The 52947-nt window shown below is 42.4% G+C and carries 43 protein-coding genes (1 of these 43 cut by a window edge); 25 read left to right on the top strand and 18 right to left on the bottom strand.

Annotation, left to right across the window (positions count from 1 at the left end):
- The 6 genes from FAZ19_RS24115 to FAZ19_RS15490 form a co-directional block, all read left to right on the top strand.
- Nucleotides 1-2781: hypothetical protein (locus FAZ19_RS24115; protein ID WP_211245514.1), on the top strand; the 2781-nt coding region annotated here is incomplete at its 5' end.
- Between the two features lie 120 nt (nt 2782-2901).
- On the top strand, nt 2902-11244 hold the full coding sequence (locus FAZ19_RS15510; protein WP_136821654.1) for a thrombospondin type 3 repeat-containing protein: 8343 nt from the start codon (nt 2902-2904) through the stop codon (nt 11242-11244).
- 58 nt (nt 11245-11302) lie between these two features.
- Entirely contained in the window at nt 11303-11803 is a 501-nt protein-coding gene (locus tag FAZ19_RS15505) for a hypothetical protein (protein WP_202912368.1), read from the top strand.
- Nucleotides 11804-11914: 111 nt separating this feature from the next.
- A complete protein-coding gene (locus tag FAZ19_RS15500) occupies nt 11915-13501 on the top strand; it encodes a T9SS type B sorting domain-containing protein (RefSeq protein WP_136821652.1) in 1587 nt (528 codons plus the stop codon).
- Between the two features lie 100 nt (nt 13502-13601).
- Nucleotides 13602-14612: a PorP/SprF family type IX secretion system membrane protein gene (locus FAZ19_RS15495; RefSeq protein WP_136821651.1), complete on the top strand. Its 1011-nt coding sequence runs from the start codon at nt 13602-13604 to the stop codon at nt 14610-14612.
- A gap of 28 nt (nt 14613-14640) precedes the next feature.
- On the top strand, nt 14641-16596 hold the full coding sequence (locus FAZ19_RS15490; protein ID WP_136821650.1) for an OmpA family protein: 1956 nt from the start codon (nt 14641-14643) through the stop codon (nt 16594-16596).
- Nucleotides 16597-16706: 110 nt separating this feature from the next.
- On the opposite strand, the gene FAZ19_RS15485 is transcribed toward FAZ19_RS15490, so the two are convergent.
- From FAZ19_RS15485 to nirB, 8 genes are all read right to left on the bottom strand, one after another.
- The gene (locus FAZ19_RS15485; RefSeq protein WP_211245513.1) at nt 16707-18041 is read right to left on the bottom strand and encodes a sensor histidine kinase; all 1335 of its coding nucleotides are present in this window, start codon (nt 18039-18041) and stop codon (nt 16707-16709) included.
- 2 nt (nt 18042-18043) lie between these two features.
- Nucleotides 18044-18718 carry a response regulator transcription factor gene (locus tag FAZ19_RS15480; protein WP_136821649.1) on the bottom strand — a complete coding sequence of 225 codons (675 nt, stop codon included), beginning with the start codon at nt 18716-18718 and terminating at the stop codon, nt 18044-18046.
- Between the two features lie 108 nt (nt 18719-18826).
- Complete coding sequence (locus tag FAZ19_RS15475; RefSeq protein ID WP_136821648.1) at nt 18827-21937, bottom strand: efflux RND transporter permease subunit; 3111 nt, start codon at nt 21935-21937, stop codon at nt 18827-18829.
- Nucleotides 21938-21942: 5 nt separating this feature from the next.
- On the bottom strand, nt 21943-23049 hold the full coding sequence (locus tag FAZ19_RS15470; protein ID WP_136821647.1) for an efflux RND transporter periplasmic adaptor subunit: 1107 nt from the start codon (nt 23047-23049) through the stop codon (nt 21943-21945).
- A gap of 3 nt (nt 23050-23052) precedes the next feature.
- A complete protein-coding gene (locus FAZ19_RS15465; protein ID WP_136821646.1) occupies nt 23053-24330 on the bottom strand; it encodes a TolC family protein in 1278 nt (425 codons plus the stop codon).
- Between the two features lie 660 nt (nt 24331-24990).
- Nucleotides 24991-25386, bottom strand: a complete 396-nt coding sequence (locus FAZ19_RS15460) for a hypothetical protein (RefSeq protein ID WP_169305668.1) — start codon at nt 25384-25386, stop codon at nt 24991-24993.
- A gap of 38 nt (nt 25387-25424) precedes the next feature.
- Nucleotides 25425-25772 (bottom strand): nitrite reductase small subunit NirD, encoded by a 348-nt coding sequence (gene nirD / locus FAZ19_RS15455; RefSeq protein ID WP_136821645.1) that lies wholly within the window; start codon nt 25770-25772, stop codon nt 25425-25427.
- A 21-nt stretch (nt 25773-25793) separates the two neighbouring features.
- Nucleotides 25794-28319, bottom strand: a complete 2526-nt coding sequence (nirB, locus tag FAZ19_RS15450) for a nitrite reductase large subunit NirB (protein WP_136821644.1) — start codon at nt 28317-28319, stop codon at nt 25794-25796.
- 251 nt (nt 28320-28570) lie between these two features.
- On the opposite strand from nirB, the gene cobA reads away from it, so the two are divergent.
- The 5 genes from cobA to FAZ19_RS15425 are packed head-to-tail and all read left to right on the top strand — an operon-like array spanning nt 28571 to nt 33015.
- A complete protein-coding gene (cobA, locus tag FAZ19_RS15445; RefSeq protein WP_229707560.1) occupies nt 28571-29338 on the top strand; it encodes a uroporphyrinogen-III C-methyltransferase in 768 nt (255 codons plus the stop codon).
- A gap of 41 nt (nt 29339-29379) precedes the next feature.
- Nucleotides 29380-29571 (top strand): PLDc N-terminal domain-containing protein, encoded by a 192-nt coding sequence (locus tag FAZ19_RS24515; RefSeq protein WP_136821642.1) that lies wholly within the window; start codon nt 29380-29382, stop codon nt 29569-29571.
- A 25-nt stretch (nt 29572-29596) separates the two neighbouring features.
- On the top strand, nt 29597-31585 hold the full coding sequence (gene dnaG / locus FAZ19_RS15435) for a DNA primase (RefSeq protein ID WP_136821641.1): 1989 nt from the start codon (nt 29597-29599) through the stop codon (nt 31583-31585).
- A gap of 14 nt (nt 31586-31599) precedes the next feature.
- Entirely contained in the window at nt 31600-31953 is a 354-nt protein-coding gene (locus tag FAZ19_RS15430) for a YraN family protein (protein ID WP_136821640.1), read from the top strand.
- A 24-nt stretch (nt 31954-31977) separates the two neighbouring features.
- Nucleotides 31978-33015 (top strand): glutaminyl-peptide cyclotransferase, encoded by a 1038-nt coding sequence (locus FAZ19_RS15425; protein ID WP_136821639.1) that lies wholly within the window; start codon nt 31978-31980, stop codon nt 33013-33015.
- On the opposite strand, the gene def is transcribed toward FAZ19_RS15425, so the two are convergent.
- Nucleotides 32996-33616: a peptide deformylase gene (def, locus tag FAZ19_RS15420; RefSeq protein ID WP_169305667.1), complete on the bottom strand. Its 621-nt coding sequence runs from the start codon at nt 33614-33616 to the stop codon at nt 32996-32998. The genes FAZ19_RS15425 and def overlap by 20 nt on opposite strands.
- A 176-nt stretch (nt 33617-33792) precedes the next feature.
- On the opposite strand from def, the gene ruvX reads away from it, so the two are divergent.
- The 3 genes from ruvX (at nt 33793) to FAZ19_RS15405 (ending at nt 35411) form a co-directional block, all read left to right on the top strand.
- On the top strand, nt 33793-34206 hold the full coding sequence (ruvX, locus tag FAZ19_RS15415) for a Holliday junction resolvase RuvX (protein WP_136821638.1): 414 nt from the start codon (nt 33793-33795) through the stop codon (nt 34204-34206).
- Between the two features lie 2 nt (nt 34207-34208).
- The gene (gene ybeY, locus FAZ19_RS15410; protein WP_136821637.1) at nt 34209-34643 is read left to right on the top strand and encodes an rRNA maturation RNase YbeY; all 435 of its coding nucleotides are present in this window, start codon (nt 34209-34211) and stop codon (nt 34641-34643) included.
- A 96-nt stretch (nt 34644-34739) separates the two neighbouring features.
- Nucleotides 34740-35411: a DUF2490 domain-containing protein gene (locus FAZ19_RS15405; protein WP_136821636.1), complete on the top strand. Its 672-nt coding sequence runs from the start codon at nt 34740-34742 to the stop codon at nt 35409-35411.
- Nucleotides 35412-35463: 52 nt separating this feature from the next.
- Here the strand turns inward: FAZ19_RS15405 and FAZ19_RS15400 are convergent, their stop codons facing one another.
- A complete protein-coding gene (locus tag FAZ19_RS15400) occupies nt 35464-35883 on the bottom strand; it encodes a nucleoside-diphosphate kinase (protein ID WP_136821635.1) in 420 nt (139 codons plus the stop codon).
- A 208-nt stretch (nt 35884-36091) separates the two neighbouring features.
- On the opposite strand from FAZ19_RS15400, the gene FAZ19_RS15395 reads away from it, so the two are divergent.
- The 10 genes from FAZ19_RS15395 (at nt 36092) to groL (ending at nt 46416) form a co-directional block, all read left to right on the top strand.
- Entirely contained in the window at nt 36092-36940 is an 849-nt protein-coding gene (locus FAZ19_RS15395) for a 4-hydroxy-3-methylbut-2-enyl diphosphate reductase (RefSeq protein ID WP_136821634.1), read from the top strand.
- Nucleotides 36941-37010: 70 nt separating this feature from the next.
- On the top strand, nt 37011-38039 hold the full coding sequence (gene hemH, locus FAZ19_RS15390; RefSeq protein WP_136821633.1) for a ferrochelatase: 1029 nt from the start codon (nt 37011-37013) through the stop codon (nt 38037-38039).
- Nucleotides 38040-38052: 13 nt separating this feature from the next.
- Nucleotides 38053-39309: a metallophosphoesterase gene (locus FAZ19_RS15385; protein ID WP_136821632.1), complete on the top strand. Its 1257-nt coding sequence runs from the start codon at nt 38053-38055 to the stop codon at nt 39307-39309.
- Nucleotides 39310-39410: 101 nt separating this feature from the next.
- Nucleotides 39411-40847, top strand: coding sequence for a tRNA (N6-isopentenyl adenosine(37)-C2)-methylthiotransferase MiaB (miaB, locus tag FAZ19_RS15380; RefSeq protein ID WP_136821631.1), 1437 nt, complete (start codon nt 39411-39413; stop codon nt 40845-40847).
- Nucleotides 40848-40869: 22 nt separating this feature from the next.
- A complete protein-coding gene (locus tag FAZ19_RS15375; RefSeq protein ID WP_136821681.1) occupies nt 40870-42135 on the top strand; it encodes a sigma 54-interacting transcriptional regulator in 1266 nt (421 codons plus the stop codon).
- Between the two features lie 12 nt (nt 42136-42147).
- Nucleotides 42148-42681, top strand: a complete 534-nt coding sequence (locus FAZ19_RS15370) for an LptE family protein (protein WP_136821630.1) — start codon at nt 42148-42150, stop codon at nt 42679-42681.
- 19 nt (nt 42682-42700) lie between these two features.
- Nucleotides 42701-43750 carry a hypothetical protein gene (locus FAZ19_RS15365; RefSeq protein ID WP_136821629.1) on the top strand — a complete coding sequence of 350 codons (1050 nt, stop codon included), beginning with the start codon at nt 42701-42703 and terminating at the stop codon, nt 43748-43750.
- A 17-nt stretch (nt 43751-43767) separates the two neighbouring features.
- Nucleotides 43768-44121, top strand: coding sequence for a preprotein translocase subunit SecG (gene secG / locus FAZ19_RS15360; RefSeq protein WP_136821628.1), 354 nt, complete (start codon nt 43768-43770; stop codon nt 44119-44121).
- Between the two features lie 297 nt (nt 44122-44418).
- A complete protein-coding gene (locus FAZ19_RS15355; protein WP_136821627.1) occupies nt 44419-44694 on the top strand; it encodes a co-chaperone GroES in 276 nt (91 codons plus the stop codon).
- A gap of 87 nt (nt 44695-44781) precedes the next feature.
- Nucleotides 44782-46416: a chaperonin GroEL gene (gene groL / locus FAZ19_RS15350; protein WP_136821626.1), complete on the top strand. Its 1635-nt coding sequence runs from the start codon at nt 44782-44784 to the stop codon at nt 46414-46416.
- 59 nt (nt 46417-46475) lie between these two features.
- On the opposite strand, the gene FAZ19_RS15345 is transcribed toward groL, so the two are convergent.
- A complete protein-coding gene (locus FAZ19_RS15345; protein ID WP_136821625.1) occupies nt 46476-46859 on the bottom strand; it encodes a DUF2752 domain-containing protein in 384 nt (127 codons plus the stop codon).
- Nucleotides 46849-47367, bottom strand: a complete 519-nt coding sequence (locus FAZ19_RS15340; protein WP_136821624.1) for a CD225/dispanin family protein — start codon at nt 47365-47367, stop codon at nt 46849-46851. Before FAZ19_RS15340 ends, FAZ19_RS15345 begins: the two co-directional genes overlap by 11 nt.
- Before the next feature lie 54 nt (nt 47368-47421).
- On the opposite strand from FAZ19_RS15340, the gene FAZ19_RS15335 reads away from it, so the two are divergent.
- Nucleotides 47422-48210 carry a M90 family metallopeptidase gene (locus FAZ19_RS15335; protein ID WP_136821623.1) on the top strand — a complete coding sequence of 263 codons (789 nt, stop codon included), beginning with the start codon at nt 47422-47424 and terminating at the stop codon, nt 48208-48210.
- Nucleotides 48211-48309: 99 nt separating this feature from the next.
- Here the strand turns inward: FAZ19_RS15335 and FAZ19_RS15330 are convergent, their stop codons facing one another.
- From FAZ19_RS15330 to FAZ19_RS15305, 6 genes are all read right to left on the bottom strand, one after another.
- Nucleotides 48310-49578 (bottom strand): collagen-like domain-containing protein, encoded by a 1269-nt coding sequence (locus FAZ19_RS15330; RefSeq protein WP_136821622.1) that lies wholly within the window; start codon nt 49576-49578, stop codon nt 48310-48312.
- Between the two features lie 36 nt (nt 49579-49614).
- Nucleotides 49615-50385 carry a hypothetical protein gene (locus tag FAZ19_RS15325; RefSeq protein ID WP_136821621.1) on the bottom strand — a complete coding sequence of 257 codons (771 nt, stop codon included), beginning with the start codon at nt 50383-50385 and terminating at the stop codon, nt 49615-49617.
- Between the two features lie 331 nt (nt 50386-50716).
- A complete protein-coding gene (locus FAZ19_RS15320) occupies nt 50717-51277 on the bottom strand; it encodes a hypothetical protein (protein ID WP_136821620.1) in 561 nt (186 codons plus the stop codon).
- A 28-nt stretch (nt 51278-51305) separates the two neighbouring features.
- On the bottom strand, nt 51306-51812 hold the full coding sequence (locus FAZ19_RS15315; protein ID WP_136821619.1) for an outer membrane beta-barrel protein: 507 nt from the start codon (nt 51810-51812) through the stop codon (nt 51306-51308).
- 133 nt (nt 51813-51945) lie between these two features.
- Nucleotides 51946-52719: a hypothetical protein gene (locus FAZ19_RS15310; protein ID WP_136821618.1), complete on the bottom strand. Its 774-nt coding sequence runs from the start codon at nt 52717-52719 to the stop codon at nt 51946-51948.
- 56 nt (nt 52720-52775) lie between these two features.
- Nucleotides 52776-52947: the 3' end of a hypothetical protein gene (locus tag FAZ19_RS15305; RefSeq protein ID WP_136821617.1), read on the bottom strand. It continues 722 nt past the right edge of the window; only the last 172 of its 894 coding nucleotides appear in the window; its start codon lies off the right edge, out of view; its stop codon occupies nt 52776-52778.

Raw genomic sequence — 52947 nt, 5'->3', positions numbered from 1 at the left:
GAATACATCGAGAACATCGTAGCGGCGAACGAGACCAATACGACGTTGATCGACAATAACGACGGTACGTACACCTACACAAGTGAGGACGGCACGGTAACAACCGTTGATGTACCTGCTTCTGTTATCAACCAGTTTGAGGAAGTGGTTAACGGCGGTCCTGTTACGGTTAACGGTAGTACCTATAATACGATAGAAGAATACATCGAGAACATCGTAGCGGCGAACGAGACCAATACGACGTTGATCGACAACAACGACGGAACGTACACCTATACTTCAGAAGACGGCACGGTAACGGTAGTTGATGTACCAGCTTCTGTTATCAACCAGTTTGAGGAAGTGGTTAACGGCGGTCCTGTTACGGTTAACGGCAACACGTACACCAGCATTGAAGAATACATCGAGAACATCGTAGCGGCGAACGAGACCAATACAACGTTGATCGACAACAACGACGGAACGTACACCTACACGAGTGAAGACGGCACGGTAACGGTAGTGGACGTACCTGCTTCTGTTATCAACCAGTTTGAGGAAGTGGTTAACGGCGGTCCTGTTACGGTTAACGGCAACACATACACCAGCATCGAAGAATACATCGAGAACATCGTAGCGGCAAACGAGACCAACACGACGTTGATCGACAACAACGACGGAACGTACACCTACACGAGTGAAGACGGTACGGTAACGGTGGTCGATGTACCTGCTTCTGTTATCAACCAGTTTGAGGAAGTGGTTAACGGTGGTCCTGTTACGGTTAACGGTAACACGTACAGTACGATAGAGGAATACATCGAGAACATCGTAGCTGTAACAGCTGCAAACGGTTTGCATATTGACGGAACTAACGGAGATGTAGTATTAGGTGGCACTTTAACAGAACCTACTACAATCATAACCGATGCCACCAATACATTGGCTATTGAGGGGTTGGTTGAAGAAACCGATACAGACCTTGTGGATATTGCAGTAGTTGATAAAACTACCGGAGTGCTAAGAACACTGTCAGTAGACGAATTAGCTACTGAACCCTGGAATATTCAAGGAACTACTGGAAAAGCTTTTGATAACGCTCAGAATATATACCAAATGGGAAGCGTAGCCATTAAGAAAGACGAAGCACATGCAGGTGTTAGTCTGGATGTGGAAGGTGCGGTACGTGGAGGTTCTGGAAATGTAGGAACTGTAGGTGTTAATTCAGGAGCATTTGGGACAAACAATGTCGTAAGTGGTGATAATGGTTTTGCGATAGGTGCGAACAATATAGTCGCGGGAAATCATGGATTTGCCGCTGGGTTAAACAATGAAATAATTCCACCCTCTAATCAAACCATCTATGGTAATATTGCGATGGGTAATTCAAACAAATCAAATGGGGAAGATTATTCAATAGCCTTGGGTCAGGGAAACGAAGTACTGGGAAATGCAGCCGCAATTGGTAGTTCCAATTCTATCACTCGGGATGGATATTTTAGTACAGCGCTAGGGGAATTCAATACAATTGATGCAACGTGGGGATTCGCTGTTGGATATCTTAATACTGTAGAACAAGATTATGGTGTTGCAATTGGAGGAGAAAATTTAGCTAATGCTGAAAATTCATTTGCTTTAGGAAAAGGTATTATTACTGGTTCTTCGCATGATTTTGTACTTGGTAGATATAATGCGATTACCACAGGTAATCCATCGTCTTTAAATTGGGTAACGACTGAACCACTATTTCAAGTCGGTTCGGGAACTGATGATGCAAACAGGGCTAATTCACTTACACTGTTGAAAAACGGGAATTTAGGCCTGGCCAATGAAGCAATCGCCCCTACTGAAAGATTGGATGTAGGTTCCGGCAATGTCCGTGTACGTGATATCAATACCAATATAGGAGATACTGGTACAGACAAAGTAGTCGTGGCCGATGCCGATGGGGTACTGAAAACGGTTGACGTAGCTGATTTGGCTTCGGATCCGCTCAACATTTACAATTCCGATGGCCTTTTGACAGGAACAGAAACAATCAGGAACCTAGGCTTAAACGGAAAGACTCTGAGATTTAATGGAACCGACCGGAGAACTCATTGGGATGCGGCTGGAAGAATACATCAGACAGCTACCAATACTGCCGTTGATGCAGCTATGGGATTTCATAACGGAGGTTCTAGTTTATGGGTACAGCAATGGAATGCTAGCACTTCTTCAATAACTGCTACCGGTAGTTCTACAGAGTTATTGTTGTCAACACACGCCACCGCTGATGCTGCCCCAATCCGTTTCAGCACCAACCCTGGGGGCAACGACGCAGCACTTACCCAAACAAGAATGACCATTTCGGGAGAGGGAGAGATTCAACTTCACGAATACCCCAATACGCGCGACGATAGTGGCACCACAGCGGTAGAAAACATCCTCTACACCGATGAAGATGGTAATATGCTTTCAGCTGATATTTCAGCCCTTGCGCTCCAATCAGCCCATTATCGGGCTACCAGTCAAAACACTGGTAAAGAATGGATCGGAGGAGAACCTGTTTTTGAAGTGGTAGGTGATATTACATTGGCAACCAATTCCAATGTAGTGGATCTTTCAGGAAGTGATATTCCTACTGGAGCTACTGTGATAGGTGTCAGATTTATAAGCAAGACCACAGGATCTATCAGTACCAACATCATAGAATATGATCAGGTCAATAGAACCTTGATACTTGGAACCGCCGGCTCTATGACCACCTTACATCCGGCAGGAGATTATTATATCATTGTTGAATATACGGTAGTACCATAATTCGGCGAAAGGTAAGGTAGTGGTAAAGCTGATATGTCGGCTGCCTGTCTCAACGCAGGTGGCCGGGATAATCTTTCATAAGTTGATCAATGGAGTGGATTGTAATTTATTAAACTAAACATGAGAAAAACATACAATTTGAAAATTGGATGGGTTACAGCGCTATTTTTTGCCGTACTAACATCGGCTTTCGGGCAATCCCCCGGGGGCGTGTCCACCGGTTTGGCTGCTTGGTACAAGGGGGATGTAGGATTAGCGGAAACTTTCTGGACAGACCAATCGGGGAATGCTTACAATCTGGAAAGAACCTCGGCACCCGCTGGCGAGTCTTTGATCAACTTCAACCCAGTCGCTTCTTTTGAAGGGGTTACTGCTCACCAGTTCAACAATCTCACGCCTAAGCTCCTTTGGCCGGTAGGCAATGCCACGCCTACGACATACTACTACGTAGCAAAAAACAATGCTGCTACCGCCAACAGAGCCGTATTTGGTATTGGCGCATCCGGTGATGCTACGGGCTTTCACAGCGGTCAACAAGCTACTACCGGAGCCATAGCAACTAGGGGTACCGCGAGTTTTGCAAACAATACAGGCTCTGCTATGGTTACTGCTCCACCCAATTGGGATATCACACAGCCCAACCGAGGGTTGAATTTGGTAAGGACTGGATATGATGGCGGTGGTGCTACCGGTAGAAACTATATTGCAGCCCAAAGCTGGGCGGAAGCCATCAATGCAACCAATGTAAACCCTACGTATGCGAATACCGCAGCCTTTAGGATCGGGGCATCAGGAGCAAGTAATGTTTTCTGGAGCGGGGATGTGGCAGAAGTGGTGGTTTTCTCCGGTAAGCACGATCCTGCCGAGTACAACAAGATAGAAAGCTATCTAGCCTTAAAATACGGGATTACCAAGCAAGGCGACTATGTCGATGCAAATAACAATATTATATATAATGATGCAACCTATATCAACAATATCGGCGGTATAGGCAGGGATGATGCTTCGGGGCTTCACCAAAAACAATCCATGTCCCAAAACGCAGGCAATCAATTGCTGATAGGTAATGGTAGCAGCTTGTTTGCTACCAATGCAGACAATACAAATAATCTTACCGATGGACAATTTTTGGTATGGGGGGATAATGGATTGCGAAGGCAATTAATAGAATCACTAACACATAATGCTCCTGGTGGTGAAATCAACAGTAGATTTGAAACTATTTGGCATGTGCAAAATACGAACACCGTAGGTTCCGTAACCGTTGCTTGGCCTGTGGGGATTACTAATTTACATCTGGTACGATCTGCGGATGCAACAATAGACGCAACTGACGAGTTTATTCCTATGACTGCCGTCGTTACGGTAAATGGCGTTGATTATAACACAGCAACAATTACATTCAATGATGGAGACTATTTTACCTTTTCTGGGTTTCAAACGGGACCGGGAGGGGTCGGTTTGAATCTGGCTTTGTGGTATAAAGCGGACTTCGGAGTATCTACCGATTCGGAAAAATTAGTAACGGCTTGGGAAAATTATGCTTCGACAGAAGTAACAGTTACCCCTAATGGAGCAGCGACTATTCCCTACAACGACCAAACAACCTTTGACAATACTTGGAATTTCAACCCTACACTTTCTTTCAATGGGTCAAATAACTATTTAAGAAATACCAATACTGCTTTTCTCGATACGGATGGTTCAGTGCATTATATTGCTGTGGCAAGATTGACTAATCCAACTACAGCTGCAAGAGGTATTTTTGCACTGGCAGGTAACAACGATGGGTTTTTCTTACAAAGAACAGGTGGGTTGATGTACCCATTTCCTACCATCAATAATGGTTTTGGCGCTACTGCTGCAGGACCTCCGGCAGAAGACTTGTTTGGAATTTATTCATCCATACTTCCTCGTTTTGGTTCACCGGCCAATCAAAGGGGATTTAACAATGGGTTTGAGAAAGTGTACACTACCCCTTACCCGAGAACCGGGGGAAATTACACCTTGGTCAACGACCCCGCTCAAACAGCTAATGGTGCTTTCATAGGAGCTGATGGAACCACCGGAGATAATTTTTTGGGAGATATAGCAGAAGTTATTCTATACAACAGTCCGGATGGTGGTGATATGGACAATGCAGATTTGCAGAAAATCCATAGCTATTTAGCCGTGAAATATGGAATTACACTAAATCAAAACAATCCTCAGAATTATGTTAATAGTGCAGGTAATATTGTATGGAATGCAACTGTCAATGCTGATTTTAATAAAAATATTGCAGGATTAGGTAAGGATCTAGGCGCAAGTTTAGACCAAAGACAATCCAGAAGCTCTAATAATAACCAAAAATTAATCATTGGTAACGGTACTACCTTGTTTGATACCAATACAGACAACACCAATTCTCTTACGGAAGGTCAGTTTTTATTGGTGGGCGATAACGGTTTAAAACAAACCCTTAGCGAACCGCTGGTCTATACGGCAGGGGCAAACGGAGAAACCAATTTCCGTTTCGAATCTGTATGGAAAGTACAAAATACAAACAGTGTAGGACAAGTAACCGTGGCTTGGCCGGCAGGTATCAACAATCTATATTTGGTACAGTCGACAAACGCGGTTTTTGACAACACAGATACTTTCACGCCAATGACAGGTACCGTTACTGTAAATGGTGTTGATTATAACACAGCAACAGTTACTTTCAATGATGGGGATTACTTTACGTTTGCTGGATATCAGTTTGCTCCTGGAGGAGTGGTTGATCCTGACTTCTGGGTAAAATCGGATGATGCGGGAGCCATAGAAACTGCTTGGAAAGATCATTCTACATATGCCAATGATATCCCTGTCGTGGGTACATGGACGCTTACTCCGGCAGATAGGGCACACAACTTTCATCCGTATACCACAGGTTATACGGGTAGTAAATATTTTAGTAATCTTACTTCGGTATTGAACCCTACCAATGGGCAACTAGATAATGTATCTCATTCTATCTTTTCGGCAGTAAGACCAACTTCTGCCGGAACAGGACGCATTATCGGTATTGATGATGACGGAAACGGAGCCGAGCCGGGGTTTTCTATTGAAGGAGGAAGACTGAGGTTATATAAATTTAGCGGTGGAGCTAATGCAGATCAATTTGATGAAGAACCGTTCAAGATTGGTGCTGCGAATATAGTTTCAGGAATAGGGAATAACCCTATCGTTGCTGGAGGAACGTCAACTTCTGCCGGAGGGGAAAGAGTGCTGGGAGTGAATGGTGTATATAAGATATACCCAAATACTTCAAGTTCTAACAGGTTTCATATTCAAGGTCAACGCCTAAGAGTAGGTGATGGGGCATGGACTGCTCCTGGTCCTTTCCCTGGTGATATTATGGAGGTTGTTTGGTACAAACGTCCGCTAACAGCTAATGAGCAATCGAGAGTTAACTCTTATCTCGCCTTGAAAAACGGTGCCACTTTAGCAGAAAATTACCTTACAGCCAATAGTAGTACGGTATGGGACATAACCACCAACGCAGGTTACAACAACAATATCTTTGGTGTTGTCAGAGATAATACATCTGGATTGCACCAAAAACAGGCTGCAAGTACAGGTGTAAATCAGAAATTAGTTATTGGTCACGGCAGCTCCTTATTCGAAAGTAATGCCGATAATACCAATGACTTAATCGAAGGTCAATTTTTATTAACAGGCGACAACGGTTTAAAACAAAGCCTAAGTATTCCATTTGAATATACATCAGGTTCCAACGGTGAAACCAATTTCCGTTTTGAATCCATTTGGAAGGTGCAAAACACAGCCAATGTGGGTACAGTAACTGTTGCTTGGCCGGTGGGTATTGGCAATATGTACTTGGTGAGATCTACAGACGAAACATTTGATGATACCGACAATTTTGTCCCAATGGACGATGTAGTAAGCATCAATGGACAGGATTACAATACCGCAACCATTACTTTCGATGATGGAGATTTCTTCACCTTTGCCGGATTTGGCTATGCGCCGGGTGGTGTGGCTGCTGATTTGGCTATTTGGCACCGGGCTGATATTGGAATAGCTTTGTCTGGCACCGAGGTAAGTACGTGGGATGATATGTCGCCCAATGGTTATCAGGTTTCCCAGATGGGAACAGCTGCTTTGCCTTCATTTGGCGCTGCTAGTCAGGAATTCAATTTCAACCCTTCGGTGAATTTCACAGCGACCAACCAGGTAATCGGTCAACGGTCTGAATCTATCCTCACAACCAATACTTTTGATATATTCTCTGTGTTGGGCAATGTTTCCGCTGGTACTACATTCTTTGGTATTGGTCGAGATAATGTAACCAATAGTGGAACCAACTGGGACTCTCCACATTTTAGACGAAATGGAGATATTATACATCGAGATAATACAGGAGGCGGTTTAGCATTCAGAGACCCTGTGCCCACTTATGAAACTGTTGGAGCGGTTACCCGAATAGCTTATTCCAGATTTAATGTAGATGAATTAAACAGAAGTATAAACGGCTCTAACTTTGGTGCGACAATGAATCTCGCAGGTGGAAATAATACCGCTTGGGTGAGAGGAGGACAGTATTTTGGTACAAACTCTGGTGCTGCAACAGGAATGGGAGGTGATGATGGCGGATTTACAGGAAGTATTACTGAAAAAGTGGTGTATGATCGAAACCTAACCCCAGAAGAAAGAGACAGGGTAAATTCATATCTAGCAATTAAATATGGTGTGACACTAAGAAATGATATTCCGGCAGGAGGTAATCACACCGGAACTTTCGATTACTTGGATGCAGCAGGCAATATAGTTTGGTCTGGCAATACGAATCCGGATTATCACAACGATGTTATTGGATTGGCCAGAGAAGATATAGGTCTCTTTAATCAACGTGTGTCAACAACACGGAATGTAGTAAGTTCGGGACGTTTAATTGTTACTACAACCAATGATTTTGTTTCGGCAAACGATGATGCAGGAAGAACTAATTTTACTGGAAATTCTCAGTATATTATGTTTGGCGACAATGCCGCTACCGGTGAGACCGAGGCGACTACGGATCCTTGTACAGGACTTCCACTGGACCCTGCCATTACGAGAGCCAATAAAGTGTGGCGTGTAGAGACTACAAGCAACCCTGAGCCAATTTGGTTGCAGGCTGATCTTAATGATTATACATTCAATTCTAGTATAGAAATATGGGTAGCTGATGATGAAAATTTCAGCACTAACCTGGTCAGATTGCCTGCGGCTTCTTATGCAGGTGGATTGGCTTCTTTCAACTTCTTGTTTACCGAAGGGGTTAAGTATATGACTTTCGCGGGGATAGTTTCTCCTAGCGACTGCGATGTCTGTACAGGCGGTACCTTTGTATTCAAAACAGGTAGAAGTTGGAATACTACTTTAGAGCGCCAGAACAATGTGATGGATCCGGAAACCATCGGATCTACCGACCAAGGCGATCTGATTGTGAATATGTCGGCGGATTACCCTGTCGGTGTTGAATATGGCGCAAATGCTTACCCGCGTCCTTACGGCAGATGGTTCTTGTCCAGAAGACGGGACAACCAAAACGTAGAGGTAACCCATAGCATCAATCTAAATCAAACAGTGGCTGGGGCAAGTTTCCAGATTTCGAATATCAATACCTATCTCAGCAATGCCAATAAGTTTACCGTCATAGGCTATGACTGTGATGACAATGTGGTTATGCCAAAAATTACCCACGCTGCCAATCCTACAACAGCGACTACCTATGAAATCGTAGGTAATCAAGTGGTCGGTACTAAAGCATATAGAGGGCTTACATTCCTTCATTCTACAGCAAATGTTAGGTTCAATAGACCAATTGAGCGAATAGAAATTGTTTTTGATGTGGAAAGAACGAATGCCCGCCAGACGCTCAGGTCACTGGATATAGGGGATATTTCATTCGAATGTGCGACTCCGTTGCCGCCGACTGTGGATAATGTGACGATGATACAAGACTTCACGCAAAGCGAAGAAGTGCCCAGCTGTATAGAAACCACGATGCGATTACGTTTCATCAACAGCAATTGTGACACCAGGACAGTTAATGTTTCCCAAACACTGCCTGCTGGGTTGGAGTTTGTGGAAGACACGTACAACGATTCGGAATTTGGTTCTCCGACACCGTATACGTATAACGCCAATACCTTTACACTCAATGGACTCGAACTTCCATCAGGTACTACCTTCTTGTACATCAACGTAAGGAGCACGGATGGTACGACCACCGTGTATAATACATCCAGTGATTATACAGTAACAGAAACGAGTAATTCCTACAACAGTATCAATCCGGCAGCAGGCGAGTTTAGTCCGGTAGGTTTTGTTGCCAGTAGCTTCACGGCGCCGGATTTAAATTTCCTTTATGAAGTAGATGCTACCTGTCTGGGCGAGGGAGATCAGGTAACCTATACCTTGAATTTTGACAACCAAGACCCAGAAATCACCGGAGCAACATTGAAAGTGTATTATGAGCTGGGTCAGGATATCACTTCAGTTACCTTCAACAATGGAACCTCGGGTGTACTCGGATTTGATCCTACAGGTGAATCCTATATTGAGATCGATGATTTGGTAATTCCGAACGGCGAAAGTTCCATTACCGTGACATTGGATGTTACCAGTGAAATATTCACGGATGAAGATGCTGCTTCAAGCTTCTTTGAACTGGTCATAGATCCGGATAATCCTTGCTCGGTAGAAAACCCATCGATGCTGTCCAATGTGATCACATTAGAAGCCTGTCCTGGTGTTGATCCTGAGGTCTGTACGGAAGAAGTTGAAGGAAGTGCGTTTTCTTCCAATGGGGGAGTTCCGATTACATTCAACCAGCCGGCTACCAATTATGGATTCCAGTTTGATATTCATTCCTTAGATAATTCTTTCAATATGGAAATCAATGGGGTACAGCTGGCTACGCAGGAAATTGAGTTTCAGTCTGCCGGAACAAGCGGTATCAATGTACGGTTCGCTGACGGTGACGAATATGAAACCAATACTGCTCCGATATGGCAGATGACGGGTAACGCTTCAGCACCTCTTATCCGTGTTGTTATTGCCCCTAATGGAAATGTTACTATGTATGGAAGCAAGACTTCCGGTGGAGAGTTGCATCTGTTGGAATTGAGTAACGGTAATAGTTTTAATGCTATTACATGGAATGATGGAGCACCCAACACGATCGTGGCAACACAATCGGTAGTTGGCTCTACCTATATCTATGGACGTGGAAGTGGGTTGAACAGCGTGCCTTGTCCGGAAGACCCTTGTCCTGGACCGGATACAGATGGTGATGGCATCAACGATGCTTGCGATCTGGATTCAGACAATGATGGTATTTTAGATAGTGATGAGTGTAGTAATACATACAATGATATGTTAGCCGCCTTTGGGTCAGGACAATTAATAGATATTGCTCCTTCCGATTTTGGGTTGGCATTGAACGCAAAAAATCAAGATGTAACAGCTGATTTAAGTGCCAAATTTGGGTATCCAGCAAATTCTGGCGCAATTATCATAAGTATTACAAATGCTTCAGTTCATCCTACTGAAGATGACTGGTGGACAAAAGATGGTGAAGCCGCTTCCAGATGGGATATTAGTGGGGCACTAAGCGCCTTTCTAGTAATGTCACAAGATGACCAGTATTATGGTAACGATAGCAAGACGATTCATATTTATGATGCAGGAGTTGTAATGCCTGTAACTACTCCTGGAATAGAAAACCAAGTTCCAATATCCGGAGAATGGGCGGTTACAGATCTGCCAACTGAAAAAACGCTATCTAATTTAGACGCAAATACAGGAACAAACGAATTTGGCCAATGGCGTTATATAAATATGAATTTTGGTCCAAAGTCATTCGGATTTTCAACCACAACTGCTTTTGGTGATCCAACTTACGCCGTGTCGATGTATTTGGAATGTGATACCGATAGAGATGGTATACCAAACCGTCTTGATCTGGATTCAGATGGTGATGGTTGTCCGGATGCGATCGAAGGTGATGGCAACTACACCTATGCAGATTTAAATCCTGACGGTTCCATCAATATTTCGATGTATCCGGTAGACGAAAATGGGGTGCCTGACAATGGAAATTCGCAGGGTGTAGGAAGCTCCACAGATGCAATGATAAATGGCTGTTATTGTGTGCAGCCTGGCGCAACAGGAACGCCAACAGAGTTTACCAAGGTAGGGGTTGCTGACAGAATAGGAATGACTGCAAACTGGCCTCAAAACATTCCGAATGGTTTCATCGCCATCGAATCGGAAAATAAAGGCTTTGTAATTACCCGTTTAACCACAGTGCAAATCAATGCCCTTGATGCCGTAGAAGGAATGTTGGTATATGATACCGACGAAGCATGTATCAAGCTGTATAACGGAACAACCTGGAATTGTATCCAAAGGGGTTGTAATGAATAATAGAGAAGGATATTAATTTGTATAAATCAAGAATAGCGTACATCAAAACTTAGAAATCATGAAAATACCGGCTTTGTTACTACTTGGGTTTTGCTTCAGTTGGACTGTGGTTCATGGTCAAACGGCCATTGAGAAATTAACGGTAGATGGGGGTGGCGTATTGGACTTTGCATCTGGCACCACCAAGGGGATTATCCTACCTGCTGTAGAAACCCTGCCCACCACACCAGCAAATGGCACGTTCCTGTATGACAAGAATGCCCAAATGGTGAAGATGTTTGCAAATGGGGCTTGGGTTAACCTTTCGGACGAGGGGGACAACAGTGCTGTATTGCCTTATTCGGGCACGGCTGCTGGTACGCAAACGGTAATAGGAGCCAAAAGTACGGCTGTTGACGGCGTGCTGGTATTGGAAGCGACGGATAAGGCATTGGTACTTCCGAAAGTAGCTTCTCCTCATTTGAATGTACCCAGTCCATACCCGGGAATGATGTGTTATGATACAGACGCCAAGGCATTGGCTGTCTATGATGGTACCGTGTGGAGCTATTGGAAGTAAGTCATTGGGCTTCGAGAAGATTTTTATAATAATGAGCTAAATGAAATCTTCTCGAGCTTGTGCCTATAATAAGATATGACTAATGGTGACTCTTAAAAATAAATAGCGTGTATGAAAAAGCGTTTACGAAATATAATAGCCTTCGTGGCTGTGTTGATATCATTTTCGGTGACTACACAAGCCCAGACAGGTCTTAGTTCATTTGTGACCCATAACGGACCGCAGACGATTTCTTCTGGAACCTTCGAAGTAATCTATTCGGAAAGTTTATATTTTGGTCCAAATGCAGATGTGCAGTTGGATGGCGATCTAATAATTTATTCCCGAAATATATGGATAGCGCCTACGGCGCGTATTCATGGTAGCGGTACGTTGACCCTACATAGTCCTGCTTCTAACCCGATGTATGAAGGGTGGGCTGCTGGCGCTACAGTAGTAGATGGTAATAATAATATAGCGTCTATTGATGTTACGATTGTTTTGAATAACGATCATGGAATGATCCTAGAAAATATTGAGGGTCCTTATCCAGAAGGGGGTACGTTTCCTTCCTCCTCCAAGACAGCAGCCTTGCGTATCAATAAATCTATAGATCTTGCTGTAAACGGAGCAAATATTTACCTGAACGGTCATGATTTTGAACTGGGTACGTCGTCGGATATATTGTATGCAAGTCGCGACCGGATGGTGGTGACCGATGATCGTGTTGATGGGCATTTGATCAAGAACTATCTGGGTGTGTCGGCATTTCTGTTTCCAGTCGGGATCGCTACGGGGGATTATACGCCGGCGACCTTGACGCCGTCTACAGCAGGTCGCCAGGTTTACGTAACCGTTACTAGCTATGGAGCCGCTACTAGCATAGACTTTAGTGAGGCCGATATCGATCTGGGTATGGATCGTGTTTGGAATATCTATGCGGACGAGTCTTTACAGATGACCTACCGTCTACAGCATAATATGGCGACCCACGGTGTTGCATATGTGGATGCAGATGCGCGGATTGTTCAGAACGCCGATGGTGGTAATTGGATTGGCGATGTAACAGTATTCAATGGTGAAGGTATACATACGCGAGAGGATATAGAAACCCGAACAGATAATACCTTGACGGGAACTTGGTTTACCAAGCAGTCCTTAGTAGGTCCGATGGCGAATGATGACGGCCCGATCGATATTACCTACGGTCGCGATACGAATGAAATTCCTGCGATCAATGTACTGGAGAACGATGAAGCGGGATCGAGTGCGATTGTTATAGGTCTAATACAGGTGACTACACCACCGTTGAACGGGCGTACAGAAATTAATCAAGATGGAAGTATTACCTATATTCCGAATGAAGGATATGTGGGCGAAGATCGTTTTGAGTACGAGATCACGGATGAGAACGGGCTAAGGTCTACGGCTTGGGTTACGGTAAATATATTTCCACGGAATCTGCTCATTCCAAATGTTTTCACGCCAAACGGAGATGGTGTCAATGACTATTTCGAAATAAGTGGTCGCGAAGGATTTGACCGGATAGATCTGGTGGTTCTCAACCGTTGGGGAAATGAGGTTTACAGCAATCCTGATTACCAAGACGATTGGCAGGGATTGGGTCTTAACGAGGGTACATATTTCTATCTGATTACGGCTCATAATGGTACGCAGACCCAGGTATTCAAGGGAAGTGTTTTGATTAAACGCCAGTAAGTATAATGTATTAAGATCGTTCATTTTTTAGAGACGTAATGTATGCTGTTTCAGGACACGATGTTACGTCTCTACTTTAATCAAGGTATAATATTAGACAATGAAAAAGTCCTTACCATTATTTTTGATCATGCTGTTTGTGCTTTTTGGTACTGCATCGAAGGGTCAGCAGAACATTCAGTTTACCCAGTATATTTTCAACTCTCTGAGCGTTAATCCGGCCTACGCGGGCTACAAGGAAGAATGGTTTGGACAGCTGGGGTTACGTAGCCAATGGACAGGCTGGGAGGGGGCGCCTAAGACGGGTACGGTTTCGATCGACGGTGTTCTGGATCCGCATTCGAAACGGCATGGTGTAGGTCTTCAGGTTACAGCAGATGCATTGGGCGCGCAGGCCGCAACCAGTGTGTACGCCAACTATGCTGTGCGTTTGCAGCTTGATGAAGCGGATACGCATCGACTGAGCTTGGGTATTGCGGGGGGATTGACACAGTACAGCCTGGACGGCAATAAACTTAGCGCCATTGATGGGAGCGACCAGGTACTGCCTGAGGGGAAGATTTCGACATGGAAGCCGGATGTCCGCCTTGGTGTGTATTATAGCAATCCGAGATGGTATGCCGGTGTATCTGTGCAGGATTTATTTGCGGGCACGGACAGTGATGACGAGTTCCAGTTCAACCAGAATTCCTTGGAAAGCCTCCGCCGCAATGTACACGGTTATTTTATTGCCGGGGTACTTTTTGAACTTGATCCGGGTCTGCTACTGAGGCCGAGTATTTTGATCAAGGACGACTTCAAGGGGCCTACGTCCCTGGATGTGAATGCGATGTTTATCTTCAACGATAAGTTTTGGATCGGGGGCGGTTACCGTACGCGTTCACGGATTTTTGATCGCGATTATACGGACTATTCTGCGGGGAAACTGAGCTCGCTGAATTCGGTGAGTGCGATCGCGCAATTCTATGTGAGCCCTACGCTTAGGATAGGCTATTCGTATGACCATATGCTGAACCGTATGAGCGGACTGCAACAGGGTACGCATGAAGTTACACTGGGCGTGACCTTTGGACGTGTGGTACGGCAGATCCTTAGCCCACGCTATTTTTAGAACAATGACTGTTAAGCAGAGATAAATTATGAACAGAAGATATAATATAGGAAACCTGCGGTTACTGGCTGTTTCGTTACTGCTTCTAGGAGCAGAGCTGTCGCTGGCGCAGGAACAACCGAGTAGGAGGAACCGCGCGGAGCTGCTCTATGATAAACTGGAGTATGCCAACGCTGCGATAGCCTACGAAAAGCTTGTCGATGTAAAAAAGCCCAGGACGGAGGATATGGAGCGGCTTGCAGACAGCTATCGAAAGATCAATGCGTACGAGCTGGCAGAGAACTGGTATTCGCGTGTAGTGCTACAACCTGACCATAAACAGGAATCGCTGCTGCACTATGCGGAGGTGCTGAAGAAACGTGGGCGCTATGCCGAAGCCGGTAAGCAATACGTACTATATCAGGAAAAATACGGGAAAGACGAAAGTATAGCCCGGTATGTTCAGGGGGCCGACTCAGCCGTGTTATGGATGAAGAACCCGACTTTGCACAACCTGAAGAATGAGAAGGCTATTAATACCGACCTTTCGGAATTTGGTTTAGTCCCAACGAGCGGGGGTGTTATCTATGCGGGTGAACCCCACGGATTGTTAAACAAGAAAAGTGGCATGACTGGGCAATCTTACCTGAAGGTGTATGCTGCAGACCGGGCAAGGGATGGGGAATTAAACGGTCCCAATGTCATGGGAGATGCCTTCAATAACGCGCTGTACCACATTGGCCCTGTCGCCGTAAATGCGGAAGAGGACGTGCTGTATGTCACCCGTACATACCCGGGGAATGACACGGAGAAATACCGTTCTGACGGGTTGAAGTGGCGCAAACAGAACCTGGAACTAAAGATCTATAGAAAGAACGGCACAGACTGGGCGGAAGAAGACTTTGCCTATAATAATGTGAAGGAATATTCGCTGGGCCATGCAGCATTGGGCAGCGAAGGAAAGGTGTTATATTATGCTTCTGATATGCCGGGCGGGCATGGGGGTGTAGATATCTGGTACAGTGAGCTACAGGGCGACAACAGCTGGGGATCCCCAAAGAATGCAGGGCCTACGATTAACAGTGCGGGCGACGAGGTATTTCCGAACGTGTCGGGTGATACCCTGTACTTTTCGAGTGATGGCCATGTAGGTATGGGCGGACTGGATATCTACAGGGCTGTAGGTAACCGTTCAGCCTTCAGCAAACCAGAGAATCTCCGTTACCCTATAAATTCGGCAGGTGACGATTTTGCCTATGTGGTAGCGGCCAGCGATGGGGATGTCATCTACGGATACCTTTCTTCAAATAGGACAGGGGGACAGGGAGGCGATGATATCTATTCGTTCACGTTTGCGAAGCCTAAATTTATCATCGTTCTGGAGGGATTAACCCGCAACAAGGAAACAGGTGAGCTGTTGCCGGCTACCAGCGTGACGTTGTTCCATAAAGGGAAGGAGATAGCCGCCAAGGGTGTTACGGATAAGGAGGGACGGGTTACGTTTACCTTAAATAAGGGGGAACCTTACCGGTTACTGGCCGAAAAGTCCGGCTACCACTCGGATTCGACAAGTATTGAGGGTTTATTCCCAGCGCGGGATACGACGGTACGGGTCGTGATGAACCTACAGCCGGTGCATAAGGTAGGTGACAAGTTTGTTTTGGAGAATATCTATTACGACTTTGATAAGCACAATATCCGTAGGGACGCGGCCCTTATCCTGGATCAGTTAGTGGCCACAATGCGTGACAATCCGACCCTTCGGATCGAGCTGTCGAGCCACACGGACAGCAGGGGAAGCGATGGTTACAATGAGAAGCTGTCCCAGCGTCGTGCCCAAAGTGCGGTCGATTATATGGTTACCCGTGGTATAGCGCGGGATCGGATGGTAGCGAAAGGGTACGGGGAAAAACGTCTGGTCAACAGGTGCAGCAATGGTGTGCCGTGTTCGATCGCAGATCACCAGGCGAACAGACGTACCGAGATAGAGGTACTGGCCTACTAGAGGACGACCGCATTTCAATTAGCAATAAGATCTGCAATCATCCCCGATTGTTGTTTTTCATAAAAAGAAGGTGTTGCCTCTCGGTAGCGCCTCTTTACTCTTATTCTTACTTAGATGGTTAACTCTACTGTAGTACCCCGTCCACTTGAACTGATGTCCATTTTTATCTGATGTAAGGTAAAAATAACATGTGACATGGAAAGTCCTATGCCCTTGCCCTGAAAGTTTCCCGTATTTGCACCGCGGAAAAAATTCTGTGTGATATTGTTGAAATCAGAGGGGGGGATACCAATGCCTGTGTCTTTGATACATAATTTCAACTGGCTATCCTCTGCATATAGGTAAATATGGATGGGTTGGTTGTTGGAATACTTTATCGCATTCTCCACAATATTTTTTATCGCAGACTCAAGCAGGTGTTCGTTTCCATAAAACTGTAAAGTCTTCGGATCTGCTACGTCAAATTTGACTTGGATGTTGGCCTTGTGATATATATAGGCATCTTCTATAACTTTCCAAACGATCTCATCGATACGGACCTGTCTGAACTCGAAATTTGTCTTTGCCCCCGATAGCAGCATCATATTGTCTAGACTGGTTTCCAGATCAGCGGTATACTGCCTAAGCTGTAGGATAACCATGTTATATTCTTCAATAGTGCGCTGTTTGTTGGATGTCACTTCAAGCGTACCCAAGATGGCTGTGATGGGTGTCCGTAATTCGTGTGAGATGTAGTCAACAAAATTCTTTTGTATGGTAAAAGTTTGTGCCAATCTCGCGATAAAGAGATTGTAGGTCTCCACCAAAGCGGTGATTTCGGCGTATGACTTGTGAAGGGTAAGTGGTTGTTGAAAGTTCTTTTCGTCCCGATCTTTGATCTGTTTCATTATTTTGAGAATCGGATCGTAGGCGATCTTGCCGAGAAACTGGGAAAGGATATAAATTAACAAAATACCAAAAAGAAAAACCGCGATCAGGATATAGAGAAGAGATGTCATTTGTGTATTGAAATTTCCCTTCCATTCTCTGGTAATGACAACGAAATCACCTTCATTATCTTTGTAGAATATACCGTGATAAAAATGATCTGAACTGGTGAGATTTCCTTTTTGTTGATCTCGTATCATATGGATAAACTCGTGTGAAATATAGTTGTCTGCAGTCATTTCACCCGCTGTTTGTCGATCGAGGCTATCGTATACCGCTATGCTGGTTCTGGAGATGGTTTTTTGAAGTTGATTTTTGACACTTTCCCGCTCAGGATGGCTTTGCTCATCGGCTTCTAAATAGAATACGGCCGCCAGCAGGGTTTTGTTTTGCAGATCGCGGAATTGAGTGTGCACCATCCATTTGTAGAAGGAGAAATAAATGAGCGTAGACGCCAGAAGCATGACAATCGAAAAGGCCATAACGGCGTAGAGGGACAAGCGATCTTTTAGCCTCATTGTTATATTTTAAATAAGTACCCGATCCCTTTTACGGTATGAATAAACTTATCCCCGTTTTTTTCAATCTTATTGCGGAGATAAGAAATATACACGTCTACAACATTTGTTTGGTTGTCAAAGTTGATACCCCATACGGCATTGAGAATCTGCATACGGCTTACCGCCTTATTTATGTTTTCGGTAAGGTAGACCAATAGCTTAAATTCTCGGGGAGAAAGCTCGATAGGCAAAGCGGATACAGATACTTGAAACTGATCAAAATCAATATGAAGATTGCCAAAGTATGCCTGATTGGATGTTTCTTGAACGTCGGATTGATAGCGTCGGGTTAATGCACGTATACGCGATAATAGCTCTTCAAAATGAAACGGTTTGGTGATATAGTCGTCAGCCCCATAATCAAGCGCAGTAATCTTATCCTGTACGGCACTCAGCGCACTCAGCATCAGAATGGGCACATTGATCTTTTTATGCCGAATAATCTGTACGAGCTGGATACCATCTATACCCGGCAGCATGACGTCAACAATGATGAGATCCCACGGAAGGTTGAGGTAATAGGCGGTAGCATCTTCGGCATTGCTGCATAAGGTAACCGAATAGGCATGCTCTTCCAGCCCCCTAATTAGGAAGTCACTAATTCGTTTATCGTCTTCAACTACCAGTATCTGCATATCTTTAGAACTACGTATATTCAAAGCTAAGGAATTTGTGACAAAATCCCGCCAGCTAACGCTTGCTGACGGGAATGGAAACTAAACTACAATAACACGTGATGTAACCTATTTTGTTGATGGACTGGCTTTGGGGTCGTTACGGTATGCGAAATAAAACAAGATAGGCAACACCGCAAAAGAGAGCACCAGACAGATCAACAGTCCGCCAACAATCATAATTGCTAAGGGTTTTTGGATTTCTGAACCCATTCCATGGGATAGTGCGGCTGGCAACAATCCCATGGATCCCAATAAGGCGATCATGACAACGGGCCGTATCCGACTTTTGACGCCTTCCTCGATAGATTTGATTAGCCCCATCCTTCGCTGCAAATTGTGCTTCATCACGCCAATGAGCACAATACCATCAATAGTCGCCACACCGAAAAGGATAATAAAACCTATACCTGCGGATATGCCGAAGATTGTACCGGTAACCCATAGCGAGATAAATCCGCCGATAAAAGCAAAGGGCAGGGTAACCGATGATACCAACGTATCTTTCAAATTCCCAAAATTGGCATAGAGTAACAACAAAATTAACAGTAGGGAAATAGGGACGACGGTCATGAGCTGCTTCGTAGAACGTTCTTTACTTTCAAATTCACCTGCCCATACCATATGGTTTTCTTTGGGGAGCGTTACTTCTTTAGCGACCACCTCCTTGGCTTCGTTTATCGTACTGCCAAGATCTCGTCCTTCAATACTGAACCCCACACCAATATAACGGCTATTGCCCTCGCGGTATATAAATGCGGGACCTGTTTTGTAGCCTATGGTGGCAATCTCTTGCAGAGGTACGCTATGATTGTTGCTGGTGGGAATGAGGATGTTGCCGATTTTTTCGGGTGAATCGCGGTACTGCTTTTCGAAGCGTAGGACTACATCAAATTGCCTGTCCTGTTCGAAAAACTTGGTAGCAGATTGGCCACCAATAGTCATCTCGATCACGGCTTGTACATCGGCCGTTGTTACACCATATTTGGCCATTTTCGAATCGTGTAATTGAATCCGAAGTTCGGGCAAACCGAGATTGCGATATACATTGAGATCGGTGATGCCGGGCACTTTTTTGATCGATGTTGCAACGTTGTTTGCATGCTTTTCGAGGTCTGTGAGGTCATCTCCGAATATCTTAATGACCAACGCACTTTTTACACCAGCTACGTATTCTTCAACGTTATCCTGGATGGGCTGGCTAAAGCCGAAGGTGATACCGGGGTAATGATCTAATAGAATGCGGATCTCCTGCACAATTTCTGACTTGGAGATGTTGCGTGACCAGTCACCTTCGTCTTTTAACTGTACATTAAATTCGATATTGAAAAATCCGGTGGGATCGGTTCCATCGTTAGGCCTGCCAGTTTGCGTAAGGATGAAGCTAATTTCTGCTACACTATCTAATAGAGTGGTTTTCATTTCTTGCGTTAGCTTGGTAGATTCTTCCAAATTCACACTGTTTGGCAATGTAGCACGAATATAAATTGCGCCTTCATTCAATTTTGGTAAAAACTCGGATCCGTAATTCGAAAAGCGTATAGTACAAAGGGCGAGTATGGCTAAAAAGATAGCAATAGTCGTCTTTCCCTGGCGAAATGCGATACGGTAGAGCCCATAGATAGTGTTATGAAAAAAGCGCGTAATGACGTTTTCTTTTTCTTCGATGTTCTTCGTGAAAAGTAGTTTACACATCGCTGGAACGTAGGTAAGACTCAATAACAACGACCCTAGTAGGGCATAGCCTAGGGTGAAGGCTAAAGGCGTAAACATTTTACCCTCTACTTTTTGAAAGGAGAAGATGGGCAACAAAGCTACGATAAGGATGAGCAATGCGAAGGAGATATGCGAGGCAACGCTGTTGGTGCTTTTCTTGATGATACCCATTTTACTCATTTTAGCAAAGCGCTCCGGACCGACCCGCTTGGAGGTGGCAGCCAAAGCTACAAATACTGTTTCGACAATGACTAGCGTTCCTTCGAGCAGTAATCCAAAATCCAAAGATCCCATCGATATCAAATTGGCAGGTAGTCCCTGAATACGCAGCATGATAATAGCGAATAGGAACGCTAAGGGGATAACGGAGGCCACAATCAGTGTTGACTTCCAGTTGTATAAAAAAATAAAGACGATGAGGGATACCAACAGAATACCTTCTATCATGTTTTTGGATACGGTATGGATGGTGTTATCTACGAGCTTTGTGCGGTCGATGACTGGTTCGATCTTGACATCATCGGGTAAGGTACGTTCGTTAAGTTCTACAATCTTCGTTTTTAACCGAGCCACCACCTCAGAAGGGTTTTCTCCACGCAGCATCACCACGATACCTTGTACCAGATCGTCTTGTTGGTTTAGACCTACTTGGCCTAACCGGGGTTTGTGAGAGATTTCGACCTCAGCCACATTCTTAATCAGTATGGGGGTTGACCCGTTGAGCTGTATGGTGATATTTTCGATGTCTTCTATCTTATCAAGTAATCCTACGCCCCGTACGACATAGGTTTGGTCGCCCTGTTGGATGATGTCTCCTCCAACATTGATGTTGGATTTGGAGACGGCTTCGTATACGTCTAGCGGAGAGAGCTCGTAATTTTTAAGTTCAGTGGGATTGATTTTTATCTCATAGATCTTTTCTTCTCCACCGAAGCTGATAACATCTGCAACGCCTGGTACGCCGAGTAGTTCTCTTTCGATCACCCAATCTTGTAGGGCTGTCAATTCTTTTAGCGGAAGATCGCTTTGAATGACGTAACGGAAGATTTCTCCCGTAGCACCCGATGGCGGTTCTATTGAGGACTCGGCGCCGTCTGGAAGTTCCACCCCGGTTAATTTATTGGAGACATATTGCTGCGCATAGAAATCTTCTACACCGTCTTCAAATTGTACGGTGACGACCGATAAGCCAAAGAGCGACACGGAGCGGACTTCGGTTTTGCGGGGTATGCTATTCATGACCTTGGAAACTGGAAGGGTAACCAGTTTTTCGATCTCTTCGGCGCTTCTGCCCGGCCATTGGGTGATGACCCGTGCGCGTGTATTGGTAACGTCGGGAAAAGCTTCGATCGGTGTGTGTATGTAGGCATATATTCCACCACTCAATAAGGCGATCGTAGCCATGAGCACGAAGACCGCATTTTTTAAAGAGAAGGAAACAATGCCCTTTACAAGTTTGTGCATAATACTTATTTGTTTAATTCGTCAAATATGAGGAGCGCATTAGAGCTTACTATTTTATGGTTTGTGGAGAAGTCTGTTTTGACAAAGGTGAACTCATCATTGCTCGCTACCGGTGTCACTTCCTGTATGCTGAAATCACAATCGGATTGATAGCGGATCACATATTGTTTATTGTTGCTGAAGACCATAGCGTTGTTGGGTATCGCGTAAGCATTTTCGGATTGATCCTTATAAATGATGATATCTGCACCTAGGCCAGGTATTAGATTTAATTGTTTATTTTCCAACACCACTCGGGCTTTAAGTACGTGCTCGTCATCGTCGAATACATGGTAAATCTTGTCTACTTTCCCGGCATGTAGTTCGTCGGGGTATGCCAGGGTTCTGACTTTCACGGGATCTCCTTCTTTTATATACCGTAAGTTGTTAGCATAGATATTTACCATGACCCATACCTGTCTGAGATTGGATATGGAAAAGAGCGGGTCGCTGTCTGGCATAATGGTTTGCCCAACGCTGATCTTCTTTTGAACGATGTATCCGTTTTTTGGCGCAATGAGGTGAAAGTTTCCTGTGGCGCCGTCTGCGCGGTATAAGGCGAGAGTCTGGTTTATTTTATCCAATTCGATCTGCGTGCTCTCGATAGCATGTTCTGTTTCCAGTATTTCTGGCGCGGACGCCATACCATCGGAAAGAAGCCCGCTCTTAGTCTCCAGTTGTTTCCTTAAGAGTACGAGTTGACTTTCGTTATAACGTTTTTGTTGATACTGCTCTTGAACGTCGTGAGAACGGATCACGGCAAGTACCTTTCCGGCCTGTACATAGTCGCCTAGTTCGAAATTAACTTGTTCCACACGCCCGTCGAGGAGGCTTTTGAAGGCGACAAAGTCATTTTCGTTGTATTCCACTTTTCCGGTCAACGTCAGACTTTCCTGAATAGGTAGGTACTGAACGCTATCGATTCGAGTATTTTTTTTCAGCTGCTCACTCATACAGAAAGTGTGGGGGACTTGCGATATGTCCGTTTTATCTTCAGTCTCCTGGGGTGCACAGGTCATAAAAAGCTGAGTGATAGTAAGGACTGTCGTGAGGTAATAGGTAATTTTTTTCATTGCTTAGAGATCTTTACCGATGGTATATTGTAATTCTTCAAAGGTTTGGTGATATTTTTCTTGTAAGTTGAGGTATGCTTTCCGTGCGTTAATATAGCTTTCGGAAAAGTCGATAAACTCGAGAAGTGTTACTTGTTGGGCGTGCAGGTTTTTTTCGTAATTTTGAAGTATTTGACGGAAATTGCCCGTATGGTGAATGTCCTGTTCTTCCAATGTGCTTTCGTAGAGATCGAGCTGGCTGATTAACCGCGTAAGCGCCTGCTCCAACTCAAGTTCTAAACCGGTTCGCCTTTCTTGTTCCTGCTGAATACGAATCTTAGCCGACCGGATATGGCCTTGATTTTTATTGAATAGTGGTAGATCCATGCTTATCCCTACCGCCACAAAATCTTGCATAATATTACCCCCCCGGTCGTACATGATGTGTGCATTGATATCGGGAATGCGATTGGCTTTTTCCAGCATCAACTCGGAGTCGGCCAAAAACTGATTATTTTTGACGCGCTTGAGGGCTATATGGGTTTCGTATGCCAGTTCCTTCAAATTTGCAGGTATTCGCTTTGTTAACATGTTTTCTTCTGGCGGAGATAGTTCGAGGTCCTCTAAATGGAGCTGTGACTTCTGTGTGTACCTTCTTAAGTGGTTGAGGAGTGTTAATTGCTCGGTCTGTAGGGAAATGAGTTCTTCTTTCCAGGCTATGGCGGCGGATCGTATCCTAAAAAAATCAGCTTTATTTATGCTTTGTAGGTTCGCGTGACGTTCGTATTGTGTACTTAGTCTGGTAAGTTGGTCTACCATTGCGGTAACTTCCTGTACTTCGATAGTTACTTTTTGCAAGGAGACAAAAGTAGTGCGTAGATCAAAGCGTAGATTCAAAAAGGTTTCTTCAAGATCAAGAAGTGCATTGTTTTTCTCAAGCTGTGCGACACGGATACGTTTTTTACGTTTGCCTGCGGTTTCGATTAACTGGTCTAGTTCTGCTGAAAATTGTTGGCCTGTACCATATTTCCCAAATAAGGGAGCCAGCTGTTCGTGCTTGCGGTTAACCCATAGATTCACCTCGCTGATCGCGAGATTAGGATTGGGAAATAGTCGCTGTTGCATAATCTCGGCATCGGCGCGATCGATGCCATATTTAGCGATCAGGATTTCGTAGTTGCACTGAAGAAATTGAGTTTCTAGATCCTTTGCCGTAAGACTTTTGGGAGTTGGGCCGTCTTGTGCATAAAGTATTGAGCATAGTAACAATGTGCAAAAGGTGGCGATATACTTGTAGACCATTTTGTGTTATTTTGAATGGCTCAAAAGTACAATCCCGAGATTAGCGTGGTCTTTTAAGTGGATTAGAGTTTGATTAGAACAGGAAAGTTACCGCTCTGAATGTAGTTTAGAAAAGAATCGTGATGCTTTTGAATAGCTTGTGCAGTAAAAAATGGAGTGAAAGGACTAATAATAAAAACGCTGCCCCAAATAATAGTTAGTTTATTTAGAACAGCGCTATATTTTTTAAGTAGTACTTGTTTTCTTCTACGGATTTATAAAGGTCCGTTGCGTATGCGTTAGCTTTGAAGATCGTCTTGGGATTATTCGCCTTGATCTGTATTTGGATCTTCCAAAATAGCCATTAGCAATAATAAGTATCCTCTTTCTACTCTTGATTTTGTTGCATTTATTTCTAAAGTTTCCATATGACGCGATATTTTGGTTGTTAGTCTGTTAATTACTCTTCTAAATCTTATATTCAAATATTATGCAACGGCTTTATTTCTGTTACCTATTAACGAATTTTAGAATTTTAGTTTAGGTTTAAATTATTGTAAATTAGTATTTTATGATTTTTTTATCGCGTCAGGCTGATCGTGTAACGTTAGTTTTTAATGTATATTTTTTAGGACAGTTGTTCCTAGATACGGCTTTGTCCCTTTTTCGGGGCGGTAGTATTTAAAATTTATAACCGACACCGACACCTAGTTTCCATTTACCATCGGTGGTACTTGTCTTCGCGGAATAGAATGCTGGAAGCTGAACGACCAAATGTTTGTAGCATCCTGTTAGACCAAAACCTAATGTGGGTGTAAGTAATGAATTACGGGCAGCTCCCGCTTGAACCCGATCCTCTTTTATTTTTAATGAAGGAAGTAGTCCTGCCATAATGCTCGCCTTTTTTAGGATGTATTTGACTGCCGGGCCGGTGCAATTGATATAAGCACCATGATCGGTATAGCCCGCTAAGAGTATGCCTTCGAATAGAGATGCTTGTAGCTTTGTTGTCTGTGATGTTCCGCTTTTGGGAAAAAGTAAGCAGATAAAACTGATCAAGAGATAAATCTTGTACATAACTTTTGTATGATTAGGTTGAACTTGTTTTTATTTTATCAGTCTTCTACACCGATATATACTAAGCCGTTTTCAATTTTTACAGGGTATGTTTTTATAGCGCATTCATCCCCAGAAAGGCATTCACCTGTACGAAGCGAAAAGGTTTTCTTATGAAATGGACAGGCTACTTTTGGTTCTTCGCCAAGCGAGCCGATCATACCTCTACTTAAAATCATTTGCCTTTTATGTGGACATTCGTTTTGTGTTGCAAACCACTCATTTCTGCGTGTGAAATAAAAGAGTGCGATTTGTTCGTTTTCATGTTTTATACACACGCCGCCATTTTCTATTGCATCGTTAACGTGACAGGCCGCGAGCCATTTCGTGGGAGTTAATGTTTCCATGATATTTTTTTTACGTATATTTTAGGATGTGATTGATGGAATATTCCAGTCCATAGCTTTCTTCTGTCCGCGCATTTCTTCAAATTGAACAGTAGTATCTCTTTCGTCCGGAGCGTTGACGAAGTGTGCAAAGCGTTTACGAATATTAGGGTCTTCAATGGCGGCTTTCCATTCACAGGTATAGACAAGGATCAGCTTTTCCATTTCCTCTTCCCATTGTTGGCCCATACCGAGACTATCATTCACAACAACGTTGCGCAGGTAGTCGATACCACCTTCCATTTTGTTGAGCCAGGTTGCTGTACGCATAAGTGGATCCGCAGTGCGGATGTAAAACATCAAGAAACGGTCTAGGTAACGTATACAGGTGTCACTGTCAATATCACTTGCGAGCAAGAGCGCGTGTTGTGGTTTGCTGCCGCCATTCCCACATACATAGAGGTTCCAGCCTTTTTCGGTGGCGATAATGCCAAAGTCCTTGCTTTGGGCTTCTGCACACTCACGGATGCAGCCACTTACTGCGGATTTGAATTTATGGGGGGCACGTATGCCACGGTAACGTTCTTCGATTCGGATGGCAAAAGAAACGCTGTCATGTAGTCCAAAGCGGCACCAGGTGCTCCCTACGCAGCTCTTTACGGTACGCAGGGCTTTCCCGTAAGCATGGCCACTTTCGAAGCCTGCCTCGATTAATTCTCCCCAGATAGCGGGCAAGTCATTTAAATGCGCACCAAACATATCAATGCGTTGTCCCCCAGTAATCTTTGTGTATAAGCCGTATTTTTGAGCCACTTCTCCAATAACAATCAACTTATCGGGACGAATTTCTCCTCCAGGGATACGCGGTACAACGGAGTAGGTACCTCCTTTCTGGATATTTGCCAAGAAACGATCGTTGCTGTCCTGAGCTGTATCGTTTCCTCCTTGGAGAATCATTTCATTCCATGTGCTTGCCAATAACGAGGAGACGAGCGGTTTACAGGTTTCGCAACCGTCTCCTTTTCCTAAACTGTTTAGAATTTCATCGTATGTTTTGAGTTCGTGTATCTTCACAAGATCGTAAAGTTCTTGTCTGCTCAGCTGAAAATGTTCACAGATTACATTTCGAACATATTTTCCCTGTTGTTTAAGGGTTATGTTCACGAGGTCTTTAACCATAGGCACACATCCGCCGCAGCCCGAACCAGCTTTGGTACATTTCTTAACGGCATCGGCATTTTCACAGTTTTGTTCGGTTACTGCGTGGCAGATTTGCGCTTTTGTTATTCCCTCGCAGCTACATATTAATGCGTCATCAGGTAACGCTGCAATACCTGTTGACGCGCTTTGTCCCGAAGCGCTGCGTTCACCGAATATCATATCTTCTGGATTTTCGGGCAAAACCAAACGATTGTTGACCGTCTGCAAGAGCATGTTATAACTATTGGCTTCACCAATCAACATACCGCCAAGTAGGTGCTTGCCGTCGGGACTTATATTAAGACGTTTGTATATGCCTTTGTTTTTATCTTCGAAAACAATAGTTCGCGCATACGGTTCTTCAATGAACGGATCTCCAAAGCTTGCTACATCCACCCCGATGAGTTTTAGTTTAGTGCTCATATCAAAACTCTTGAATGATTTGTTCCCTTGGCATATTGTAGTTGCGGCAACTTCTGCCATTTCATATCCTGGCGCGACAAGACCATAAATCATATCTTCAAAAAGGGCACATTCCCCAATGGCAAATATGTCGGGCTCACTCGTCTGCATATATTTGTCGACTAAGATCCCGCCACGGGGGCCGACGACGATACCACTTTTTAAGGCAAGTTCGTCGCGTGGACGGATACCTGCGGAGATAACCAATATGTCTGTGTCGAGTGTGGTGCCGTCGGTGAAATGTAACGCATGGACCTTACCTTCTCCTTCAATTGAGCTAGTAGCTTTGTTGAGTAGGGTTTCAAGACCCAGATTTTGTAGTTTTTGTTGTAAGACTGTACTGGCCGCATGATCGATCTGCCGGGGCATTAGACGTGGCGCAAATTCAATGACGCTGGTTTCCGGAATACCTAAATCCATTAATGCTTTAGCCGCTTCAAGACCTAGTAAACCTCCGCCAATCACGGTGCCTTTTTTTGCAGATCCGGCATAGGCTTTTATTAAATCTAAGTCTTCAATTGTCCGGTATACAAAGACGCCATTTTTTTCAATGCCCGGTATATTGGGAACAAAAGCGGAAGAACCTGTAGCAAAAATTAGATAATCGTAGCTTAGGATAATACCTCGCCCCGATTCGATTTTCTTTTGGCGGGTATCTACATAGGTAATGGGATCGTTGAGGTGAAGTGTGACATTTTTTGAAGAATACCAGTCTTCAGAAGACATATATAGCTCGTCGAGGGGTTTTTCGCTGATGTAATCACTAAGATGCACTCTGTCGTAAGCCCTGTATGGCTCCTCGCCAAATATAATTAGTTTAAAATCGGAAGATTTTTCGAGTAGTTTCTCGCAAAACTTGTTTCCAACCATTCCGTTCCCTATTATAATTATCGTTTTTGTGGCCATGTCTAGAGTTTTAAGTGAAAAAATCTATTTTATAGTTTTTTTAACACTGCAAAATTAGTGTTTTTTTATAAAAAACAAATTAATTTTATGATTTTTATCATAAAAAATATTATTTTCAATGTAACTTATGTAGTTTTATGTCGTTTTTAATCATGTTTATGTTTTGTTTTTGATTTTAATGTTATTTTCTGTTATTTTTTTTGTTCTATTTTTTTAAATATGTATTGGTTATGGTGGTTGTGTCTAGAAATTTGAGAAGTAAACTTTATTTGATAGGGTCTGGTCCTGGTGATCCTGATCTTTTGACAATAAAAGCATATAAAATATTGGAAAAAGCCGATGTTTTGCTGTTTGATCATCTCGTGAATCCGGAAATACTGACTATTGTTCCAGAAAATTGTGTAAAAGTTTATGTAGGGAAAGAGCCTTATGCCAATTTTACGCCGCAAGAATCTATTCACTCGTTAATCGAGCAATATTGTCGTACATATAAGTGTGTAGTAAGACTTAAAGGGGGCGATCCATATATATTTGGCAGGGGCTTTGAAGAATTGCTTTTTGCAGAGGAGTTGGGTATAGAGGTCGAATATATTCCGGGTATAAGCAGTATGCAAGGGGCTGGCTTTCATAACATTCCATTAACACATCGTGATGTGAGCGATGGTATATGGGCGCTTACAGGCACCAAGAAGGATGGGCGGCTTTCGTCGGATCTCCAACTGGCTATACAGAGTAACTCTACTGTCGTAATCTATATGGGGATGAAAAAATTGGATGAAATAGCCCGTACCTATGTGATGTGTGGGAAAGGGGATACGCCTGCGGCAATAATACAATGTGCTACGCTGCCGGGCCAGCGAGAAGTGGTGTGTGAGGTGGCGGATTTGTTGAATGCTTCAAGAGATAGTGGATTATCGCATCCTGCTATTATTGTAATTGGTGAAGTTGTCAGGTTGTATGCTTCAAATCGCAATAGTTTTATTTTAAATGACCAATTAGCGAAAATGAAAAGAAATTAAAAAATCGTATCTTGCAGCGTATATAAGCTAAGGGTGAACAGATGGATTTTCAGACGATAATTACTTATATTTTTGGCTTCCTCGTTATAGCGATACCTTTATTGGCGATTTATAAATGTATTTTAAATAACGATCATACGAAGGGCGAGCGTATTCTTTGGATGGCAGGTGTGTTAATAATTCCTGTATTCGGAGGAGTGATCTATCTGATCATGCATGGCTGGAAAAAATAGCTGATAGGTAACAAAGAGAATAAACGTGATTGCAAAAGAGACAATAGAAAAGGTGTTGGATACGGCTCGTATTGAGGAAGTTGTGGGCGATTTTGTCGACCTAAAAAAGCGAGGGACATCACTGATCGGTAACTGTCCGTTTCATAATGAGAAAACACCTTCTTTTCATGTGTCAGTAGCCAAAGGTATTTACAAGTGCTTTGGCTGTGGTGTAGGAGGAGATTCTTTAAAGTTTGTGATGGAGCTGGAGAAATATTCTTATCCGGAAGCGATTCGTTATCTAGCAAACAAATACCATATTGAGATTGCAGAGATCGAACGATCTCCTGCTCAACTGGCCGCCCAGGATAAACGGGAAAGTTTGTACGTATTAAGTCAATGGGCTGGGAAATTCTTTAAGGATCAACTTTGGAATACGGACATCGGAAACTCGATCGGATTATCTTATTTTAAAGAGCGTGGATACCGTGAAGATATCATCAGGAAGTTTGATTTGGGGTATTCTCCCGACGTCTGGACAGCTTTAGTAGATGCAGCCAAGAAGGATGGTTTTCAAGAAGGGTATCTTACCGAAATTGGCCTTGCTATCGCGCGTGATGACAAAAGCCTGTATGATCGTTTTAGAGGTAGGGTGGTATTTCCCATCCATAACCTTACAGGTCGAATCATAGGGTTTGGTGGCCGGACAATGAAGACAGAAAAAACGGTTCCAAAATATGTTAATTCGCCCGAAAGTGAAATCTATCATAAATCTGATGTATTATATGGGCTTTCTTTTGCAAAGAAAGCGATTATGGATAATGATGCCTGCTATTTGGTAGAAGGCTATGCTGATGTGATCTCCATGCACCAAGCGGGTGTAGAAAATGTGGTTTCTTCGTCGGGAACGTCGCTGACAACGGGTCAAATCAAATTAATTTCACGATTTACTAAGAATGTTGTTATTCTGTACGACGGTGATGCCGCGGGCATAAAAGCTTCTTTGCGAGGTACTGACATGCTTCTCGAAGAAGGTTTAAATGTGAAAATACTCCTTTTTCCTGATGGAAATGATCCGGATTCATATGTGCAAACATTTGGCTCTTCCGCCTTTAAAGAGTATGTGTCGGCCGGTCAGCAGGATTTTATTTTTTTTAAAACCAATATTCTTTTAAAGGACGCCAACGACGATCCTATAAAACGCGCCGAAGTAATACGTGAAGTCGTGGAAAGCATTGCGCTGATCCCAGATGAGATTAAAGTGTCAGTTTTTATCCGGCAGTGTAGTAGTCTTTTAGATATCGAAGAACGGGTTTTGTTAAGCGAGTTAAATAAAATCCGTCTTAATAAGGCAAGGACGCAAGATAAAAAAAGGGATTCTGCAGCACAGGCTTCGGCAGCTACCTCTTATCCGGGCGATATGCCACCTCCTGATTTCTTTTTAACTGAAGTAGAGCGGTCGGATGCTGGATTGACAGAGGAGCAGACGCATGTGAAGATAACGCCGGAAATATTACAGGAGCGAGAGATCGTGCGTATACTGTTGAATTATGGAAGGGAGTTGGCGAGCTGGGAAGGTGATGGCGAGGTTCCGATTGCACCATACCTGTTGGGCAGTATTGATGATATATCTTTTGATGATAGGGCCAGTGCTGCTATTATAGAGGAATTTAAGAAGCAGGCGGCTGACTTTGAAATTCCTGAAGCTAAAAATTTCTTTGCGCATGTAGATAAGGATGTGGTCGATTTGGTAATTGGGTGTATCGCGAGTCAATATGAAATTAGTCCCAATTGGAATAGCGACAAAAATAAAATATATGTTCCGGAAGAGATCGAAAATCTAAAGCAGCTTGTAACAGAGGCGATTTATCGGATTAAAAAGCGCAAATTTGAAAAGGAGATGCATAAAATACGTGAAGAACTGAAGAAAGAACAATCCGAAGATGATTTACAGATTTTATTGCACAAATATGCTAAATTAAAAGAAGCGGAGAAAATGTTGGGACAGCTGCTCGGAAATACGATTGTGAAATAATGCTATAAAGGGGTATGGCCAAGCATTTAGAAGCGGGGATATGGGGTGAACAGCAAGCTGTTCGGTACCTACAGGAATGTGGATATGATATTATTTCCATAAATTGGCGTCATAAACACCTGGAAGTGGATGTTATTGCGAAAGATGGTGATATATTGGTGTTTGTAGAGGTAAAAAGTCGTAACGATTCCCGATTTGGTGAACCAAAGGAGTTTGTTGATCATAGGAAGAGACGGAATCTGATCCGGCTAGCAGATGCGTACATCAGTTATACCAAATACGAAGGGGAGATACGGTTTGATATCGTGTCTGTTTTTTTGAAAGAAAATAAAATTGAATTAATTAAGGATGCTTTTTGGAGCAATTAAATGATACGAATAAGAATGAATTGGATGAACATTAAACCGATTTGGAGCTTAGCCATTGCATTTGCGCTGGTTGCAGGAGGGTGTAAAACCCAAAAGGGGAAACTGGAATTTGTAATGCCCGAATCAGGCCAAAAAGTAGTGTTGGGCGAACAGGTGAAACTGAAACTTAACTTCTCGGAAGCGGCTGTGGATTCCGTTATTTATTCGGTGGATGGTAATTTCCTGGAGCGAAAGAATGATACTGCAGCCGTGGTATTGGATACGCATAAAGTCGGGTTAGGAGATCGCTCCATTACAGCGAAGGTGTATATCGCAGGTAAGGAGGATATGGCGCATAGTAATGTGAGTGTGGTTGCGCCCGCGGCAAAAAACTATGGATTTGAAGTGGACAATGTATTTCCGCACGATTCGAATGCCTTTACCCAGGGACTACAATATGAAGGTGGTGTCTTATACGAGACCACGGGAAGGAAGGGCGAATCCTCTCTTCGTAAGGTCGAATTAGAGACAGGAAAGGTTACTAAGATTGTTCCGATTGGTGACGCCTATTTCGGAGAAGGAATGACCATCGTAGGGAATCATATTGTCGTGCTGACCTGGCGCGAAAATGTGGGTTTCTTCTACGATAAGAATACGTTTGGACAAAAATCATCCTTTAGCTATGGAAATAGCAAAGAGGGTTGGGGACTGACCTATGATGGGCAGCGGTTAATCAAGTCGGACGGTACACATCTGCTTTATTTCTTGGATCCTACGAATGGAAAGGAACTCAGTTCCATTGGCGTGTATGACGAAAATGGTGCAGTTGATAGTCTAAATGAACTGGAATATATTGATGGAAGGGTGTACGCAAATGTATATGGTCAGGAGATTATTGTCATAATTAACCCTGAAACAGGTATTGTGGAAGGTCGAATCAATTTGGTAGGGATGCATACGGAAAACAGACAGCCAGTTGATAATGAATTGAATGGAATAGCATATGATGTAGTCGGGAAACGACTTTTTGTAACGGGTAAACTCTGGCCGAAGTTGTACGAAATTAAAGCTGTAGAGAGGTAGTTGCTGTGTCAATGAAGTTGACGACGAACTTATCCTGAACTAGCGCATAGCTTTTTTTTTCTTGTTCGTCTAATCGGTCGGGGTATAAAATTCCGTGGAGATGGTCTATTTCATGTTGAAAAATTACAGCGGTAAATCCTTCAATATGCTCTTCAATTAGATCTCCGTTTTTGTCGAGGTGTTGGAGGTGTATGGCGTAACTACGATGGATTGTCTCTTTTCGATCTGGGATAGATAAGCACCCTTCTAACCCCCTTTGCAATAATGTTGAGTGCCAAGTAGTTTTTGGATTTATATAAAATTCAAAAGGTTCATCTGGCTTGTCAAAGCGTTGTACCCATATCGCATTTCGATTAATGCCAACTTGCGGTGCTGCAATTCCGACTCCCGGATGTGAGGTGTCCTGAACAGTCCATAGCATTCGCTGGGCTAACGTTTGTAAGAGTGGGTCGTTGGGGTTTATATCTGCAGATGGTGTTTGTAGCACGGAGAGTTCGTTTTCATTCGTAATTTGATACACATGAAGTTTTGACGAGATGTCATCCGATAAGATAAGGGTAGATTCTGCTTTGTTAAAATTCTTTGCATTAGCTTTATTCACGGTCTTTCGTTTTTAGGGCCAATATATTCGTTTTCTCCTGCTAAGATAACGATTGTCCGTGTATTTACCACTTCTAGATTTTTATCTCATTTGGTAATTGTATTTTTGTAAAAAATTATCTGGTTGGCGGTAACGTCAATAACCATGAGGGGGGCGAAACACATTAAGAAAAAAATATGCGTATAATGGCTTTTGATTACGGAACAAAACGTATCGGTATTGCAGTGACTGATCCGCTTCAGATTATTGCGACGGCTTTAACTACACTACATCCAGACGAAATCTGGTCATTTTTGGCCGACTATCTTCAGCATGAACAGGTAGAAGTTTTCGTAGTGGGTAAACCGTTGCAGATGGACGGTTCCGATTCGGAATCTGCTCAACATGTATTGGGGTTTGTGCGAAAATTAAAGAAAGTATATCCACAGATTCCAGTAGAGGAGATAGATGAGCGATTCACTTCAAAAATGGCATCTGCTGCCATTGCGCAGAGCGGTAAGAAAAAAAGTAAAAGACAAGAAAAAGGATTGGTGGATACCGTATCAGCGGCCATAATCCTTCAATCATATATGGAAAAAAAAGGATTTTAGATATGGCACTTAAAGATATTTCATTTTTCTCGGAAGATACAGATTTTACGCCTAAAGAAAAGCAAAAAATACGTGAATGGATCGGAAGCACAATTGAAAGCGAGGGATACAAGCGACTTTCAGAATTGAATTTTATTTTCTGCTCTGATGAACGCTTACTAGATATTAATAAACAGTATCTTAATCACGATACCTATACAGATATTATCACATTTGACGCGTCGGAAGACGAAGGTGTTATTACTGGAGATGTGTTTATTTCTATTGACCGCGTACGGGAGAATTCCGAAAAATTCAATGTAACAGAGCGTGATGAACTGCATCGCGTTATCATCCATGGTGTATTGCATCTTTGTGGTTACGTTGACAAGAAGAAGGAAGATAAGCTACTCATGACGACAAAAGAGAATGAGTACTTAGAAAAGCGTGCTTTTTAATCATATCAAAAAATTGTTACAGAAGGTGTAGTATGATGTTGGGAGGTATTCTTTATTTTAGAAATCATTCTAAAAACTGATAATTTACGAGAACCTATGAAATTTATTTTTACTTGTGTATTTCTTTTTTTTTCTATTTCGACTTTGTTTGCACAGCAACAAGCGCAAGGCTGGCTCATCTACTTTGGTAATACAGCTTTTAAGTCGTCTCCTTTGTCTATTCATCACGAGTTACAACTGCGGGATTACCAACTAGGAGGGGATCATAACCAGACCTTGCTACGTGTTGGTTTAGAATATGCAGCAAAACCTTGGTTGAGTATTACGGGAGGATATGGTTTTATTTATACGGAAGCCGAAAACTCTCCCAATAATCCTTTTAACGAACACCGGATTTATCAGGAAGCGTTATTGAAACACGGCGTTAATCGGTTTTCAATACGTCATCGTTTTCGCTTGGAAGAACGGTTTATAGCGGATAAGAGCTTTCGAGGCCGTGGTCGTTACGGACTATTTGTGGATGTGCCGTTAACAAAAGCTGATTTGGGGAAAGACGCGGTGTATATGGCAGTTTACAATGAGATCTTTTTGAACATTTCGGAAGATGACAACTTGGATATATTTGATCGCAATAGATTATATGGTGGTATTGGTTATAAGGTGACAAACGATCTGGGAATACAGTTGGGGTACATGCTGCAGCATGTAGAACAGAAAGCGGGCACCAATCACGTATTGCTATCGCTACATCATCGGATGAAATGGTGATTATACAACAAAGGGCCGCAAGTCGCGGTCCTTTGTTGTATAATTTTTTTGATTAAAACCTTTCGATTTGCGAAAAGAAAAAATTGCCTTCGATTTGTGCATTCTCGTCTGAATCTGAGCCATGGACTGCATTTGCCTCAATTGAGTTCGCGTACTTATTGCGGATAGTTCCCTCAGCCGCGTTAGCAGGATTAGTAGCCCCGATCAACGTACGGAAATCTTCTACTGCATTGTCTTTTTCCAAGATTGCGGCAACAATAGGTCCGGAAGTCATGAAATTAACAAGTTCACCGTAAAAAGGTCTTTCTTTGTGCACTGCATAGAAATTTCCTGCTGTTTCGTTGTTCAACTGGATGTATTTCATCGCTATGATTTTAAAGCCTCCAGCTATAATATCGTTTAAGATTGCTCCGATGTGTCCATTTGCCACTGCATCTGGTTTTATCATCGTAAATGTTCTGTTTGTTGCCATAACCGTTAAATTTTTGCAAAGGTATGAAAAGTACCAAGTAAAAAATAGAAAATAAATTTTAATGTTGCTTACGACGATAGGTACCGCTATTTACTTCATTCATTATGTTTTATCGACCATTGTATGACGTTTAATAGATTTTGAGATCTAATTACTAACTTTGCAGATAGATCTAAGAAATGTTGATCTCTTTTAAGCAAGGAATAGTATGCGCAAGAATCTACAGGTAACAATTGATAAAGACTCTGGGTTTTGTTTTGGTGTTGTCTATGCTATTGATATGGCGGAAGAAATCCTTGAAGAGGACGGATATCTGTATTGTTTGGGTGATATCGTACATAACGATGAAGAAGTAGCAAGGCTAAAAGCGAAAGGGCTTCGAATTATTGAACATGAGATGTTACCAAGTTTACAAAACGAGAAGGTATTGATTCGGGCACACGGTGAAGCACCTGAAACCTATCAAATTGCCTTGGAGAATAATATTACGTTAATAGATGCGTCCTGTCCGGTGGTTTTAAAACTTCAAAATCGGATCAAGACATCCCACGATGATAATGAAAAAATCTTGATTTTTGGGAAACACGGCCATGCGGAAGTTATTGGTTTACAGGGGCAAACTAATAATGAAGCCTTGGTGTTTCAAGATATCGAAGAGCTTGATAATGTAGATTTACCCCCTTCTTTTACTTTATATAGTCAAACCACCAAAAGTGTAGACAAGTTCTATGCAATCAAAGCTGAATTGATTGATAGGGGATACGAGGTAAAGGCAAATGATACGATCTGCCGTCAGGTTTCCAACCGTTATGAAGATTTAGGTGATTTTGTGCGACAATATGACAAAATACTTTTTGTTTCGGGAAAGAAATCATCGAATGGGAAAGTTCTCTACGATGTGTGCAAAGCTGCTAACCCTAATTCTTACTTTATTTCGTCGCCGAATGAGATAGAACCCTCCATTTTTCGAGAGCACGAAACAGTAGGTATCTGTGGAGCTACGTCTACTCCCATGTGGTTGATGAAAGAGGTGAAGCAGGTGCTCGAGAGTTTTTAATAGGTCATGTGATCTTCATATTCTATGTGATCTGTCCTCGTGGAATAATTTTTGATTATTTTTGAACTCAATGAGTAAGCGAGCGACTAAAGGTGTTCTGTTGGTGCAATTGGGTACACCTGATGCTCCTACAACTGCGGATGTAAGGAGATATTTAACACAATTTTTAATGGACGGCAGAGTGCTCGATATTCCCTATATGGGGCGAACTTTGCTTGTTAAGGGCGTGATTGTTCCAAAGCGTGCAGCCCAATCAGCGGCTACATACCAAACGATATGGGACGAGGTAAATGGTTCGCCACTGATGTACTACAGTGTTTTACAGCGGCAGATGCTTCAAGAGGAGTTAGGCGAAGAATATCATGTGGAATTGGCCATGCGTTATCAAAATCCATCCATTGAATCGGCATTAGAAAAATTGCAAAGTATGTTTCTGGATTCTATTCGTGTTATTCCTCTCTTTCCTCAATATGCTTCTGCTACTTCTGGTTCAATCATGGAGAAAGTAATGGAAATTATGCGAACATGGTCCTATATTCCCCAAATTTCTTTTGTAAGCAGTTACTGTGAAGATCCAGGGATGGTGGATACGTTTGTAGATCATGCTCTGCGACATGATATTGGAGCGCATGATCACATTTTATTTAGTTATCACGGTCTTCCTGTTCGCCAATTGGGAAAGGTGGATCCTACTGGGAAGCTGATATGTCCCGATAGCGGATGCGACTCTTGCAAGGCACAAACAAATGCGTTCTGTTATTTATCCCAATGTTATGGGACGACAAGAGCGATTGCTGAAAAGTTGGCTTTAAAGGAGGATCAGTATACTGTCTGTTTTCAATCTCGCCTTGGTAAAACGCCATGGATACAGCCGTACACCTCGGATACATTGCATGATCTGGCTAGTAAAGGTGTGAAAAAATTATTGGTATTTAGCCCCGCTTTTGTGTCGGATTGCATAGAAACAATAGATGAAATTCAAGTGGAATACGCCAATGAATTTAAGGAACTGGGTGGTGAGGTGGTAACCATGGTAGAAAGTCTAAATGATGATCCAAAATGGATTCAAGCGCTGAAAAGATTGGCGCTTGGTAATTAAAATTTGTAAGGTTATGTTGGTTTTTAATGCCATATTATTATTAGTATTTGATTTCTATATTTTTTTTGCACTTCGGGCAACGAAGATAAAATTGGTTCGCACGCGTTGGTTTACGTTAGCATGGTGGGGTTATTCGATTGGCTTACTAATAAGTTTGGTTGTTTCAGTAAGGTTTGATGTGCCACTATCTTACCGATCCATAGTGCTTGTTGCATTTTTTATAACGGCCACCTGCAAGTTTATATTTATCCTTATTCTACTGATCGATGATTTGAGAAGGGGAGGTGTTTGGATCATGCGATTGTTCCGATCGGGGATTAAGGTTGGTTCGGATCAGGAAACACCTACCCTGGAGGCCCCGTTGCCTGAAAAGCCCAAGAATGGTATATCCCGTTCGGAATTTCTTACCAAATCAGGCTTGGTCGTTGCTTCTCTTCCACTTTTTCCGTTGTCGTGGGGTATAGTGTCAGGTGCATATGATTATCGTATCCGACGGCAAAAATTGGTATTGCCTAATTTACCAAAAGCATTTCATGGGATGAAGCTGGCGCAGATATCAGATGTCCACTCTGGATCATTTTATAACCATAAGGCGGTATTAGGTGGGATAGAAATGTTACTGGGTGAAAAACCTGATATGATTTTCTTTACGGGTGATTTAGTGAATAATGTAGCATCTGAGATGAGGGATTATCAAGATGTGTTCTCTAAATTGAAGGCTGATTTGGGTGTTTTTTCAACCTTAGGTAATCACGATTATGGGGATTATTATTATGGTAAAGAGGATAGTCCTGCAAAGCGCAAAAATCTACAAAATCTAATCGAAACACATAAAATAATGGGCTGGGATCTTTTAATGGATGAAAATCGTTCCATTAAAGTAGGAAATGATGAGATCGCAGTGGCAGGTGTTCAAAACTGGGGAACAGGTCGTTTTCCAAAGAAAGGAGATTTGACGAAAGCGCTGACAGGAATAGAAGACGCCGCGGTAAAACTGCTTTTGTCCCATGACCCTTCTCACTGGAGGGCGCAAGTACTGGATACGGATGTCGACGTTATGTTTGCAGGTCATACCCATGGTATGCAATTCGGTGTGCGGGGTGAACATTTTCAGTGGAGTCCGGCCAAGTTTATTTATAAGGAGTGGGCGGGGTTGTATAAAGAAGAAAATAAGCAACTTTATGTCAACACTGGATATGGCTTTTTAGGATATCCCGGAAGAGTAGGGATTTTGCCGGAGATTACTATTTTCGAATTAGTGAATGGTTAATCTCAGGTGTTATACGCCGATAATTGAATGAGATATTAAGCTGACAATGTGTCATTGTATCTAATTTTAATTTATTAGCTTTGTAAACTTTGAATTAGAATATGTTAGATTTAATACACAGTACAAAAACGCACGACGAAGATCGTCAGGGTGAAGCTTTAGCGTTGCCATCTACGGTAGAAGGCTCCAACGGAAGAAAATTGTACATAGAGAGTTATGGATGTCAGATGAATTTTTCTGATAGTGAAATTGTTGCGTCGATTTTGTTGGATAAGGGTTTTGAAACGACTAAGGATTATAAAGAGGCCGATGTTATTTTTATCAATACATGTTCTATACGTGAGAATGCTGAACAGCGTGTGCGAAACCGACTGAAGGAGTTTGAATCTGCAAAGGCAAAGAATCCAGGGATGATTGTTGGTGTATTGGGGTGTATGGCAGAACGTCTGAAGTCAAAATTTTTGGAAGAGGAGAAGCTGGTCGATGTAGTGGTGGGGCCCGATGCATATAGAGACCTGCCTAATCTGATCGAAAAAGTAGACGACGGAAGTAAAGCTGTCAATGTATTGTTGTCGCGAGAGGAGACCTATGCAGATATAAATCCTGTCCGTCTTAATACAAATGGTATTTCTGCCTTCATATCTATTATGAGAGGTTGTGATAATATGTGTTCTTTTTGTGTGGTTCCATTTACGCGTGGACGCGAAAGAAGCCGGGATACCCACTCTATTGTACGTGAAGCGCGTGAGCTGTATAATGCAGGTTATAAAGAGGTCACTCTGTTGGGGCAAAACGTCGATTCGTATAAATATACTCCTGAGGTTCCGGAAGGAGAGGAATCATTGCCAACGGTTAACTTTGCTCAATTGTTATCTTTAGTAGCTGAAGTAAGTCCCGATTTACGGGTTCGTTTTTCCACTTCTCATCCCAAGGATATAACGAACGAGGTATTGTATACCATGGCTCGTTATGAAAATATTTGTAATTATATTCATCTTCCAGTTCAATCGGGAAACTCCCGTGTGCTGGAATTAATGAACCGTACTTATGACCGAGAATGGTACAAAGAGCGCGTAGATGCAATCCGTCGTATCATCCCCGAATGTGGTATTTCTACCGATGTAATCACCGGATTCTGTACGGAAACGGAAGAGGAACATCAGGAAACGTTGTCCATGATGGAGTATGTGAAATATGACTTTGCTTATATGTTTGCTTACTCGGAACGCCCAGGCACTTTAGCGGCTAAGCGTTACGAAGATGATATCCCGGAGGAGATAAAAAAGCGCCGCCTGACAGAAGTGGTAAATTTACAACGGGAGCACAGTTTGTATAGATTGCAACATTTTGTAGGAAAGGTGCATAAAGTTTTGATCGAAGGCTTCTCTAAACGATCGGATAAGGATTACTGTGGTCGCAATGATCAAAATACAATGGTGGTATTCCCTGTTGATGAAAGATACAAAGTGGGCGACTATGTGTATGTGTTAGGTCAGAGCTGTACTTCTGCCACTTTAATTGGAAAAATTGTAGATTAACAAATCATTTAAGGTGAATACTGTGGATAATCAAGATTTAAAAAATAGATTTGGTATCATAGGGAATTCCCCGCTGCTCAATAGGGCTATAGATGTTGCGAGACAGGTGGCGCCGACTGATATATCTGTGTTAATACAGGGCGAAAGTGGTTCAGGTAAAGAGGTGTTTTCACATATTATTCATCAATTGAGTGCACGTAAGCACGGGCCTTTTATCGCAGTCAATTGTGGGGCGATTCCTGAAGGAACGATTGATTCGGAGTTATTTGGTCACGAAAAAGGTTCTTTTACAGGGGCACATGAAGCGCGTAAGGGTTATTTTGAGGTGGTTGATGGAGGAACTATTTTTTTGGATGAGGTGGGTGAACTCCCAATGAATACGCAAGCCAGATTGTTACGTGTTTTGGAATCTGGCGAGTATATCCGTGTAGGATCTTCGAAGGTCCAAAAGACAAATGTTCGGGTGGTAGCAGCAACAAATGTAGATGTTTTTGAAGCGGTGAAAAAAGGAAAATTCCGTGAGGATCTATATTATCGTTTGAATACCGTGCCACTACGTATACCTTGTTTGCGCGAACGTAAAGAGGATATTTATTTATTGTTCCGTAAATTTGTTGTAGATTTTTCAGACAAATATCGGACACCAGGGATCCAGTTGACCGCGGATGCGCAGGAGCTCCTCGCAAGCTATAGCTGGCCGGGTAATGTACGGCAATTGAAAAATATTGCGGAGCAGATAGCTGTTTTGGAAAAAGAGCGTGTAATTAACGCTGCAATCCTCCGGAATTATTTACCAGTAGAATCTAGTGCCTCGAATCTTCCGATGTTCGTAAAGGGTCAAAATAAGGAGGATTTTTCGGAAAGAGATCTCCTTTATAAAGTCCTATTTGATATGAAAAAGGATATGGTAGATTTAAAAAAATTGGTAGTAGAGCTGCTCCAAAATGGTAATAGTTCTGCAACATTTGATCGAAACACACCTTATATTAATCAGCTTTATCAGGAAGTGGTGCCCAATACGTCACAATTATATCAAGAGGAAAACAAACATCCATCCACACTTACGATCCATAATCCAACTAATGTAAATACGAGTAATTCCTATAGGGGAATAAATACGCAGGATGCAGAGGAAGTTGAAGAGTCTCTTTCACTGATAGATAAAGAATCTGATTTGATCAAGAAGGCATTGAAGAAATATAAGGGTAAGCGGAAAGCAGCGGCACAGGAGCTCGGGATTTCTGAAAGAACTTTATATAGAAAAATTAAAGATTTAAATTTAGAATAGTAATTTAGTTGTATGTCAAAAGCTGCTGTTAGAAGTGCGTTACATATCTTGTTTGCTACAGTACTGATTTTGTGTATACAGGGATGTGGAGTGAAATACAGTTTTACTGGTGGATCAATCCCTCAGGGGATGAAAACCTACACGGTGTTATACTTTGAAAATATATCTCCGATGGTATACGCGACATTGGGACAGAATTTTACAGAAGGTCTAAAGGAACGGATTCGTACGCAATCTTCTTTGAGTCAGGTTAACGATGATGGGGATGCAATTTTTGAAGGTTTCATTACGAATTATGCCATTACTCCAGCTGCAGTAGAAGCGGGCGGACTGGATAGAGCTGCATTAAACCGTTTATCTATTACTGTAAAAGTAAAATATACAAATAAATTGGATGCAACCGGCGAAAGTAATTTCGAAGATTCTTTTACACAGTTTAAAGAATTTTCTGGATCGGATGTTACTTCGCAAGAGGCGGCATTAAATGAAGATATTATTAAAATGTTAACGGAGGATATTTACAATCGAGCGTTCGCTAATTGGTAGAAGATATTTTAATTAGTATATGGAGAATCTTAATACGGCATATCAACCACTTTATGTGCAGGCACTAAAGGATCCATTACGGATCGAGCAATCAACTCTAGAGGAGCTAATTGTTAAATATCCGTATTCGCAGCCGCTTCGTTTTGCGTTAGCAAAAAGGAACCATCTGTTGTCTGATTCTTCGGGTACTCAGCAAACAGCGATTTTGTTTGCGCCCAATGTAAATTGGTTATGGGATTTTGTAAATCGCCCGATAGGTCAAGAAGAAGAAGAGCTACGCGTTGAAGAGGAGAAATACATTTCGTTTACAGATGTTGATGAAAAGGAAAATGCGGATAACGAGGAAGCACAAGTGGACTTTTCCGAAATAGGTGGAGACGGTGAAAATGATGAAAACGTTGAGGAGAGTAAAGTCTTAGAAAACCTTATCCAAGGGAGTGTCTCCTCTGCTAACTTTTTTGTGTTCGAAAGCAAAAATGAAGTCATCAATGATTCAGCTCTTGAAGACGCTATTACTATTAAAGCAGAAGAGGAAGTAAATATCAGTTTGTATAATGATGAGCTGATGCCTTATAGTTTTAGATGGTGGTTACATAAGACAAGATTGGAATATGCGGAGACCTACCAACCTTTTGCAACTCCAACGTTTCCAGAACCTCATAGAAGGCCTTTTGATCCTCAAAAAATTGGCGAAGCTATATTGGATCAACAGATTAAAGAGAGTATATTTCACCTGCAGGATCCTGAAGTAAAGCTTAGTGAGGCGACAAAAATAAAACCCGTACCGTATAATCCAGCACCTAAGAAGGTAGACGAGGTGATTGAAAAGTTTATTCGCGAGGATCCGATTATACATCCGCCATCTCCCGAGCAATTGAATACCGAGAATAAGGCAAGACAGAGTGCAGAGGATAACTACACGTTGGTTACGGAAACGCTGGCGAATATTTATGCAGACCAAAACTTGTACTTGAAAGCGATTGAGGTCTTCAAGAAATTAATTTTGAAATTTCCAGAAAAAAAATCGTATTTTGCGAGCCGAATTGAAGAATTAGAAAAAAATATATAATTAATAGAAATAAAAAAATGACGACTTTATTCATTATCCTGATTGTTTTAGTAAGTATTTTATTGGCATTTTTTGTGTTAATACAAAACCCAAAAGGAGGAGGTTTATCATCAGGATTTTCAGGAGGATCTAATTTGATGGGGGTACAACGAACAGGTGATTTTTTGGAAAAAGGAACTTGGACATTAGTGATTGCTTTAATGGTTTTTTGTTTGGCAATTAATATTGTTGGACCTTCAGCAGGAGGAAACAGCGGTGGGTTGAGCGATCAAATTGAAGCCCCGGTACAAAATAGCCCTTCATTGAATCTAAATAATGCAGCGCCTACTACGGGCTCGGATCCTGCAACTGCTCCGGACTCGGTAAACTAACGAAATAAATATTTATAAAGCCTTGCATAAGTAATTTGCAAGGCTTTTTTCTGCAAGTGTCGGTATACAAAATGACCGTAGTAACCTTCATGAGTCTTTCATAGTTATTGATGATAGATTCATGAAGGTTTTATGTTATTACATGTTCTGTCAGGATGACACATTGATTAGGTGCATTGCTGTCATAAATTTTATATTTTGTGAAAAATTGTCCACAAAATTTCTTTTTTGGCGAGTTGGCATAATTGGTGATACCTAAAGGTACAATCAAGTAACATAAAAAATAAAAGTATAATTATGGCATTAAGTATTAAACCTATCGGAGACAGAGTAGTAGTTGAAGCTGCTCCTGCAGAAGAAAAAACAGCATCAGGATTATACATTCCTGACACAGCAAAAGAGAAACCATCTCAAGGTATTGTCGTGGCAGTAGGTTCCGGTAAACCCGAAGAGCCGCTTACAGTTAATGTAGGTGACAAAGTGTTATACGGAAAGTATGCTGGTACGGAAATCACTTACGAAGGAAAGGAATATTTAATTATGCGTGAGTCTGATATTTACGCTGTCTTATAAGTAAGTAATTAAGTAGTAATAAAAAATTAAGAAATAAATAGGATGGAGTCTCAATACTCCTATCTAAATACTCAATTCTAACATAAAATGGCAAAGCAAGTAAAATATAATGTAGAAGCGCGTGAATCTCTAAAAAAAGGAGTTGATACGTTAGCAAATGCAGTAAAAGTGACATTAGGTCCTAAAGGACGTAACGTAATTATCGAGAAAAAATTTGGATCTCCTTCGATCACCAAAGATGGTGTTACCGTGGCAAAGGAAATCGATTTGAAAGATGCTATCGAGAATATGGGTGCACAGATGGTTAAGGAAGTTGCCTCTAAAACTGCTGATCAGGCAGGAGATGGTACGACTACCGCTACTGTGTTGGCGCAAGCCATCGTTGCTCCGGGTATCAAATCGGTAGCAGCGGGTGCAAATCCGATGGATTTAAAACGCGGTATTGACAAGGCTGTTGCTGCGGTAGTGGCTAACCTGAAAACCCAATCTCAAGTTGTTGGTCAAGACAATAACAAAATCAAACAAGTGGCATCTATCTCTGCTAATAATGACGATGTAATCGGTTCATTAATTGCTGAAGCTATGCAAAAAGTGGGTAATGATGGTGTGATTACTGTGGAAGAAGCGAAAGGTACCGAGACAGAAGTAAAGACAGTGGAAGGTATGCAATTTGACCGTGGTTATTTATCACCGTACTTTGTTACAAATTCTGATAAAATGGAAGCGGAATTGGAAAACCCTTACATTTTGATCTACGATAAGAAAATCAGCAACATGAAAGAGTTGTTGCCTATCTTGGAAAAACAAGTTCAAACAGGTAAACCGTTGTTAATTATAGCAGAAGATTTAGACGGAGAGGCGTTAGCTACATTGGTAGTAAATAAAATTCGTGGTTCACTGAAAGTAGCTGCTGTTAAAGCGCCTGGTTTCGGCGATCGCCGTAAAGCGATGCTAGAAGATATTGCTATCCTTACAGGTGGTACCGTCATTTCGGAAGAAAGAGGATATAAATTAGAAAACGCTGAGCTAGAATATTTAGGTCAGGCAGAGAAAGTGGTTGTTGACAAAGACAATACTACGGTAATCAATGGGTCTGGTAATGCAGATGATATCAAAGGTCGCGTCGCTCAAATCCGTACACAAATCGATACAACTACTTCTGACTATGATCGTGAAAAATTACAAGAACGTTTAGCTAAACTTTCTGGTGGTGTAGCGGTATTGTATGTAGGTGCTACTACAGAAGTAGAAATGAAAGAGAAAAAGGATCGTGTTGATGATGCGTTACACGCTACCCGTGCGGCAGTAGAGGAAGGTATCGTTGCTGGTGGTGGTGTTGCTTTCATTCGTGCTACAGATTCTTTAAAAGAACTTAGAGGTGCTAATGAAGACGAAAATATCGGTATCGATATCATTAGACGTGCTATTGAGGAGCCTTTACGTCAGATTTGTTTCAATGCAGGTATCGAAGGTGCAGTGATTGTTCAGAAAGTAAAAGAAGGTACAGGTGACTACGGATACAACGCACGTACTGATGTGTTCGAAAATTTGATTGGTGCAGGTGTTATTGATCCAACAAAAGTTTCGCGTGTCGCATTAGAAAATGCTGCTTCAGTAGCATCTATGCTATTAACTACAGAATGTGTGTTAGCAGATGAAGCGGATGAGAACCCAAGCGCCGGTGCTCCGCCTATGGGTGGTGGCATGGGTGGAATGATGTAGTAATTGTTCGAACTCATAATAAAAAATCCCCTTCCAGATATTTGGAAGGGGATTTTTTATTAAACTATGTTTCTAATGATGGTAAAGGCGATTATCAATACTAATAAAATCTGAATGGCGCGATATCCATATAAGAATTTACGTAACTTCAGCTCCCTTGATGTCGGTTTGGGTACAAGTTGTAGGTAAAAACCTGTTACGATATAAGGTGCCAGAAAAAACAACAATTGATTTTGTGCGAAAGCTTGGCTCAACTGACCATTTAAAAGGTAATGAAGTGCACGTTGTCCCCCACAACCGGGGCAGTCCAGTCCCGTCGCATGCTTAACAGGGCATTTTGGAAATAATGCATGTTCGATCGGATTAATGTATTTATAGAGCAAAAGTAACCCAACTAACCCCAAAAATATCAATACGAAAAAGTATAATCTTTTAGAAGCCATCAGACAAACCTGCAAATATCGCTAATCCAAATATGCCAAAATAACCTATCCACAGTAATACAGATGCACCGATATTAATCAACATCCATTTCTTCGCATTAGCTGAATCTGCTTCTGCTCCTATAATATCTCCTGCATAGAATTTTTTCTCTACGCGCGACGCGTAAATAATAGCAGGAATTCCCAAAGGCCAGCAACAAAAGATCGTCGTCAAAACTGTTTCGACCAAGTAGGTTTTTGGTGGCCGTTGATAATTGGGTGTAGATAATTGAGAGGATGTGTATGGTGTATTGGCCGATTGAAAGTTGTCAGGTCGAGGAATGGAAGGAGGGGGGGGCACGTAATCTGCGAGTATACTTCTTAATTCTGGGACCTCCCCAGCTCTGGTCCATGTTACAAGTTCTTCTGTCCAAACTAACGTGTCTGGACCTATATCTTTAACACGCAACTCTTCTAAGGTAAATGGTCCATATGAATTATTCCCTGCTGAATAATGGTATTTTTTCATTGCTGAAATATTGTTAGTATCTTACTAAGATATAAAATATATCAAAGAATTGAAATGAATGATAATTCTTATATTGTAATTGCAATAATATTTATTTTCGGTATACTAATCGTGTATTATGTATTTCGCTTTGCAGGCAAGAAAACAATAAAAATTCCTGAGACGCTTTTAGATGCTGTAGAATCGGTGTTAAATCGTAAGGTGGGATTTTACAATAAATTGGAAAAAGGAGACCAGGAGGTATTTCGCCAGCGAGTAGAGTACTTCTTACGCACCACTAAAATATCAGCAGAGAAGGGTACTGAGATTACGGATGAAGATCGTGTGTTGGTCGCCGCAAGCGCTACGATCCCTTTGTTTCATTTTACACATTGGGCATACGAGAATTTGGATGAAGTACTTGTTTACCCAGATTATTTCACTGAAAAATTCAGTACTACGGAGAAAGATCGTAATGTAGCAGGTATGGTAGGGTCGGGTGTGCTCAATCATAAAATGATACTTTCCCTAGGGGCATTACGCGCTGGTTTTGATAAGAGACCAGACGGCAACACGGCTATTCATGAGTTTGTACACCTAATAGATAAGGCTGATGGCGCCGTCGACGGAATTCCGGAATATTTGATTCATAAAGAACTTATGGAACCCTGGATTAAGGAGATGGACCAGACTATCCAGGAAATACGTACTGATAAGTCAGACATTCGGGATTATGCAGCGACAAACCGTGCCGAATTTTTGGCAGTTGTTTCAGAATATTTTTTCAAGAAGCCAAAGCTATTGCAACAGGATCATCCAGAATTATATGAATTACTTAATGAAATATATGGAGGAGGGAAATAGAAAGTCTCCCTTTTAAAGAGTGTCCTTCATACCTTATTGTGACAGGTATGAAGGATATCTTGTAAGTGCTATATACATGCCTTTATTTTTGGAGCAATCTTATTCCGGTATACCTACCAATTTGCTCACTTCATTGTACGACATCTTTTCCAAGACGGATTTCGAGTATATCTTTCCTTTGATTTCTACCGATCTCTCTGTGTTCCGCTGACTGCTCATTGCTGTCGTCGCGACGCCTCCGGGGATGATGACGTAACGGAACGAATCATACAACATATTCTGCCCAATATTAGCCGTAGAGGACTTCACATCGATTGTCATGACTGGCAATTCGTAATGGTATGAAAACTCATATGACAATATTGTATAGCCAGTGTCGAAATTATAAACAGGTAATGCCCTTATCTGACTGGAGCCGACCGTGCGTACATAAACCATTACTAAGCTGTTTGGGTACGCTGCTAATGCATTTATGTAAAATAGGGTATTGACATGTTTAGTGTTAATAAATACCCAATCATTCAATTGATCTAAAATGAACCAATCCGAATAAATCACATTGGCCGTTCCCCGAGGCCCCTGCGGACCAGAGGGTCCCTGCGCGCCCCGTAGATTTATAGCTGTTCCCCAGCCCGAAGATGTTTTTGGTCCGTAAAAATCGGCTGTTGTCGTACGAAGATAAAAATCTCCGTTTACGCCGATACTCGCCGTAGGTACTGCAGTTCCACTTAATATTTTAGATCCGGCCGCACCGGTAGAACCAGTAGCTCCTGTAGCCCCTTTTAAGTTAGTTGGTGTTCCCCAACTGGATGCTGTTTTAGGGCCGTAGAAATCGGATGTACTGGTACGGAAGTAGAAGTCGCCACTGTTGCCCAAGCTCGTAGCCGGCACACTTGCGCCGCTGTATATGCGAGAACCATCATCGCCTTTTACACCTTTGAAATTAATCGGCGTTCCCCAGCCCGATGTAGCTTTTGGGCCATAAAAATCCGCAGTCGTCGTACGAAAATAAAAGTCGCCATTGGCGCCGATACTTGTAGGAGGTACAGCAGTTCCACTCAATATCTTCGATCCAGCCGCACCCGTCGCGCCTGTGGCTCCGGTCGCACCCTTTAAGTTGGTCGGTGTTCCCCAGCCGGATGCGGTTTTGGGGCCGTAGAAATCTGACGTGCCCGAGCGGAAGTAAAAATCGCCCTCATGACCCAGACTAGCCGGTGGGACGACCGTACCGTTATAGATAGTCGAACCATCTTCGCCTTTTTCGCCCCGGATACCTTGTATTCCCTGCTCGCCCTTTGGGCCTATGCTGCCATCCTTTCCACAACTGAGAAAAATGACAAGAAAGACACATGTTAATATCTTGCTCATGCGTGTATTTGTTTAGTTATAATAAGACCAATGCCGTTACCATTGGTATGTTACGGCTGCCCCACCTTCACCTTTTGTTAACGCACCTTTACCACTGGCTTTCCAGTCAGCACGCCAATAGTCTCCACCACCATTGGGAGGATATGACCAATAGGTATAATTACCAGATAAATCGGGCTTAAAGGTGTATTCGTATCTGGCCGTGAGATAGCTGTTCGGTCTTGGGCTCCAGATCAACAATTTGACCCGATAATGACCTCCGCCATCGTCTATCCAAGAAAATTCTTTGGTTTGCCTTGTATCGTCCGATCCGATGTAATAGGATACATTACCATAGTGCTTTCCCTGTTCGGGCTTACCATCTTCGGCATTCCAATTTTCCCATAAGTCGCCGCCTGCCGTAAATATCGGCGTACTTGAATTAGCGACTTCCATTTCATAGATTCGGTGGGTAGAACTAAAATCACCATACATATAATTGACTGTATGATTGTTGACAACGTATTCAAAACGGTTTCCCAGAGCTGGAGTAATCGAGGTGTTTTTCGTCCCCTGTGGAGCTATAAAATAAGGGGCATAATCTTTAATAAGCTTATCCAACACCTCTATTTTCGAATAGGTTTGTTTGGCATATGTATCTTGGTGGTTTTTCAACCCATCAGGAACTTTGAATACGCCCGGTTGTGATTTTTCAGGATACCAGATTTCTCCCTCCGATCCGTCGGGCTTTGGGTCATCCCCTTTACTACAGCCAACCAAAATGGTGAACGATGCCAGCAATATTGCTGTATAATATCTTGTTTTCATCTGTCTAAATTTGTTTATTCATTATTTGTTTATTTTTTAAAGGCATTCATGCTACCTTCGGCGGTTTTAAAGGTGATGAAGCGATCAGATTTATTCATCCCCCTGTGTGGTTTATTCATTGAATGTTTGTCTTTCTTTGGCATTATTCATCACTTGTCCGCTTTTTAAGGCATTCATGAAATCGCTTCGCTAAGTTCATGAGCTCACTACGTTCGGTTTGACTAAATCATGATGGTTTCATCTGTTTAAGTTTGCTTTTTAATTGGTCGATGGGTGCTGTCCCGATTTTTCCATACGCGAGATCGGGATCAGCCTCACATCACAAAAAGTATTATTGGATAATGATTTTACCGCTCACCTTTACTTCCACGTTTTGACCGTTCCCGGAGGCAACCTCATCGTAGAAGGTGGCATTACTAAAGCTGAGTTCGTAAGTCGTAAGCCCCATGGATGCGCCTCCGCTACTACCAACCGTCGCAATCTTTAGATTTTTAATCGTAGGTGTTCCGGATTTAGCACCATAAACATAATTGACTCCGTTGTCGGTAAATGACAGGAACATCTGTGTACCTACCGACGTATCGTCATCATTGAATGGCTGGACTTGATTATTGGCCGTCAGCCCTATGGTGGCGACCACCGTCATATTCCCGTTTAATAATTGGGTAAATATGCCTTTTAAGTTTTCACTCGGTTGTTCAGTAAATAATGAGGTAACTTGTTCTCTCGACAAACCTGAAGCCCTGTACTCCTTGCCCTCCAATGGACCGCTTAAAAACTTAAATTCATAACTGCTACTGCCAGATTCCTCTGGAGGACTGTCTTCTTTTCCACAAGAGTATATTCCGGTTATTAAGGCTATTGCTATAAATAATGTAATCAATTTCTTCATGTTTTTTGTTTTGATGGTGAATAAAAAACTATCGAATGCTGTATTTCACACCGAGGAAGACCCCAAGTTGTTCGGCACCGCTAATGGTATACTTGACCTCGGCAAATGGTAAGATTTTGCTTCCGAGATCGAGATTGGCACCGCCACCGACATTGAGTCCGACTTTACTGGAACTTCCACCAAAATCACCAAATCCAAAATCGTCCAAATCCATACTGACCGAGGATCTGGCTATCTGTAACCCGGCCAAACCGTAAGCATTAAAAGAGCTTTCGGTCACGAAATAGTAATTAGCATTGGCATTAAACTCGAAGAATGATGCTTTGGCAAATTCATTCTTTTCCAAGAAATAATAAGCGAAAGATGGTGATACAGTCAGTTTATCCATGATGCCGATCTCACCAATCGCACCAATGGCCGGTTTTTCGATTTTCGTACCATACCCACCGAATACGCCAACGCGAATAGGTTGCTGTGCTTGGACCAATGTCATACCTGATAGGATAAAAAAGATTGCTAATAGTGATTTTTTCATTTTGCTTTAGTTTAATTCGTTTATTAAAAGTTGGTAAAATTGTTTGTTATATAGATTTAGTGTCTCCAAATGCCCCGAGGTAAACAGAAAAAGCAAATATTTCCGCTAAAACTCTGTATAACAACGATAAAGCTTATTTACATTTATTCAATATCTGTGTGGCTATTGTCTTAGCGACTTCCAGGTTACGTCCGCTATCGCTCAATTCGACTACCAATTCAAACATGGCGCCGTTTTCGAATACATATAGCGTATTCGTCTTAGCATTCCATGTCGCGGCTTGTCCAAGATTGTTGACTTTAGCAAAGCCTTTGGTTATCTTCTGCGCGCTTTCGGTGAGATCTTTCACCATTTTCTGCTGTTCTGCTTTGCTGATGCCTATTTCATCAAGCTTTTTGATCGCTTGATCGACGACACTGTTGTCGGTATTTCTATCCAATGCCTCGTTCATGTCCTCGTTAATTTTGCGGGTTTCCTCCTCAGAAACGGCACGGTAGGATGCCTGAAAAGTAAAGAGCGAGATAGCCTCGATACCGGTTAGTTTCACGTAGTCGTCCATTGGGAAAGTCATGCCTCCTACAGTTTTAGTTAATGAACCTTTCCAGCTGTAGGTAACATCATGATATTTATTACTCTTATGGACTTTTTGATAGCCCAAAGTCATCTCGTTCACATTAGAACTTGTGGCATCGGCTACCATATCCTTGGTTAACAGTTCATCATATTTTTCGGCATAGCCCAATAGGCAGGTGTTGCCACCTTTGGCTTTAGGATCTATGTTCTTGAGTTCGTTTTCTAATTGGTCGATTTCGCTATCGGATGCGGATTCGTCATTGTTACGACCTTGTTCGCAAGAGGAAAGGGTAGCAAGTGTTATCACAGCTACGAATAAGTGTATTGCTTTCATATTTTTATATCATTTAAATTGGATTCTTGCACAACCTATGTTGTCTTATTCTGGGATTACTTATTGCCCTGACGTTCGGCTAGGACTTTAGTCACTTTTTCCATACGGTAACTTTGTTTGGGCGCAACCAGGGCCATTCCGCTATTTGTCCATACAACGCGTCCTTTAGCCCAGCTTGTGCGCCTATTGACTTCCTCGTAAATAACATCGATGACTACGGAGATGTCA

It is taken from the genome of Sphingobacterium alkalisoli (assembly GCF_005049105.1).
GTDB lineage: Bacteria > Bacteroidota > Bacteroidia > Sphingobacteriales > Sphingobacteriaceae > Sphingobacterium > Sphingobacterium alkalisoli.
The sequence above is the reverse complement of the archived record's forward strand: the minus strand, read 5'-3'. Positions and strand labels throughout refer to the sequence as shown.

Excerpts from the sequence above, each read along its gene's own strand:
- FAZ19_RS15510 (WP_136821654.1), top strand. The coding sequence starts at position 2,902 with ATGAGAAAAACATACAATTTGAAAATTGGATGGGTTACAGCGCTATTT.
- FAZ19_RS15505 (WP_202912368.1), top strand. The coding sequence starts at position 11,303 with ATGAAAATACCGGCTTTGTTACTACTTGGGTTTTGCTTCAGTTGGACT.
- FAZ19_RS15500 (WP_136821652.1), top strand. The coding sequence starts at position 11,915 with ATGAAAAAGCGTTTACGAAATATAATAGCCTTCGTGGCTGTGTTGATA.
- FAZ19_RS15495 (WP_136821651.1), top strand. The coding sequence starts at position 13,602 with ATGAAAAAGTCCTTACCATTATTTTTGATCATGCTGTTTGTGCTTTTT.
- FAZ19_RS15490 (WP_136821650.1), top strand. The coding sequence starts at position 14,641 with ATGAACAGAAGATATAATATAGGAAACCTGCGGTTACTGGCTGTTTCG.
- FAZ19_RS15485 (WP_211245513.1), bottom strand. The coding sequence starts at position 18,041 with ATGAGGCTAAAAGATCGCTTGTCCCTCTACGCCGTTATGGCCTTTTCG.
- FAZ19_RS15480 (WP_136821649.1), bottom strand. The coding sequence starts at position 18,718 with ATGCAGATACTGGTAGTTGAAGACGATAAACGAATTAGTGACTTCCTA.
- FAZ19_RS15475 (WP_136821648.1), bottom strand. The coding sequence starts at position 21,937 with ATGCACAAACTTGTAAAGGGCATTGTTTCCTTCTCTTTAAAAAATGCG.
- FAZ19_RS15470 (WP_136821647.1), bottom strand. The coding sequence starts at position 23,049 with ATGAAAAAAATTACCTATTACCTCACGACAGTCCTTACTATCACTCAG.
- FAZ19_RS15465 (WP_136821646.1), bottom strand. The coding sequence starts at position 24,330 with ATGGTCTACAAGTATATCGCCACCTTTTGCACATTGTTACTATGCTCA.
- FAZ19_RS15460 (WP_169305668.1), bottom strand. The coding sequence starts at position 25,386 with ATGTACAAGATTTATCTCTTGATCAGTTTTATCTGCTTACTTTTTCCC.
- nirD (WP_136821645.1), bottom strand. The coding sequence starts at position 25,772 with ATGGAAACATTAACTCCCACGAAATGGCTCGCGGCCTGTCACGTTAAC.
- nirB (WP_136821644.1), bottom strand. The coding sequence starts at position 28,319 with ATGGCCACAAAAACGATAATTATAATAGGGAACGGAATGGTTGGAAAC.
- FAZ19_RS24515 (WP_136821642.1), top strand. The coding sequence starts at position 29,380 with ATGGATTTTCAGACGATAATTACTTATATTTTTGGCTTCCTCGTTATA.
- FAZ19_RS15430 (WP_136821640.1), top strand. The coding sequence starts at position 31,600 with ATGGCCAAGCATTTAGAAGCGGGGATATGGGGTGAACAGCAAGCTGTT.
- FAZ19_RS15425 (WP_136821639.1), top strand. The coding sequence starts at position 31,978 with ATGAACATTAAACCGATTTGGAGCTTAGCCATTGCATTTGCGCTGGTT.
- ruvX (WP_136821638.1), top strand. The coding sequence starts at position 33,793 with ATGCGTATAATGGCTTTTGATTACGGAACAAAACGTATCGGTATTGCA.
- ybeY (WP_136821637.1), top strand. The coding sequence starts at position 34,209 with ATGGCACTTAAAGATATTTCATTTTTCTCGGAAGATACAGATTTTACG.
- FAZ19_RS15405 (WP_136821636.1), top strand. The coding sequence starts at position 34,740 with ATGAAATTTATTTTTACTTGTGTATTTCTTTTTTTTTCTATTTCGACT.
- FAZ19_RS15400 (WP_136821635.1), bottom strand. The coding sequence starts at position 35,883 with ATGGCAACAAACAGAACATTTACGATGATAAAACCAGATGCAGTGGCA.
- FAZ19_RS15395 (WP_136821634.1), top strand. The coding sequence starts at position 36,092 with ATGCGCAAGAATCTACAGGTAACAATTGATAAAGACTCTGGGTTTTGT.
- hemH (WP_136821633.1), top strand. The coding sequence starts at position 37,011 with ATGAGTAAGCGAGCGACTAAAGGTGTTCTGTTGGTGCAATTGGGTACA.
- FAZ19_RS15385 (WP_136821632.1), top strand. The coding sequence starts at position 38,053 with ATGTTGGTTTTTAATGCCATATTATTATTAGTATTTGATTTCTATATT.
- miaB (WP_136821631.1), top strand. The coding sequence starts at position 39,411 with ATGTTAGATTTAATACACAGTACAAAAACGCACGACGAAGATCGTCAG.
- FAZ19_RS15370 (WP_136821630.1), top strand. The coding sequence starts at position 42,148 with ATGTCAAAAGCTGCTGTTAGAAGTGCGTTACATATCTTGTTTGCTACA.
- FAZ19_RS15365 (WP_136821629.1), top strand. The coding sequence starts at position 42,701 with ATGGAGAATCTTAATACGGCATATCAACCACTTTATGTGCAGGCACTA.
- secG (WP_136821628.1), top strand. The coding sequence starts at position 43,768 with ATGACGACTTTATTCATTATCCTGATTGTTTTAGTAAGTATTTTATTG.
- FAZ19_RS15355 (WP_136821627.1), top strand. The coding sequence starts at position 44,419 with ATGGCATTAAGTATTAAACCTATCGGAGACAGAGTAGTAGTTGAAGCT.
- groL (WP_136821626.1), top strand. The coding sequence starts at position 44,782 with ATGGCAAAGCAAGTAAAATATAATGTAGAAGCGCGTGAATCTCTAAAA.
- FAZ19_RS15345 (WP_136821625.1), bottom strand. The coding sequence starts at position 46,859 with ATGGCTTCTAAAAGATTATACTTTTTCGTATTGATATTTTTGGGGTTA.
- FAZ19_RS15340 (WP_136821624.1), bottom strand. The coding sequence starts at position 47,367 with ATGAAAAAATACCATTATTCAGCAGGGAATAATTCATATGGACCATTT.
- FAZ19_RS15335 (WP_136821623.1), top strand. The coding sequence starts at position 47,422 with ATGAATGATAATTCTTATATTGTAATTGCAATAATATTTATTTTCGGT.
- FAZ19_RS15330 (WP_136821622.1), bottom strand. The coding sequence starts at position 49,578 with ATGAGCAAGATATTAACATGTGTCTTTCTTGTCATTTTTCTCAGTTGT.
- FAZ19_RS15325 (WP_136821621.1), bottom strand. The coding sequence starts at position 50,385 with ATGAAAACAAGATATTATACAGCAATATTGCTGGCATCGTTCACCATT.
- FAZ19_RS15320 (WP_136821620.1), bottom strand. The coding sequence starts at position 51,277 with ATGAAGAAATTGATTACATTATTTATAGCAATAGCCTTAATAACCGGA.
- FAZ19_RS15315 (WP_136821619.1), bottom strand. The coding sequence starts at position 51,812 with ATGAAAAAATCACTATTAGCAATCTTTTTTATCCTATCAGGTATGACA.
- FAZ19_RS15310 (WP_136821618.1), bottom strand. The coding sequence starts at position 52,719 with ATGAAAGCAATACACTTATTCGTAGCTGTGATAACACTTGCTACCCTT.